Genomic DNA, 57,671 nt, shown 5'->3' on the forward strand with positions numbered 1-57,671 from the left:
TAGGAACTTATCACGCCAGTTATAGGCAATACGCGCTTGAAGTGCATCCATTTCATACATAAATATCAGGTTAGCGGTATCACTTAAGCCGACTAGCGCAAACTGCGTAATACTTGGGTTGGCGTTGTTATCAAACCCGATATCACCTGTAACCGTTGTATAGTTCGCTTGAATACCAAAACCGGTATCGCCGAAGAAGTGCTGGGCAGCCAGCTCAAATCCGTAAATATTGGCGTTTTTGTTATTCACTGGCTTCGAATTGATGAAAGTCATCAATGGATCGTCACCATTTGGAATAATGTCGTATGCCGCTTCGAACTGTTCGTCGGTCATAGAGTCGTAATCGACACCATTTTCCATTGCAGCGACCATGTTAAATAACGAGGTATCGCTGATAGGAATGCCGCGGGCTTCAAGTTCGTCCATAGCTGCTTGTGCACGAGGACCTGCCGTAGCGTCCGTCAACCCAAATATGTTCTCTTCAACTTGTTCGTTACCAATAAAGTTTTTAACCCGTTTATCGTAAAAACCTACTGATACGTAGCTGGTTTCATCAAAGTAGTATTCTAGCGATAAATCTACGTTGTCTGATTCAAGCGGTATAAGAGCAGGGTTACCTGAGCTTGCCGTAGCCGTTGGGCCATCACTAAGAAGGGTAGGGCTACTTGGCGTACCAACAGTAGAAGCCGCACTTAAGTTGTTGTAAGTCGGTCTAGCTATGGTTTTGCTATAGGAGAAACGCGCAATCACATTTTCCATCACTTCGATATCGAAATCTAACGCAGGAAGGAAATGGTCATAGCTTGAATCAACTTCAACATCTTCCATGTCGCTACCGAAACGAACGTTAAAGTCGTTGTTTCCTTCCCATGCGATACCGCTAGGTAAGCTGATATTTGCAATAGAAGTGACATCCGTATTTTCGTAACGAATACCGGTCAATAAGTTATATTCCATACCATTGAGTTCACCGGATAAATCGAGTTCAAAATAAACCGATGTAATATCTTCTTCAATAGTCCGGTTAGTGGCAAATGGGTTGTTGGCAAGTAAATCGAAACCATACTCTTGGGCAGCGAAGGCACCAATTTCAGCCACGCTACCGGTAAACCCTTGCGAAAACATACCTGTGGTATTGAAGTCGCTGAATTCACTGGCTAAATCGAGAGGGGTTAATGAACCTGCTGGCAATTCACCTGGATTTTCAATACCCCAGTTACCCATGGTATGACGAGTAAGTGATTGTAGCGACGTACTTTCCATAGCACGAGATTCAATACCGAAGTTAATACTTCCGGTATCCATAGCATAGCTACCGTCAATACGAGCTTGGGTAATTTCTGTTTCTTGTGAAGCAAAGTTCATATCAAGAATTGATGTACCCACATCGTCTTGGTCAAGTACGCCGTTTCCATTTAGATTCGTACGAGAAACATCGTCGAAATCTAGCATCATGATAGGGAAGTCGCCGGAGAAATCGACACCTTGACCGCGAGCAACGTTCGCACCAAGTCCAAGGTTTGTCCATGTACCGTAAGGTGAATCTGGTCGACCTTCTGCAGTAGAATTATGCAAGTCGAAATGCAGCGTTAAATCATCGGTAGCAAAGTATTTAACGTTAAAACCTACTGATTTATTTTCGTTAACCTGATTAAGCTCTTGTATCGCTAAGCCCAAGTCACGAGGCAATAAATCTCTACGCTCTTGCGTAATCAGCACGGGAGTTTTAACCGTATTGTCATCGAAGGTTAGGTTGGTAAAGTAACGGTCGTCCATCCAAATCGACTGCTCTGCACGAGCTTCGTATAAGTCTTGTTTTGAATACGTGTAGTCTAGGGTAGCCACGAGATCATCACTTGGCGCATACTGAAAAGTAAGCTGGGCGTTGGTACGCTCACGCTCTCTGTCCGCCATGTAGTAACGTAAATCTGAAGGGATACCAAATAATTGCCCCATTGCTGGTGCATTATTTAGAACGATAGGATCACCACTATCTGGATTAGCCGGATCTGGAGATTGTGGTACCGTGCCATTAAACGGATTTACTCGCCATTCATTAACGAATGCGCCTTGTGCGGCACTATCACGTTGCTGGTAGGACCCAGTAAAGGTCACCCCAAATACTCTGTCGTCGTTTAAGTAGTTAATAAACCCAGACAGCTCTGGCGTGACATCGTCACCCACGCGATTTGTCGTGTCATGCAGTGCTTTCGCACCGACACTCGCCATGATGCCAGTTTCAGACGCATCGAATGGTCTTGCAGTACGAATATTAACTGAGGCACCAATACCACCAGTAGCTATACTTGCGCGACCGGTTTTATAAACCTCTACAGCACGGACACTTTCAGATGCTAAATCAGAAAAGTTAAATGCACGAGAATTACCAACACTACCGCCATTAGGTAACGCAGCGCCTGGCATCGTTCTGCCATTTAACGTCACCATGTTGAAATCGGGGCCGAAACCACGCGCCGTAATTTGGCTACCTTCACCGTTATTTCGGCTTATCGATATACCGGTAATACGTTGAAGGGATTCTGCTAAGTTTGTATCAGGAAACTTACCAATGTCTTCAGCGGAAATAGCATCAACAACACCCGCTGAATCGCGCTTAATGCCCATCGATTCTTGAACACTGCTTCGAATCCCAGATACTTGAATGACTTCTATATTGTCATTTTCGCTAGCTTCCTGTGCTTGTACTGGGAACATCAGGCCTGTTCCCAATATTAAAGACAGACTAGTAGCGATTTTAGATTTGTATAGCTTGTTATGTGTCACTGTCTTTCTCTCTTATGTTGTGCTGAGTAATGAGCGCTTCCCAAGAAAGGGCTTTCTCAGGTTTACCAACGAAACACCCGCAAGAGAAAGCGCTTTCTCAAAACTAAGTCATCCTAGACTAAAGATCAACATTTTTTTCACACAAACTTCACAACGAAAAATAAGCTTAATATTAGATAACTGTTCTTATTTATATTTATTATTATAAATCAAAAACTTGAATTATACCCTCAAGTGAAATCTGTGAACATCAACCAGCCAAATGTAAACAGGGAATCTGTAACGTAAAGATAAAACATAACAACTTTACAAAGAAAGCGCTTTCTCAAAATGTTGTGTTCATGCTATAAACAAAATAGGTGAAGTCATCCGTAGCGTTTATTTTTCACGCATTCAAACTTTCACCTCGCTACATTACCGAGAATTGTAATAGGACCCTAAGAAATGATGAAAGACATCGAGCTACCCAAAACAAGCCCCATGTTAGATAAAGAATTTACCTTTGGAACAGCGACTTCTTCTTTTCAAATAGAGGGAGATGCTGAAAATCGAATGGAAAGTATTTGGGATGTTTTTTGTCGCACGCCTGGGGCAGTAGCTGATAATTCTGATGGCGTGGTAGCTTGTGAACATATTCTTAGGTGGCGCGATGATGTTGAAATGCTCAAACAACTTGGCGTAGATGCGTATCGTTTTTCTATATCTTGGCCTCGAGTGATGACTCAGGATGGCGAATTAAATGAAAAAGGCGTTTCTTTTTATATTCAATTACTTGATGTGCTAATTGAAGCGAATATAAAACCGTTCGTCACCCTTTACCATTGGGATTTACCACAGTATTTAGAGACAAAAGGCGGATGGCTGTATCGTCAAACCGCTTACGATTTCGCAAACTATGCTGATAAAATTACCACAGCCCTTGGCGATCGAGTTTATTCTTATGCCACTTTCAACGAACCCTTTTGTTCTGCATATTTAGGCTATGAAATTGGTGTTCATGCGCCTGGCCGAAAAGGAAGAAAGTTCGGTCGAGCTGCCGCCCATCACATTTTACTTGCCCACGGACTAGGTATGCAGGTACTAAGAAAAAATGCGCCTCATGCTTTGAACGGTATCGTGTTGAATTTTACCCCGTGCTATAGCGCATCAGATTCTGAAGCCGATAAGCTCGCCACAGAAATGGCAGATCAATATATAAATCAATGGTATATGCAACCTGTGATGGAAGGGAGTTATCCCTATGTTATCGAGGCATTAGCAGATAGTGACAAGCCTCCCATCGAATCAGGTGACATGGAAATTATTTGTCAGCCTTTAGATTTTCTTGGCATTAACTTCTATACCCGTCTTCATTACTCTGCTCCACATAAAGCAGAAGATCTCTTTCACGAGCACGCCCACCAAGCCCCCATGACGGATATTGGTTGGGAAATTTACCCTGAAGCTTTACGTGAACTGCTCGTTTCTTTGGATGAGCGTTATAAACTTCCACCTGTATACATTACCGAGAACGGGGCTGCCATGGCAGATGTAGTCCAAGATGGTATGGTAGACGACGAAGATAGAATAGACTATTACACTGGCCACCTAAACGCGGTTAATGAAGCGATGGAATCAGGCGTGAAAGTGGGTGGTTACTTCGCGTGGAGCCTCATGGATAACTTTGAATGGGCCGAGGGCTATGAAAAGCGGTTCGGTCTTGTCTATGTCGATTTCGAAACCCAAGAACGTACTTTTAAAAATAGTGCGAAGGCTTACCAACGTTTATTAGCTAGTCGTAAATAACAAATATAAAAGGAATACGCTGTGAATCATTCGTTGAGTGTGCGGGAAAAGATTGGTTATGGGTTGGGCGATGCAGCGGCTAATCTAGTCTGGCGAGGCGCCCTTGCATACTTGGCGGTGTTTTACACAGATACCTTTGGGTTAACTGCTGCGGCCGCTGCCATGCTTTTTTTGGTGGTACGTCTTACGGATGGCGTTACTGACATCATCATGGGAATGATTGCCGATAGAACGCAAACTAAACTCGGTAAATTTCGACCCTGGATATTAGGCTCTACCCCTTTTTTAGGCTTATTCATGGTGCTGTGTTTCACCACACCTGATTTTTCTTATACGAATAAGCTCATCTATGCCTACCTAACCTACATAGGGCTAACCTTAGCTTACACGGTTAATAACGTACCCTATTCAGCGCTAATGGGCGTGATGACAAGCGACGACCGAGAGCGAACCAGTTTATCCGGCTTTCGATTTGCTGGAGCTTTTATGGGAGGACTGCTCGTCATGGGGTGCTTACCTATGCTAGTTGCGTTCTTCGGTGAAGGTAATACTGCAAAGGGTTATCAATATGCCATGTACCTTTTTGCTACTCTCTTAGTCGCATTGATGTTCACGACTGTGGCCACCACCAAGGAGAGGGTTCCAGTAGTGCAAAACGACGGAGCAAGCTTACTTCAAGAACTAAAAGACTTGTCTCGTCAGCTACCGTTAATTCTGTTCCCGCTGTCGGCCATTACTGCCTTTTTCTATTATAGAAATTGGCCAAGTGGCATCGCTTTCGTTGTGGTCATTTCGATAACATCCATCTTTATTAAGCGCCTTGTAAATCGACCTGAAGCGAGCAATAGTCGTTCACAACAAGACATCATTGATTTACTTACCAATAAACCCTGGGTCATTTTGCTAGGCATGGGCTTCCTTACTATGATGTTTAACGGCATAAAGTACGGTGTCATTGCCTATTACTTTAAGTACTACATTGGTGATGAATTGCTCACCGGATATTATTTTATTGCCTTATTGGTGGTATCGATATTAGGCGCATTGGCCACGTCAGCATTATCGCGTTTTATGGGCAGGAAAAAGCTATTTATTCTCTCGTTATTGGCTAGCAGCGCACTTACATGCGCAATTTACTTTGTGCCACAAGGTTCTGTTACGGGCATATTTGTATTGGGATGTAGTGCGGAGTTTTTCGCTGCGATCATGCCAACCTTATTCTTTTCCATGCTTGGCGACTCTGCAGATTATAACGAATGGCGTACAGGCCGAAGAGCGACAGGCTTAGTTTATTCAGCAGGCTCTTTTGTACAGAAAACCGGTGGAGGCTTTGCAGGTGCTCTCGTTCTGTTGGTACTAGGAAGTTATGGTTATGACGGCATGCAAGTCGATTCCATTTCGCAAACCTTACCGGGCATGCAGGCATTGATGAGCTGGATACCTGCCTGCTTTGGTATAGCAGGCGCACTCCTAATTATGCTTTATCCGCTTACCGATGCGCGCCAACAAGAAGTAACAGAGACTTTACTTAAGCGACGTAGCGCAACTGCCTGAATAACGGCATAATGCGCAGTATATAATGCGAACACCGTATTGATGGGCATTGGAAAACTAAGTTGGGGGAAGTAATACGTGGCAACAATCTATGAAGTAGCTGATAAGGCAGGGGTCTCGTTGTCGACGGTATCTCGGGTATTGAACGGTAAAACTACTGTAAATCCCGCCTTAAAAGCCAAGGTAGAAGAAGCCATGTTAGCGCTAAACTATCGCCCCAACTCCATTGCTCGTTCACTGGCCACCAGCCGCTCAGATAGTGTAGGTATTCTCGTTTCAGAGTTAAACTCACCATTTTTTGGTGACTTGATGCAAGCAGTAGAGTTGACGCTGAGAGCCGCTGATAAGCACGTCATTATTACAGTAGGGCACAATAACTTAGAAACCGAACAAGACGCGGTCGAATTTCTAATTGGTCGTAATTGCGATGCTATTATCATGCATGCTGAAGCCATGAGTGATGAGTATTTAAAAACGCTGAATTCATCTCGCCTCCCAATTTCTTTGGTAAACCGCCAAGTTGATGGTGTGGGAGAAGGATGTATTGTGTTAGACAATGAAAAAGGCGGCTATTTAGCCACGCAGCACCTTATTAGCCTAGGCCATAAAAATATTGGCTATATATCAGGGCCTTCTGATAAATGCGATGCAAATCAACGACTGGCAGGTCATAAGCGCGCACTTAAAGAAGCAGGGATAGCCTTTACACCGAATTTAGTCTTTGAAGGAAGCTACACCGAAGAAGACGGTAAAGCAGGTTTGTTAGAGTTACTTTCAGGCGACTCGCCTTTTTCAGCACTGGTATGTGCTAATGATTGGATGGCCTCAGGGGCGATGAGCTGTGCCAGAGATTTAGGAATGAACCTGCCACAAGATTTGTCTATCGTGGGTTTTGATGATGCCGTTTTTGCGCACCATGTATTCCCACGCCTAACCACGGTTAGCAACCCTATCTCAGACATGGCTGCTATGTCAGCACGTCATATTTTAAATGTAGTTTATGGCTACAAAGATGAAGTGCAAACCTTGTTTCAACCTTCATTGATAATACGAGAATCGACTATGGCGTATGAGGCCTAAGTTATTGCTATAACTCCTTATAAGTACTCCCTTTAAAGGGCGCATAAGTACACTTAAGCAATGCGTAAACAGCTCTATGGCGCAGTTTCAATTTAAGATAAACTGATTTGTACTGTTTCATGTGAAACCTTTTCGTCCTTCGGAGCGACACATATATGCGTTTAACTATTACCGCCATCTTATTACTCAGTTGCGTGAATACTGTTGCTGCTGAGGTGTTGACCTCAACAACACAGCCGCATAGTGATACCAAAGTTCAGCCATTGCTAGAAGACGAGATAAAAGTAAACAAGGTGCTCGATTCACTACACCAATTTGCCTCCGATGCAAACTTCGACAGCTACTTTTCACTGTATAGCGACAATGCTATTTTCATTGGTACAGATGCTAGCGAGGTATGGACAATGAGTGCCTTTAAAGCTTATGCACAACCTCACTTTTCGAAAGGACGTGGATGGACATATACCCCCCATTCAAGACATATATATTTTTCAAATAACCGCGATGTGGCGTGGTTCGATGAACTTCTAGATAACGATAGCTTAGGAGTGACACGTGGAACCGGTGTATTGATATTAGAGAACCATAAGTGGAAAGTAAGCCAATATCACTTAACCATTCCCGTTCCAAATGCGCTTGCCGATAGCGTTGCAGAGCAAATTAAATCGCATAGAAAAAAGGGCCAATAAAGGCCCTTTCTTATTAGTTAGCAGCGAACGTTATGACTGAGTTAGCGGCTGAATCTCTAACTCCACACGACGGTTCATCGATCTATTTGCCGCAGTGTCATTTGGCACTTTAGGCTGATATTCACCCATACCTACTGTGGTAATGCGAGTAGAATTAACGCTGTAATTCAATAATACATTTCTAACCGCACCCGCACGGCGCTCAGATAAACCTTGGTTATATTGCTCTGACCCTGTGTCATCAGTATGACCTTTTATCATCAGTACTGTCTTTTCATAGTTATTCACTACTTTGGCAACATCTTGAAGTACGGGGTTAAAGTTAGGGCTGATAGAAGAACTATCGGTAGCAAATGTTATATCGCCAGGCATGATCAAACGTAAATTGTCGCCTTCTCGAACTACTTGAACGCCGGTATCAGATAATTCACTTCGAAGCGCTTCTTCTTGCTTGTCCATGTATCCACCAATCGCGCCACCCGCAATGGCACCAACTGCCGCACCCCACGCGTAGCGACTTTTGTCATTATCTCCCGTCGCCTTACCTAACAACGCGCCCATGACAGCACCAATAGCTGCACCTTTCTGCGAGTTCGATGGATCGTTAGCACAGCCAGCAACGGCTAAAGATGCCGCAATTAAAGTAATTCCTATTTTCTTTTTCATAACATCCTCGGTACGTCGTTATCAACTTTTCAAGTGATGGCGAGCTTACGCCTACTTTTAAACTTTACAGTTACATGCTCGCGTCACTGCTATCTTTACTGTTACTAATTTATCGTCTCAATCTATTGTCCAATACGTATTGAGCGAAATTTGTCGAGCACTAATTATTAACTAACTATTAAGTAGTACAGCAATATGCATTCCACATTCATTAACTGGCATGAGTGTAACCAATAAAAGAAAATCGTTAAGGGCATTATAGAGGAAGTTAACTGAACGTAAGCTAAATGGCAGCTTATAGTGCAAGCCTTGAAGTGCCTTCCTACGATACGTAATATTTCGATAGGCGGGTGATAACAAACTTATTACGCACGCCGCGTTTGAATAATGTTCGGATGTATAATGTGAAGGTGTTTGTAAAGGGTACAGACAAACGCAACGTTCTTACTTAGTCGCGTTTTTACGACAGTGTGTGTTTAGCGTTCTGCTCAACTCGTACAGAACATATCCATTGGAATATGTTTTAGTGCTTACCCGATAGAGACCGAGCGTTCGAAAAAGGCGTTCACGTCAATTTTATAATCGGAAGCAATAGCCGCTTTTGACACCTTAACGTTTTTTTCTGATGCTAAATCGATATCTTTTGGCTCAAGAAAATGTGCATTTCGAACAGAATAAAATACCTTAACTTTAGGCGCTAATGGCGAGTCAGTTTGTTCAATAACCATGGCAAGTCGTTCATTCGACAATAGGACTAGGCTTCCTACCGGATAGATACCCATACATTTTATAAATTGTTGTACCAATGGTAAATCTAATCGTGACGGCGCATCGCTTAGCAATATAGAAAACGCTTTTTGGCTCGACATACCAGATTTATACACTCTATCTGCAGTTAAGGCATCGTACATATCCGCAATAGCTAACATGCGGCCTTCACGGCTGATGTTTTCACCTTTAGTGCCCATAGGGTACCCTAAACCATCTAAGCGCTCGTGATGCTCACTGATAGTTCTAATTAAGGTTTTGTCTAAGTCGGTTTCATTTAAATAATCTACCCCGTGTTTAACATGCCCTTTCATGATGTCCATTTCATCGTCAGTTAAACGGCCAGGCTTATGCAGAATTTCATCCGGTATTTGAATTTTACCCAAGTCATGTAGAAAACCTGAATATGAGAGATCTTGAACTTCGCTTTCAGACATTCCTAAATGACGACCAAAGTTAGCCAGTAATATAGCAACATTTAAAGAATGTTCTAAGAGGTAGTCATCTTTTTCACGAATTTTCGTCAGACACAATAATGCATCGGGGTTACGGTCTACTGAAGACACCAACTTCGCTGAAAATTCTTTAGGAATACTGCTATCAAAAGGCTGTGCTTTTTTAACACTGCTAAGTAACTGCTTTTGAATTCGCTTGCCTTGAACGTGCAACTTGGTTGCGCGGGTCAATTCGCTTTCAAGGCTTGCCTTAGGTGCTTTCTCTGCAACCTTTTTGCTTACCGGCGCTTCCTTGTTAGGTTCAGGTTCACCTGAAGATACGCTAAACGCTTTATCAGTATCAACAACAAGGGTTAACACGCCCTTTTTTTTAAGGGCATCAGCAATCGCCTGCGAGGTAACTCGTCCTTGGCTTTTAACTGAAAGTTGACCTTTCTGCTCCAGGATTTGATGAACAAACATGCCTGGTTTCAAGTCTTTTATTGTAATTTTCTTAAGCATTATGAGTGAGATACCACTTTAAAAACGCCACGCCAACTGGTGATAAATTATGCCAAACACGAGTACATATTCCTACTGGTCTAGTTCGGCCAATAAAGTATACAAACTAGGTTTCCAACCATAAATTTTCATATTCACTCTATGGTTTCTAACTACGACCCCTTCTGATACCAGCAAAGAACGCTGCTCTTCTGCTAGCTCAGATCCTGCCGGAAATGCTATTTTTCCATCAGCTCTTATAACTCGATGCCATCGAGTAGTAACATCAGAGCCTTTTAAGCACTTTCCTACAAGTCTAGCTTTACCCGGCAAACCTGCAAGGTCTGCTAACTGCCCATAGCTGATTACGTAACCACTTGGTACAATTGAAAGCGTTTTTAGTATTTTGGATTGTATCGCTACATCAACCATAACGTATATTATCCATTCTAACTATTTTTAACTGTTTAAGGACTGGGGTTTATACAAAACACGACTATGAGATCTAAATGTGAAAAGTGCAATTACCCTACAAGCACCTGTATTTGTGAAGCAATTTCATCGGTTATAGTACCAATTAAGGTTATTATAATTCAACACGTTAAGGAATCTGCCAATGCTAAGAATACAGCAAGATTAATTAAGCTTTGCGCTAACGATGTAGAGATAATTCCCACTGATAGTATTAGCGAAATGGCTACATTAGCTTCACGATGTAACGTCCAATCAACAGCACTTTTATACCCTAGTGATAACAGTATCGCCCTTGAGTCACAGCGGGAACACATTGCTTCATCACTACAAACACTATTGGTGATAGATGGTAGCTGGAAGCAAGCTTACGCTGTATTGCAACAATTCCCTTGGTTGTCGTCTATACCGAGCTTCCATTTCGAGCACGCCCCCTCTACACAATATAGAATACGGCATACTCGAATTCGTGCAGGGTTATCAACCCTTGAAGCAACGGCCTATACCTTAAACACACTATATAATATTGATACTCAGCCTTTCATTAAGTTACAAGAGGCTATGCAAGAGAATTGGGGAGGGCCCAAAGCACACCAGCGAGAGACCTAATCACTAGGCCTCCATTGGAATAAACCCTTTTTGATCTTTAATTAGTGTTATCCAATTTCTTATCGCGGGGTAAGCCGCTAGATCGAAGCCTCCCTCGTGTGCAACATGGGTATAAGCAAATAATGAGATGTCTGCCAGCGAAATTTGGTTACCTAGCAAAAATGGGGTTTGACTAAGTTGTTTATCCATCACTTCAAGCGCTCTGTAGCCTCCAGCTTGCTTCGCCTCATATTCTGCTTTTCTGTCCTCAGGTAAGCCAAGATAAAGATTGATATAGCGCGCAACCGCAATATAGGGTTCGTGACTGTATTGCTCGAAAAATTGCCATTGTAATAAAGTGGCAAAAGTAAAAGGAGAGGTGGGAATAAACGCAGAGCCCGAAGCTAAATAATGCATGATGGCATTGGACTCAGACAACACACGTCCATCATCCAGCTCTAGAATAGGAATTTTACCGTTAGGGGACTTTGCTAGAAACGTATCTGTTCGACACTCTCCTTTAAGAATATCGACATCAATCCACTCACATGCCTTCCCAAGTAATGCCAGTAAAAGCTGTAATTTATAGCAATTACCTGAGCGTTTATCGCCGTAAATCAGCATGTCACTCTCCTAATGAAATTTGCTTATTCTATAAGCTACCCTTAGTAGAAGGATTCTACAAATAGAAAGGCAAGCCAAGAGGCGGGTAAAGGCATCATGCACATAAGTAATCTAAGCTTTTGGGGTTTGCTTAAAACTCTACGTAAGGTTTCTTTATTGGTTTCTATCGACTCTATTTCTTTGCTGAGCGATGACTTTACGGCGCTATTTGCTTGCTGACGAATTAACTGTGTAATTTCGCTTTCATAATCTTTCATCACTATATTTGCCACTGTGCGCATTCGTTTCGCCACTATAATCATGGGTAGAAACAAATACGCTGAAATAAAAATGGCATAGACAGTAAGAACAACAATATCGAAGAATGGAACTGGCTTGTTGATCCAAAAAATCGGCGTTAGCGCAAACCCTGAGACCGCTATTAAGGTATTCGACAGCGCCATATTAAAAATCTCTCGCAGCAAGTACAGTTCTTTTACAGCGTCAGAATGTTCCGTTGATGCGAGCTTCTGTAAATAATGAGTGTTACTGAAGACTTGTAAAATAAAGAGCGTTAACAATAACCAAAAAGGGATTGATGTGAGTGCAATAACAAGCACTTCTGGCTCATCTATTCGTGTCACTAAGCCTTCGGATAATAAATACGCAATAGGCATGATCACCCCAATAGAGGTTGACCACATTAAATGTCTAGCGAACTGCCTTCCTAACAGACTGCGATGATGATTAAACTGACTAAGTTTTTCTAAGCTTACTAATGCTGCAATTAATGTACTTGCCGCATTCTTATGAACATTTCTTATCGTAAGCCAAAAAAACCCAGAAAGCAGCGTGGTGCCTAGCGCAGTATTAAAATCTCGCTGATGATTTGCGTCTAGAACAGGCCACGTTAATGACCCAGTCCAATTATGTATAAGTAGGAGGATCAAAACTAAAAAGAGTGGGTACGCCCATACACTTACTACATTGCGGTTACTCTCGTAAGCACTGAACTTCATCGTATTTTTTAATCGCTAGTTATAATAATAGGAAAGTGACACATACGCGTTTACTAAACGCCGAACTAGGAATTATACGGATATCAGAAGTACAAACCAAATTTAAAAAGTACTTAAATATCGCCTTTTAATTTTAGGCGTAAATCTGAAAATTTAAATTAGCGTTTCGACCATTGAAACTAAACCCCACGAAACAGGAATCAAAACAACTGCCACTATAGTTTTTAGTTTATCACTATTTTTAAAAGCTTCACTTGGGGCTCGGGCCATTCTTGACGGCCTATTTTTATCAATATGATTGCTCTGTTCACTGTGGCCTTCGTTTAAGGCTCGAGTCTTCTGCTGTTTTAAGATAGCTTTGAATTTTAACAAGGGCGTAAACGTATATGCCACTATTAGCAGTGACAGACTCACCACCGCTACCACCTCTAAAGATGATACGACTACATTGAACCAAAATATAGGCAGAACGGTTAATAGGCCTAAGGCAATAGTGGCATTGGTCAGAGAAAGCTTGGTTATTACACTAAAAGACGCCCAGTAGTCTGAAGGTTTATTGGTTCCTGGAAGCACCTCCTTTAGCAGGTAGGTCACATTGGATCTGACTTGAAATAGAAATAAGGAAGTAAGAAGGCTAAAAGTAACGAATGATGCGATGTATGAAATGCTTTTAATATTATAGCCTTCGTCACTAATATCCCCTAAAAATGCTAGTACAACCATAAACATACATGAAATTATTACTGAGTTTACAACTTGATGATGAAAGACCTTGGTTAGCCTTTGTCTATGTACTGAAAACTGACCTAACTGATTTTTTTTAACCAACAACGAAATTAAACTGCTTGCTACGTTTTGGTGAATATAACGAAATCCAAACCAGAAATATCCAATAAATAATGAAATACTTACTGCAGAATTAAAACTGCGCTGAGCAGAAATATCGCCAGAATTCGGCCAGTAAAAAGCGCCCGAATACATATTCAATAGCGGTATCGCTAATAAAATTAAGAGAGGAAATAAGCCAATAAACTGTTGTGGTTTATTGGTTGGAGGAGCTATCTTCATAAAACCATCGTATCTACTAACGAGAGAATACAGACAGACTGCTATTGTAATACTACGAATTAGCCACAATCTGCGTAGACAATCATTATATTCAGCAATCCTTATGTTAATCGATTGACGTATTTATTTACACTGTTTATCTATCTATTCAAATAAAAAAACCCGCCAAAAGGCGGGTTTTTATAAACAGCTATTAGATTACTTGCGTAACTTCTGAATAAGGCGAAGTTGTGCGATAGCTTCAGACAACTCTTGAGCTGCTTCTGCGTAATCAAAGTCTGCGCCTGGGTTGGCGATGTGCTCTTGTGCACGTCGTTTGGCTTCTTCTGCTGCTTGCTCATCTAGATCTTCTACACGAACCGCAGTATCAGCCAGTACGGTGACGTTACCAGGCTGTACTTCTAGTACACCACCTGCAACGTAAATAACTTCTTCTTCACCGAACTGCTTAACCAAACGCACCATACCAGGTTTAATAGCAGAGATAAGTGGCGCGTGACCTGGGTGTATACCTAGTTCACCTTCGCTACCTGTCACTTGAATCGTTTCAACAAGACCAGAAAAAATTTCTTTTTCTGCGCTTACTACGTCCAAATGTACTGTCATTGCTGCCATAGAACCTCCTGATTAGGTACGTTAGCACATTAATAGGCTGACAGGGTCAGCCACATAATTATGCTTTATTGGCTTTCTCTTGCGCTTCTTCGATAGAACCAACCATGTAGAAGGCTTGTTCTGGTAGAGAGTCATACTCACCTTCCAGGATACCTTTAAAGCCACTGATAGTGTCTTTAAGCGATACATATTTACCTGGAGAGCCAGTGAATACTTCTGCTACGAAGAAAGGCTGAGAAAGGAAGCGCTGAATTTTACGAGCACGTGATACCACTTGCTTGTCTTCTTCAGACAACTCGTCCATACCTAGGATGGCAATGATGTCTTTCAACTCTTTATAACGCTGAAGTACAGTTTGTACGCCACGTGCTACGTCATAGTGCTCTTGACCAATAACTAATGGGTCAAGCTGACGTGAAGTTGAATCTAGTGGGTCTACCGCAGGGTAGATACCAAGAGACGCGATATCACGAGAAAGTACAACTGTTGCGTCTAAGTGAGCAAAGGTTGTTGCCGGAGATGGATCCGTCAAGTCATCCGCAGGTACGTATACCGCTTGGATTGAAGTGATTGAACCTGTCTTCGTTGACGTAATACGTTCTTGAAGTACACCCATCTCTTCTGCAAGCGTAGGCTGATAACCTACTGCAGACGGCATACGACCTAGAAGTGCTGATACTTCAGTACCTGCTAGGGTATAACGATAGATGTTATCTACGAAGAATAGTACGTCACGACCTTCGTCACGGAACTTCTCAGCCATAGTAAGACCTGTCAAAGCAACACGTAAACGGTTACCAGGAGGCTCATTCATTTGGCCGTAAACCAACGATACTTTATCAAGTACGTTAGAGTCGTTCATTTCATGATAGAAATCGTTACCTTCACGAGTACGCTCACCAACACCGGCGAATACAGAGAAACCACTGTGTTCGATTGCGATGTTACGGATAAGCTCCATCATGTTTACTGTTTTACCTACACCAGCACCACCGAATAGACCAACTTTACCACCCTTAGCGAATGGGCAAACCAAGTCGATTACTTTGATACCAGTTTCTAGTAATTCTACTGAGCTAGACTGATCTTCGTAGCTAGGCGCTGCACGGTGAATAGACATACGGTCTTCTTCGCCAATTGGGCCTGCTTCGTCGATTGGGTTACCCAATACGTCCATGATACGGCCAAGAGTAGCTGTACCCACTGGAACCATAATAGGGTTTTCAGTGTTCTCTACAGCCAAACCGCGCTGTAAGCCATCAGTAGAACCTAGGGCGATAGAGCGAACTACACCGCCACCTAATTGTTGTTGCACTTCTAGGGTTAACCCAGACAAGCCACCTTCGGTAACTCGTAGTGCGTCATAAACTCTTGGTACCGCAGTTTGTGGAAACTCAATGTCCACAACGGCGCCAATGATTTGGACGACCTTACCTTGACTCATAATTTGTCCTCGTTATCTTTTAGAAACCTTTGCCTACACCGCTGCGGCACCGCTCACAATCTCACTAATTTCTTGTGTGATTGCAGCTTGACGCGCTTTGTTATATATCAGTTGCAACTCATCAATTAAGTCGCCAGCGTTGTCGGTTGCTGCCTTCATGGCAACCATTCGCGCAGCTTGTTCTGACGCCGCGTTTTCTACAACACCCTGATACACCTGAGACTCAATGTAACGTACCATCAATGCTTCCAAAATTTCTTTTGGATCTGGTTCGTAAATGTAGTCCCAACGATGCTTATATTCTTCGTCTTCAGACTTTGGCAAAGGCAATAACTGATTGATCACAGGGCTCTGTGTCATGGTGTTTACGAAGTCATTAAATACCAAGAAAACTCGGTCTAATTTGCCTTCGTCGTAAGCTTTAAGCATTACACGTACAACACCTACTACATCGCTCGCAGACGGCTTATCACCCAATCCAGATTCAGCGGCAAGCAAAGTGCCACCAAAACGGTTGAAGAAAGAGCACGCTTTTGAACCTAATGCAGCGAAGTCCACTTCTACACCTTGGTCACGCCATTTTTTGACGTCCTGAGTGACAAGCTTAAATTCATTACTGTTTAAGCCACCACACAAGCCTCGGTCAGTGGAAATCACAATGTAGCCGACGCGCTTAACTTCACGCTCTTCCAAATAAGGATGGCGGAACTCAAGGTTACCGTTAGCAATGTGACCAATCACTTTTAGCATGTTTTGCGCATATGGACGGCCAGAGGCCATACGTTCTTGCGCCCGTTTCATTTTGGACGCAGCAACCATTTCCATTGCACTGGTAATCTTTTGAGTATTTTTGATACTCCCAATCTTACCTTTTATTTCTTTACCGCTGGCCATGACTATTTCTCCGATTACTCAACGTGAAGCCGATGGTGTTTACACATCATCGGCTGCATTGATTACCAAGTTTGTGTCGCTTTAAATTGTGTTAAAGCGTCAGCTAACTTAGCGGCGATTTCGTCGTTGAAGTTACCAGTTTCGTTGATAGTCTTCATAAGGTCAGCGTTTTCGCTGTTCATGTAAGAATGAAGAGCAGCTTCAAAATCTAGGATTTTGTTAAGCTCAACGTCCTTAAGGAAACCTTTTTCAACCGCGAACAATGATACGCCCATATCTGCGATAGATAGTGGTGCATATTGTTTCTGTTTCATTAGCTCTGTTACGCGCTCACCGTGCTCAAGTTGCTCACGGGTTGCATCATCAAGGTCAGATGCGAACTGCGAGAATGCCGCCAATTCACGATACTGAGCAAGTGCAAGACGAATACCACCGCCCAACTTCTTGATAATTTTAGTTTGCGCAGCACCACCAACACGAGATACCGATACACCAGCGTTAACCGCTGGACGGATACCTGCGTTAAACAAGTCAGTTTCTAGGAAGATCTGACCATCTGTAATCGAGATTACGTTGGTAGGTACGAAAGCAGATACGTCACCAGCTTGCGTTTCGATAATTGGAAGCGCAGTTAATGAACCGGTTTTGCCTTTCACTTCACCGTTTGTATAACGCTCAACGTATTGTTCGTTTACACGAGCAGCACGTTCTAGCAAACGAGAGTGAAGATAGAAAACGTCACCAGGGTATGCTTCACGACCAGGAGGACGCTTAAGTAGCAATGAAATTTGACGGTAAGCAACAGCTTGCTTAGACAAATCATCATATACGATTAGCGCATCTTCACCGCGGTCACGGAAGTATTCACCCATAGTACAACCAGAGTATGGTGCAAGGTATTGCAATGCAGCAGACTCAGACGCAGAAGCAGCAACGATAATGGTGTGACCCAATGCGTCGTGCTCTTCAAGCTTACGTACCACGTTAGCGATAGTAGAAGCTTTCTGACCAACCGCTACGTACACACATTTAATGCCTGTACCTTTTTGGTTGATGATAGCGTCGATTGCCATTGCGGTTTTACCACACTGACGGTCGCCGATGATAAGTTCACGCTGACCACGACCCACTGGGATCATGGCATCAACTGACTTATAACCAGTTTGGATTGGCTGATCTACTGATTGACGCTCGATTACACCAGGTGCAATCTTTTCTACTGGCTCAAAGCCAGCTGCATCAATGGCGCCTTTACCGTCGATAGGCTCACCAAGTGTGTTTACAACACGACCTAGTAGGGCATTACCAACAGGTACTTCAAGAATACGGCCTGTAGATTGTACTTTTACGCCTTCCTGTAAGTCCGCATATGGACCCATTACAACCGCACCTACAGAGTCTCGCTCAAGGTTTAGTGCAATAGCGTAGCGGCTTCCAGGAAGCTCAATCATTTCACCTTGCATTACATCGGCAAGGCCATGAATGCGGATAATACCGTCAGTTACTGCGACGATAGTACCTTCATTGCGTGCTTCACTGCTTACATTGAACTGTTCAATTCTTTTCTTGATCAGTTCAGCAATTTCAGTGGAATTAAGTTGCATGCTCTTATCCCCGTTATGCTTGCAACGCGTCTGCTAGACGGTTCAATTTCGATTTTACGGAACCATCTATTACTGTATCGCCGGCTTTAATAACCATTCCAGCGATCAGGTCAGGATTCACGTTACAATTAAGCTTCACTTTACGTGCCAAACGTTTTTCCAACGATGCAACCAAATCGGTTTTCTGTGCATCGTTCAGCGCAGAGGCTGAAGTTACGTCTACTTCAATTTCTTTGTCGTAATCTGCTTTAAAGGCATCAAACACATTTGAAATTTCAGGCAACGCGGCTAAACGTTTATTTTCAGCCAGTACCTTTACAAGGTTCTGGCCATGATCATCGAGTTGCTCACCACAAACATTGATGAAAACGTCAGCTAGCGTATCTGCAGCTACTGCTCCAGATAACAACTGATGTATATCATCGTTTTGTGCTACTGCACCTGCAAAGGTCAGCATTTCTTGCCACTTCGCAATGGCATTCTTCTCGACGGCGAAATCGAAAGCTGCTTTAGCGTAAGGACGAGCAACGGTTGTCAATTCAGACATGGCTCATCTCCCTCTTAAAGCTCAGCGACAAGTTTTTCAACAATGTCGTTTTGTGCGTTAGCATCAATTTCACGTTGTAAGATTTGCTGTGCGCCAGCTACTGCTAATGCAGACACTTGCTTGCGCAAATCTTCTTTGGCACGATTGCGTTCAGCTTCAATTTCGGTGTAGCCAGAAGCAATAATCTTCTCGCGTTCTGCATGGCCCTTCTGCGTTTCTTCGTCAACCAATTGGTTGGCGCGCTTTTTGGCTTGCTCGATAATTTCGGCTGCTTGCGCTTTCGCATCTTTCATTTGCTCAGTGGCTTTCGCTTGAGCAAGTTCTAAGTCTTTCTCTGCCCGTTCAGAAGCTTCAAGCCCATCGGCTATTTTCTTCTGACGTTCTTCAATCGCTGCCATCAGCGGTGGCCACACATATTTCATGCAGAACACCACGAACACAGCGAAGGCGATTAATTGACCAATAAAAGTGGCGTTAAAATTCACAATCGCCCCTCCTCTAAAAGTTCGCTAAAAAAGTGTGTAGTAAAATTAGGCACCAACAGCGAACAATAGGTATAGAGCGATACCAACACCGATCATCGCGATAGCGTCAATAAGACCTGCTACGATGAACATCTTAACTTGAAGTTGAGGTGCTAGTTCAGGTTGGCGAGCAGCAGATTCTAGGAATTTACCACCCAGCAGACCGAAACCAATAGCGGTACCAAGGGCACCAAGACCGATCAGTAGTGCAACTGCGATGTATAACATGTACGTCTCCGATTTAAGTTAAATTTAAAGTTAATGTTAAAAGTAGAACTCGGTTATTAACCGCGCCGGTCAATCCAGGTATTACCAGCGCGGATCAATGCTTACTAGTGGTCTTCACACGCCAAGCTTAAATACACGATGGTTAGCATCATGAAAATAAACGCTTGTAGAGGGAGAACCAAAATATGGAATACAGCCCACATAAAATGTAAAGGTAACTGGAAGTAACCAATGGTGGCTATCAAGATAAAGATTAGCTCACTGGCGTATAAGTTACCGAATAAACGCAGTGCTAATGAAAGCGGGCGTGCAAGTAAGGTAACTGATTCCAGAATAAAGTTTACTGGGATGAATACAGGGTGACCGAATGGTTGCATAGTAAGTTCTTTTGCAAAACCGCTGATACCCTTCATTTTAATTGAATAGAAAAGAATTAGGATGAATACACCAGACGCTAATGCAAACGTCAGGTTAAGGTCAGTCGTAGGTACAGCCTTCATATAAACATCATGAGGGTCCATACCGAAGGCATGCTGACCTACAAGACCAGCAATCCAAGGAATAAGGTCAACAGGCACTAAATCCATCAGGTTCATCAATAAAACCCAAACAAAAATAGTTAGTGCAAGTGGTGCAATTAGTGCACTTCTTCCGTGGAAGGTACTTTTTACGTTGTCGTCAACGAACTCAATAACCAATTCTACAAACGCCTGCATTTTGCCAGGTACGCCCGTAGTGGCTTTTGAAGCTACGCTTCTAAAAACAACAAGAAATAGTATGCCAAGGCCAATTGACCAGGCTAGTGTGTCGACATGCCACGCCCAAAAACCTGCATCAGAGCATGCTTTGTTAAAAGCAATTCCGTTGTCGGTTGAGCACATGGTGGCATTGGTCAAGTGGTGCTTGATATATTCTGAGGTAGTGTATTCAGATGCCATTGTTTAACCTAAGTTGTAAAGTGTAAAAATTGGTGACTGGTTCCAGTACATATTCGTAAGCAAGTATTCAGTAGTTATTTATTAATCGTTATTGTTTGACTACTTCGTACCATAACGGAACATGGCCAGTGCGTGACTGGCGGTTGTAACGACATAAGCCACAAAAACTTCTAGCGGCGCGGCATTTAAGCCTGCAAATGTCACTACAAATAAAATGATTGTCAGTGCCAGTTTCAATTTTGAACCTTGGCTAAAACTTTGGGCAACAAGTTCGTTTTTACTTGCACCAGCATATTTAAATGCAAACCCCGAAAAAATCGCTGTTGGCAGTATGCTTATCACTGCGCCAGCGGCGGTTGATATTGCAGAATGTTGACCTGCGATAATACCCGCCAAAAGGGTTATTATTAGTGCCGTGACTAACTGAAACAGAATGCCTTTTTTGGCAATAAATACTCCATGTTCAGCTAACTTGTTTTTCACGTTGCCCTTCTGCTTGTTCATGTCTAACGAAAAGCGTCAGAAGTATACTGTTTTACCGACATTTTTCAACAGTACATCGCATTTTGAAAGCTATTCTGAAGATATTCTAAGGCTATAACCGGAAAGGAGGCTGTCCACAGCCCAAGTTTAAGGAATGAATGACCTCGTTATTCATACTTACCATCTTTCAGAATATAAACATAACCTACTGAATTTTATTGATTATTCCGTCTAATTGTTGTAAGTCGTCGAAGCTAATGACTAATTTACCTTTCCCTTTTGCGTTATGGTCTATTGTTACCGGTGCCCCTAAATTTTCTGAAAGTCGGGTCATAAGGTTTTGCACATCTGGATCAATTTGCTTCTCTTGCTTCGGTTTTTCTGGTTCAAGTAGCTTTTTGACCAGCTTTTCTGTATCACGAACCGTTAAACCTTTACCCGAAACAACATTTGCCGCTTCTGATTGTTGCTCACCGTCAAGGGCGAGTAATGCGCGAGCATGACCCATTTCAATATCACCATGCTCAACTAGCAACTTAACGTCATCATTAAGATTGTTAAGTCGAAGCAAGTTGGTCACGGTTGTACGAGATTTACCCACAGCTTCAGCAACTTCTTGGTGGGTTAAGGAGAATTCATTCATTAGACGGTCTAATGCTTGCGCCTCTTCCATCGCGTTTAAATCTTCACGCTGAATATTCTCAATTAGCGCGATGGCAACCGCGGCCTCATCAGGTACATCTTTAACAAGACAAGGAACTTCATCAAGTTGCGCAAGTTGCGATGCACGCCAGCGACGTTCACCCGCAATAATTTCGTACTTATTGTCGTCTACTTTGCGAACAACGATGGGTTGAATAATACCTTGGGCACGAATAGAGGAAGCAAGGTCTTCAAGGGCATCAGGTGACATGTCTTTGCGAGGCTGATATTTGCCAGGCACAAGAAATTCTATAGGTAATTTACTAAGTTCGCTTTGTGTAGCTTCTGTCGCCGCAGCATCTGTTTCTCTTTGCGACGTCGATTGACTGGTTGCTAATAGCGCATCCAAACCGCGACCTAGCCCTCTTTTTCTTGCTGACATATTTCCCTCAATGGCCTATTTGCTGATATGCATTACGCTTTATTATAATTTAACTGGCTTTCGCCTGACTTGGCGCAGATTTATCACGACGACGAAGAATTTCACCCGCCAATGCTAAATATGCTTTAGCCCCTGTAGAAGACTTATCGTAGTACATCGCCGGTGTACCGAAACTTGGCGCTTCAGCTAGGCGCACGTTGCGCGGAATGACAGTACGATATACTTGCTCACCAAAGTGACGTTTAAGCTGTTCGGAAACATCGTTGGCAAGGCGATTACGAGGGTCGTACATAGTACGCAATACCCCTTCAATCTTCAATTCAGGATTTACCACTGATGCGAGTTTTTGAATGGTATCCATTAACGCCGTTAACCCTTCGAGTGCGTAATATTCACATTGCATCGGCACCATGACTGAATCAGCAGCAGCTAATGCATTCACCGTAAGTTGGTTTAGTGAAGGAGGGCAGTCAATAAAGATAAAATCGTAATAATCGAGAACAGGTTTTAACGCATTTCTAAGGCGCACTTCACGGGCAAACATTTCCATCAACTTAATTTCAGCTGCCGTCACGTCACCGTTCGCAGCCACTAAATCAAATTTACCCGCTGTATTTTTTACAATAACGTCGTTGATAGGTTGTTCTTCGATAAGCAATTCAAACGCGGTAGCGTGAACATCGTATTTGTCGACGCCGCTTCCCATGGTTGCGTTACCTTGTGGATCAAGATCAATCAGTAGCACTTTACGTTTTGTTGCAGCCATTGATGCTGCAACATTCACTGCAGTAGTGGTTTTACCCACACCACCTTTTTGATTCGCGATCGCGATTACCTTTGCCACAATAAGTCCTGTTATGCCTTTTTAATCCAAACGAGGTGTCGTTCGCCCACCAGATTAGGAACAGTGAGACTCTCCGTTTTGATCACCTGATAGTGATCACTCACTTCTTTCAATTCGTCTTCTGGAAACTGCCCTTTAAGTGCAAGGAACTGCCCGTCTGAATTTACCAGATGTTGGCACCAGTGCAACATATCTTTTAACGAAGCGAACGCTCGGCTAAGTACTATATCATACGGTTGCGCTGGGGTATGTGCTTCAACACGACTTTGAACAGGCGTAACGTTAGATAATTTAAGGGTATGGACACATTGGGTCATAAACCGAACACGCTTACCTAAACTATCTAGCAAGGTAAATGCTGTGTCAGGAAACGCTATCGCAAGGGGCATACCTGGCAAACCAGGGCCAGTGCCGACATCAATGATATGTTTGGCTTCATGTTTAGCTAAATATGGATATATCGCTAATGAGTCCAAAATATGTTTTACCATCATTTGTTTCGGATCGCGCACCGATGTCAGGTTGTAGGCTTTGTTCCATTTATCAATCAATAATACAAAGCCCACTAGCTTCGCTTGCTGATCATCGCTTAATTGAAGTGATTGTGCCGCAAGGCCCGAGGCCAGTATTTCGTGTAATTCTTGCTCTAAACTCATAAATTGAAATCTGCTTAAGCGCTTAATTTATCGTGTTTTCTTAACATGCCGTGCTTTTTCAAATACACCAAAAGCAAGGAAATAGCGGCCGGTGTAATTCCAGAGATGCGCGACGCTTTACCTATGGTCTCAGGTCTCGCTTCTGTGAGTTTCGCTACCACTTCGTTTGATAAACCTGAGATTTTAGTAAAATCGAGATCAACCGGTAACAGTGAATTTTCGTGACGTTGTGTTTTGGCTATTTCGTCCATTTGACGGGCAATATAACCTGCGTACTTAATTTGGATCTCAACTTGTTCTGCCGCAATGGGATCGGCTAAACCAGGCCCAATACTTTCAATATCCATCAATTGACGATAGGTCATTTCAGGTCGACGTATCAGTTCTTCTAGCGAATGCTCTTTGCTTACTGGCGTTTTAAGCAGGGTGTTAAGTGCTGGCGTAGCACCATGATCTTTATGTACCCATTGACCGCGCAAGCGTTGCAATTCACCTTCAACCGCTTCCATTTTAGTATTGAACGCTGCCCAACGTGCGTCGTCTACCAAGCCTATCTCACGACCTAACGCGGTTAAGCGACTATCGGCGTTGTCTTCACGAAGGAGTAATCGATACTCTGCACGGCTGGTAAACATACGATAGGGTTCTTTCGTTCCCATAGTAGCCAGATCGTCAATCAATACACCCATGTAAGCTTGATCGCGACGTAAAATAAGCGGATCTTTTTCTTGTGCTTGCAGCGATGCATTAGCACCAGCAATAAGGCCTTGCGCACCTGCTTCTTCGTACCCGGTTGTGCCATTAATTTGGCCAGCAAAAAACAAACCTTTGATAAATTTATTTTCTAAAGTTTGTTTCAAATCTCTAGGATCAAAGAAATCATATTCAATCGCATAGCCTGGACGAACAATATGCGCGTTCTCAAAACCTTTGATTGAGCGCACAAGATTCATTTGAATATCGAAAGGCAAGCTTGTTGAAATACCATTTGGGTAAACCTCAATGCTATTTAACCCTTCTGGCTCTACAAAAATTTGATGCGAATCTTTGTCTGCAAAACGGGTGATCTTATCTTCAATGCTTGGGCAGTAACGAGGGCCAATACCTTCAATTACGCCAGTGAACATAGGAGAACGATCAAGTCCGCCTCGAATAATATCGTGTGTCTTTTCGTTAGTGTGCGTGATGTAACACGGGATCTGTTGTGGATGCATTTCACGGTTGCCCATGAATGAAAATACCGGCGTTGGATTATCACCAGGTTGTGCCTGCATCACACTAAAATCTAACGAACGGGCATCTAATCGTGCAGGTGTACCGGTTTTTAAGCGGTCTACACGAAACGGTAAGGCACGTAAACGATCTGCGAGGGCTATCGAAGGGGGATCGCCTGCGCGTCCACCACGATAGTTCTCAAGGCCTATGTGAATCGTGCCGCCTAAGAAGGTTCCTACTGTGAGTACCACGGTTTTGGCTTTAAATTTTAGCCCCATTTGGGTAACCACACCAGTCACCTGATCGTTTTCAACAACAAGATCGTCAACGCTTTGTTGAAACAACGTGAGGTTTTCTTGGCTTTCTACGATTTTACGAATGGCTTGGCGGTAAAGGGTTCTGTCAGCTTGAGCACGCGTTGCTCGTACCGCTGGTCCTTTGCTTGAATTCAAAGTTCTAAACTGAATACCACCTTGATCGGCAGCCAAACCCATTGCACCACCAAGTGCGTCAATTTCTTTTACCAAATGACCTTTGCCGATCCCACCGATCGCTGGGTTACAAGACATCTGTCCAATGGTTTCAATGTTATGAGTTAACAGTAAGGTGTTTGATCCCATGCGAGCAGCAGCTAGCGCAGCCTCTGTTCCAGCATGACCACCACCGACTACGATGACATCAAATGCTTGGGTGTAATACATATCGAACCTCACTATTAACGTAAATGGAGTAACTTTTTTCTTTTCTGTACAAGTCGAAAAAAGGGCGCGTATTTTAGCTGACTTATTGCATAAAGAAAACGGTTAAATTTTCTTCAATGCTGTTGCTCATTTCTTTTCGACCTGGCTCTATTGATCTTAAGATCTTATATAGATCTGTTTATTTTTATTATTATTAGGATCAGCAAGATCTGTTAGTAACCCTTTAAAGCAGTTTCAGATCATGAAGTTACACGATCTAAAAGGTTGTGTAATACAGATCGATAACCCCCTCATAATCTTGTGTATAAACCCCTTAGTTATCCACATGGGCAATTGTGAATAAAGTTACTCATTCTTCAGTAAGAGCTTATACACAGTGGTTTGTAGGATCCTATCCACAGCACTGATCAAGATGTGATCGCACTGGGGATAAAATGTTGGTTAATACTACTGTTAGATCGTTAACTAAGCATAGAATATGGCTTTAAGAGCGATCTAACTGTGGATGAGATCTTTCCACAATTTCTGAGTGGATCATATGATCACTCATTATCTTTTATATTGTGATCAGGAAAATAATTGAAAATTTATGGAGGAAACAGAAAAAATGAGTGCCACAAGGGAGTAATGATCATTATTAATGACACCCTTTTAGAGAATTACGAGGGGGATTTTAATGATCTTTTAACGCTTACTGCCTGTGGCTTTTGGTTTAGCGTACCTGATTAGGTTGATATCTTGGTGTGATATTCTGTGCTTCGGCTTCATCTTGGGTTAAGCCTTCACGTCTACTTGGCCCTTGAAAGCGTACTTTGTAAGTATCGTATTCTTTGACTGACTCAAAGCAATAGCGCCCCATAGCGTGCTCTAGCTCGCCTAAACTGTGGTTAGTGATCAAGATACAGTTCTTTTTATTAACCAATCGTTGGCGTAATAAGTTACCTAACCAGCTTTGGGTATTCTTTTTAAGTACAGTTTCATTCACACACACTTCATCAAGAATGAGCAAATCGACTTCAAGTAGTTCCTGGTTTGCTTCTCTAAATTTCTGGCCTATGTTGTCTGTGGCACTAAAATCGTAAGAGGAATAACGCATTTCCAATAGGGTTGAAAGTTGCCTATACAATACGGAGATCTCATATTGTTCTATGAGTTGATGGGCGATCGCACCTGCAATATGAGACTTACCTCGGCCATAATCGCCGTAGAATAACATCATATGTGAGCCGCTTTGGCGCCACGCTGGATCATCGTGAGCGGCAATGAACGATTGAGCAATAGATACTGCTTCAATAACATCGTCACTGTCTTCAATTAAATTTGCGAATGTCCATTTTGGATTTAGATCAGAACGCCCATGAATGGCTTCTACGCGCGCTTTTTTAGAGCGCTGTTGTAGTTGACCAATCTCTTGGTTTGCTTGGTTCTCATATTGCTTTCTAAGCGTTGCGTAATCGATATATTCATCATTAGGCTCTGAAGGCTTGTTAAGTGCCTTTGCAAGATTTGCAATTTTATCTGTAATTCGATCCATAGCATCAATTCTTCTTTGTGGACGTGGCGTATTTTTCCACCAGCTTTCTTGCATTATCATCTGCTTCGATACCAGCTGCAACTTTCACTTGCTGATTTCCTACTTTTCTTACAGGAGAATAACCTGCAGCAAGGCGCTTATGTTTAATATTATGAGCGAATTTTTGTGTCCACTGGAATTCACTAAGTATCGTTCCAGGCCTACCAAGCCAGTATGAAATGAATTCGCCTACTTCATTATCATCATACTCAGTATCAATGATACCGAGAAGAGACGCCATTTCTAGGAACAGGTCCTTGTTTGGTTTCCAAGCCGCTGATATAGCAAAGTGAGATTTATGCAGGGCATCAAAATTCGATTGTGCATTATTTATTAAGGGCAGAAGTAGGGCTTTGCCGTTAATAGAATGGTCTAAATCTAACGCTTCTGGAAAAACCACCAGCCCAACAAGTTCAAGCTGTTTCAACAGGCTATTGATTTGCCGGCCTCGTTGATAGGGGAGGTCTTTTTGTTCGCCGTTTAATAGCGACAGTAAGAACTTATAATCGATAGGCGCAGTTGCCGTTGAAGCCGTATTAGCTGTTGGGCGTAAGCCAAGCAAGTAAAGTACGCGGCAATCGTTAGATAAGGGCGATTGCAGTACCGCGAGTTCAGCTTGCGTTAGCGTTGTGCTCATGCAGTTTCCAGCGTGCTTTCAAAGCGGGCTACCGCTTCATCTTCTGGAATAGGGTGTTCTAACACATCAATGTGTATGGGCGCGGCAAGAAGGGTAGCGCCGGTATTTTTCATTGTGGTTTCTATCTCTTTTGCGCCATGGCAGAAGGTATCGTAACTAGTGTCACCTAAACCAATCACATAGAAATTCACACCCTTCAAATCAGCATCTTTTAATGATTTCGCAAAAGGTTGGATATTATCAGGTAGTTCACCAGCACCATGGGTTGATGTACACAGTATCCATGTTGAATCTTTATTAATATCGTTAAGCGTTGGTTCAAGATGAATAGTGAAAGTATTGCCCTGCTGTTCAAGCATTTTCGCAATAGCTTCGGCTACATATTCTGAAGCGCCAAGCATGGTACCCACAATTATTTCGTAGTGCGTTGTCATCAATTATTTACCAATACAGAAAGATGAAAATATCTTACCAAGTAAGTCGTCTGAGGTGAATTCACCAGTGATTTCACATAATGACTGATGGGCTAATCGAAGTTCTTCTGCAAGTAATTCACCGGCCATAGCATCGTGAAGTTGTTGTTCGCCTATCACTACATATTCGTAGGCTTTTTCCAACGCATCTAGGTGACGTCTACGGGCAATGAATTGCCCTTCAGTGGTAGTGTCGAAACCCATGGTTTTGGCTAAATGATCCCGTAGGGTATCGATACCGTCGCTTTGTTTTGCTGAAATATTAATAACGGGCATGTCGCCATGTTCCGTTTTCACTTGATTCAGGCCTACTTGTAAGTCGCTTAGATCCGCTTTGTTTTTGATTACCGTGGTAGGAATACCCTCTGGTAAGCGCGCCATAAATTCAGGCCAAATTTTATAGGGATCTGCTATGTCGGTAGTGGTTGAATCGGTAACAAACAGTACGTGATCGGCTTCGCTAATGGCTTGCCATGCTCGCTCAATACCAATTTTTTCTACTTTGTCAGGGCTATCACGAAGACCAGCAGTATCAATGATATGTACCGGCATACCGTTAATGTGGATATGCTCTTTTAATACATCACGAGTAGTACCTGCAATCTCGGTCACAATGGCGCTATCCCGGCCTGCCAAAGCATTAAGTAAACTTGATTTACCCGCATTAGGACGCCCGGCAATAACCACCTGCATCCCTTCTCTAAGCAGGCTTCCCTGCTTGGCTTGTTCTCTCACCACTTGAAGATGCGCAAGTATGGCGGCTAAGTCACCAGACACTTTGCCATCAGATAAGAAATCAATTTCTTCTTCAGGAAAGTCGATTGCGGCTTCAACGTACATACGCAAATGAACGATTTGATCGGATAAGGTTTGTATTTGGGTTGAAAACTCGCCCTGTAACGAACGTAGCGCGCTTCTTGCCGCTTGTTTAGAGCTGGCATCTATTAAATCGGCGATCGCCTCAGCTTGCGCCAAATCGAGCTTATCGTTAATAAAGGCTTGTTCACTGAACTCACCTGGGTTGGCTAATCGCGCCTTACCAGTGGATAACACTGCGTCAATAAGCATATCCATCACAACCTGGCCGCCATGACCTTGTAGTTCTAATACATCTTCGCCCGTAAATGAATTAGGCCCTTTGAAGAATAGCGCGATACCTTGGTCGATAACGTTTTGTTGGCTATCGACAAACGGGGTATAGGTCGCCAATCTTGGCGTTAGCGCTGTGGGAACTAATACCTCAGCGATAGCCTTTGCGTAGGGACCTGAAACCCGCACTATTCCAACACCACCGCGCCCAGGGGCAGTAGCTTGAGCGGTAATGGTATCGGTTGTGATGATATGTGAATCCATATTTTAGTCGCGAAAGTTCTTAAATTGAAAAGGCTGACCTAAATCTGATGATTTAACCAAGGCCATGGCTTGTTGTAAATCGTCACGCTTTTTACCGGTTACTCGAAGTTCTTCACCTTGAATCGCCGTTTGTACCTTAATTTTCGCGTCTTTAATTATTTTTACGATTTTCTTAGCAATAGGCTGTTCTATGCCTTCTTTAAAAGCAATCGTTTGGCGATAGGTCTTTCCATTTGCGTCAAAAGGTTTTACGTCCAGAAAAGAAGTATCTAGGTTTCGTTTAGAACATGCGGTTCTAAACATACTTTCCATTTGCTGCAACTGGAATTCAGCTTCCGCTTTCATTACCACAGTTTTTTCTTTGTATTCAAAGCTCGCAACAATGCCGCGAAAGTCGAAACGTGTGGCAAGTTCCCGATGGGCATTTTCAGTGGCGTTACGCACTTCTTCCATATTGATTTCAGACACAATATCAAATGATGGCATAGTTAATTTATCCTCGTAGACAAAACAGCCCGCAATTGGCGGGCTGTTTATTATAAAAGAAATAGACGTTGCTATTTAATTCCCCGCTTCTCCATAGAAGCATATATCATTTTGGCTTGTACTAACGTAATGATGTTACTTACTAACCAGTATAATACTAGACCTGCTGGGAACCATAAGAAGAACACACTCATTGCCACAGGCATGAACTGCATTATCTTCTGCTGCATAGGGTCAGTAATTGTTGTCGGTTGTAGTTTCTGTAACAAGTACATACTTGCGCCCGTTAATATAGGCAATACAAAGTACGGGTCTTTCACTGATAAGTCAGTGATCCACAATGCAAAATCTGCATGGCGTAATTCAACACTTTCCATTAACACCCAATAGAGTGCTAGGAATATTGGCATTTGAAGTACGAGCGGTAAACAACCACCCATTGGGTTAACTTTTTCTTTCTTGTAAAGCTCCATCATTGACTGAGACATTTTTTGTCTGTCATCGCCAAAACGGTCTTTAAGTTGTTGCATTTTAGGCGCTAAGTTACGCATGCGAGCCATAGACTCGTATTGCTTCTTAGTCAGCCAGTACATAGCACCTTTCACTACGATAGTAATTAAGATGATGGCTACACCCCAGTTATTCACCAAGCTGTGCAAAAATGTAAGTAATGAAAACAGTGGTTGAGATATCCACCACAAAATGCCGTAATCAACGGTTAAATCTAGACCGCGAGCAATTTGAACCAATTTTCCTTGATCTTTTGGACCCATATAAAGGGTGCTAGACAACGTTTTTGTTTCGCCGGTATTAACCACTGCTGCTGGCATTAAAACACCAATAACTGCGTATTGATTTGAGATATTGCGCGAGTAAATGGTGTTAACTTGATCTTGTGGTGGTACCCAAGCTGATACAAAGTAATGCTCGAGCATACCAGCCCAACCTGCTTTGGTGGTTTCACGCAACTTGTCATCAGCGATATCATCAAAGGTGTATTTCTGATAACGATCGTCTTCGGTAGAATATGCAGCGCCGCGATAGGTAGGCATAAACATGTTACCGTCGTCTTCCGCATCAATAACTTGTTTCAATTGTGCATACTGCTGCACATTAGCCGCAGCACCTGAGTTATTCTGAACCGTGTAATTTACCGCAACGTTGTAATGGTCTTTTTTGAAGATGAACGTTTTAGTAACAGTAAGTCCTTGGTCGTTTTTCCATACCAAAGGTACTTCTAGCGTATCACCGGTCATCTCGTAGAAATTGCTGTCGGTACGATAAACAGGGCGACCACTGCTGCTAGCATCAGGTCCGTTAGCACCAATAAGACCACTTTGCGCTACATATAGGTTATTACCTGAACGTAATAAGCTATAAGGTTCTTCAGAGCCTTGGGTAACTGGAAACTTCAATAAGTCGGCGGTAATAACGTCGCCACCCAATAAGTCGATGCGAAGGTCTAGGCCATCAGTTTTAACTTCGATAATGCGGTTAGCATTTGATGCGCTAGCCATTGGTTTAGCTGCAGGTACGCTATCACCGGTAGGCACATCTTCAGATTGTGCATCATCAAATGATGGCACACCTTGTGATACCTGTTCGGCTTGCTCTGTTTGTACTTGCTGTACAGGTTGAGGTCCGTATTCTTTTTGCCATTGTTGCCAAAGCAAAAAGCTGACCAGCGCCAGGCCAATTATCAGAAAACTACGTTGCGATTCCATATAGGTCTCTTTATTTTGAGTGTTTATCTTGTTGTTTTTCCGGTACTGGGTCGTAACCACCGGCATGCAAAGGATGGCATCTTAATATGCGTTTGATTGATAGCCAACCGCCTTTTACTAATCCATGTGTTTTTAATGCTTCAATAGCATACCAAGAACATGATGGATGAAAACGACAGCGTTGTCCTAAAATAGGAGATATAAACCATTGATACAGTTTTATGAGTATCAGTGGTATCGCGATTAAGACGCGTTGCAACGTTTGGCTAATTTTTTCCATAGCTTATCCATCGTTGCGAAAATCTCTTGATTGCTAAGTTTATCAGCACCAGATTTACCAATTACGATAATATCCACATTTGGGAGATCATGTTGTTTATGGCGAAAACTTTCACGAATTAGACGTTTTAAACGATTACGGTCGTGAGCTTTACGAATGCGCTTTTTGGCAAGTGTAATGCCTAAACGTGGAGATGGTAGAGTATTGGTTCTTGCAAGGATGGTAAACGAGGGAGATACAGCTGGAATTGCATTATCAAACACATAGGTAAAGTGGGTGGGAGTTAACAGACGTAACTCCCGTGAAAAATGATTTTCGCCCACTTTAGGTGCTTTCTACTTAAGCTTAAGCAGAAAGACGAGCGCGGCCTTTTGCACGGCGAGCTGCTAGTATTTTACGACCATTTTTAGTCGCCATACGTGCACGAAAACCGTGAGAACGCTTACGCTTCAAATTGCTCGGTTGAAATGTTCTTTTCATGACCAAAGTCTCACTTATATTTAATTAAACATAGGCGTTTTTGGTAAACACTTTATTCTGTTGCCAGAGTAAGTTGTGCTTATCACCAGAAAAGCCCATCGAAAAAGGACGCTGAATTCTAGAGATCTCGGGGGCTACTGTCAATCAATAATCCATTATTTCGGTAGAAATTGTGAACAAAGTTTGCTGATAAGGCTTAAAAGCTAATCAGTCGCGATAATTTTAACTGTGAATAAGCTGGTTATAATTGGCGTTTTATCCACAGTTTTTTAAATTTTACGCCGTTAAGTACCGCATTTAGGCTGCGATCTCATTTAAAAATACGTATTTTAATTCTAATTTTAGCTAAATTAAGCACATTTTCGAATAAGCAGTCTTTTCATATTTATCAGCTAGTTACGAGCTTGATCCTAATGATCTCCAAAGATCGCCATTTACTTTTTGTTGATAAAGTAAGATAATCCACAGCTATTAAAACGATAAAACAAATTCTCGCTGCTACCCAACAATATACATCCGCCTGATTTTTCTTCTTGGCGCGCATTTCGGTGCCTGTTTCTTTGTATTGGTTGTTATTTGCGAGTTACCGGAGCTAAGTAACTTACATGTCTTTATGGAATCAATGTCTTGAACGTTTGCGTCAAGAATTACCCACGCAACAATTTAGTATGTGGATCAGACCTTTGGTTCCTCAAGAGGAAGAAGGTGTTGTGGCTTTATTTGCCCCTAACCGTTTTATTCTTGATTGGGTAAGAGATAAGTATCTTGATAATATTACCGGGTTACTGCGGGAATTTGCAGGTCCAAATGCACCTCAGTTACGTCTTGATGTTATGAGTAGAGAAAGCTTGAGCCGCAGTAGAGCTGCTGCTTCACCTGCGCCGCAGCAAGCTCAAAACCAAAATCAGGGGCACAACGAAAACCAAGGCCAAGCTGTTAGTCAATCGTATAACCAAGCACCTAGTCAGTCATTTAGCCAAGGTTCAGGTCAATCGTCTAACCCATATTCAGGACGATCGTCAGGAAATAAGACTGGGCAAGCGGGAATCGATCAGCAATCTATTGATAATAACAACAATACTGCGCCATCACCTGTTCAGGCGAGTGCCCGCTCTGCCATGCCCCAAACGGGCTACAGTCAGCAAAGCCACTCTGCGTCTAATCATGACAATAGACAGTATGATCAACGAAGTGCTGGATCTAACACAATGCGATCTGCGCCTCAGCAGCCTAAAGTGATCCCGATCCCAGAAGCGGCCAAGCATAAAAGTAATATTAACCCGACTTATCAGTTCGATAATTTCGTAGAAGGTAAATCTAACCAATTGGCTCGTGCCGCTGCTACGCAAGTAGCGAATAACCCGGGTAGTTCTTATAATCCGTTATTTATTTATGGTGGAACTGGTTTAGGTAAAACCCACTTATTGCATGCAGTAGGTAATGGCATTGTCGCGAATAATGAAAATGCCAAAATTGTGTATATGCACTCTGAGCGCTTTGTTCAAGATATGGTTAAGGCACTACAAAATAATGCGATAGAAGACTTCAAACGCTTCTACCGTTCAGTGGATGCGTTATTAATTGATGACATTCAATTCTTTGCTAATAAAGAACGTTCTCAAGAGGAATTCTTTCATACCTTTAATGCGTTACTTGAAGGTAATCAGCAAATCATACTTACGTCTGATAGGTACCCTAAAGAAATTGATGGGGTAGAGGACCGTCTTAAGTCTCGTTTCGGTTGGGGTTTAACCATTGCTATAGAACCCCCTGAATTAGAGACTCGAGTTGCCATCTTAATGCGTAAAGCTGCCGAGAACCGTATTCACTTGCCTAATGAAGTTGCTTTCTTTATTGCTAAACGATTGCGTTCGAATGTTCGTGAGTTAGAAGGGGCACTGAATCGAGTGATTGCCAACGCTAACTTCACCGGTCGCCCGATAACCATCGATTTTGTACGTGAAGCCCTAAGAGATTTATTAGCGCTTCAAGAAAAATTAGTTACGGTTGATAATATTCAGAAAACTGTGGCAGATTATTATAAGATTAAAGTTGCTGACATTTTATCTAAGCGAAGAAGTCGAAGTGTTGCACGGCCCAGACAAGTGGCGATGGCATTAGCGAAAGAGCTAACCAATCATAGTTTGCCTGAGTTAGGAAATGCCTTTGGTGGTCGAGACCATACAACGGTACTTCATGCCTGCAGAAAAATAACGCAGCTTAGAGAAGAAAGTCATGATATAAAAGAAGACTATAAGAACCTCATTCGGACTTTGTCTTCCTAAAAATGACCTTTAGAGGCGAGATAGCACAGCAATGAAATTTAGTATAAGCCGCGAACAATTCTTACAACCCCTTCAGCTGGTATCGGGGGCTGTAGAGCGTAGACACACATTACCTATTCTCTCTAACGTGCTCATTAAAGTTAGTGAAGACGCACTATGGCTAACAGGTACAGATTTAGAGGTTGAGCTCATTTCTAGCGTTAAGTTGGAAGGGGAGTTCACCGAAGGCGAAATCACCGTTCCTGCTAAGAAGCTCTTCGATATTATTCGAGGTATTTCTGAAGGCACCGATGTTCATTTCTCTATAGATGTTAACAAAGCGCTGATAAAAGCAGGGCGTGGTCGTTACACTCTATCTACTTTATCAGCCAACGATTATCCAAATCTAGAAGATTGGGAAGGTGAAGTAGAGTTTGAGATCACTTGTAGCGATATGAAGCGCTTGATTGATTCAACAAGTTTTTCAATGGCGCAACAAGATGTCCGCTATTATTTGAACGGTATGTCTTTAGAGACGGAAGAAAATATTATTCGCACTGTGGCAACTGACGGTCATCGTCTAGCACTATGTCGTTTAAGCTATGAGACCACGCTTCCTGCCCGACAAGTTATTATTCCTCGTAAGGGTGTGCTTGAAATATCTCGTTTGATCACTGAAGACGATAAGTCATTAAAAGTACAAATAGGCGCAAACCATTTACGTATTTTTTCAAACGACTTCATCTTCACCTCTAAACTTGTAGATGGCCGATTCCCTGATTATCGTCGTGTACTACCTCAAGATGGTGATAAAGAAATTATTGCCAGTAAAGCGGTACTGAAAGACGCGTTTTCACGAGCAGCCATTTTATCTAATGAAAAGTTTCGTGGGGTTCGTTTAAATCTTTCTTCTGGTGAACTGAAAATTACAGCTAATAACCCAGAGCAAGAAGAAGCCGAAGAAATTGTAGATGTAAGCTACCAAGGCGACGATTTAGAAATTGGGTTCAATGTCGCTTATCTTATTGATGTATTGAATTCGCTAGGGTCTGACGATGTGAAAATCAGTTTGTCTGATTCTAATGCGAGTGCATTGATTGAAGATGCTGCTGACGATGCTGCACTTTATGTCATTATGCCAATGCGTCTGTAATTATTAATATATTTCATTATCTATCGGCGATGGTGGTTACGATTAATCGTTTTCTTCCATCGCTGCTGTTTATCTCTTATTACCGTCCTTTTTACCGAGTCCTCTTATGAAACTGGACAAAGTCCAGCTTACGAACTTCCGTAACATTTCATCTGCTAATCTTTCACCTTCTCCTGCGTTAACAATTATCCGCGGTGTAAATGGCAGTGGAAAATCATCACTGGTTGAATCCATTTTCTATTTAGGTTTTGGCCGCTCCTTTCGTACTAATAAACACACATCTGTTATTAAGACGGGGGAAGAGGAGTTTAGTGTATTTGCTAGCTGCAAAAACGAAGAAAGTGAAACGTTAAACGTAGGCTTTCAGCGTAGAAGAAACGACACATTCACATGTAGTATTAACGGTGAGCATTCAAATAAACTTTCTGACTTAGTCAGTCTAGTACCCGTTCAACTGTTTACACCCCAAAGTACTGACCTCATTTTAGGTTCGCCTTCTGAACGTAGACGATTTTGTGATTGGGGATTGTTTCACGTGGAACATGACTTCCAAATGCTGTCAGTACAGTTTTCAAAATTTCTTAAGCACCGTAATGCACTATTGAAACAGCAGTCTGATTTGTCGGCACCACAAAACCAGTATTGGGAACAATGTTTTTTAGAGCGGGCAGAAGCGCTGTCGATAAAACGAGAAGACTATATATCAAAACTGACGCCTATTTTTGAAAAATATGCGACAACATTTCTAGCTGAGTACGAAGTTTCCCTTAATTACTACAAAGGATGGGAAAAAGATGCGTCTTTAGCAGAAAGCTTAGTTAAAAAACGTGAGTATGATGGTAAAATAGGTCATACAACTTCTGGCCCCCATAAGGCTGATATTAAGCTAAAAGTTAATGGGGTTAATGCCCAAGAGTTATTATCACGTGGGCAGCTTAGAATGGCTGTTGCGGCGCTGCAAATGGCGCAAACAGAACTATTTAATACTTTAACTAACAGGAAGAGTATCTTCTTGTTAGATGATGTAGGCGCAGAACTTGACGCCGATAAACGTGAGTTATTTATAGACGGGCTGTTGGATATGGATACGCAGGTTTTCGTTACTGCAATTGAATCTTCGCAGCTTGAATTCATACAAAAATATAACGAAAAGAAAATGTTTCACGTGGAACATGGAAGCGTGAAAGAGGAGTAAAACCTAGTATGTCAGAACAGAATAATTACGACTCGTCCAGTATCAAGGTACTTAAAGGATTAGACGCCGTACGAAAGCGTCCTGGTATGTATATCGGTGACACGGACGATGGTACAGGACTTCACCACATGGTTTTCGAGGTTGTTGATAACTCGATAGATGAAGCATTGGCTGGACACTGTTCAGAAATCGTTGTGCAAATACACACAGATGGCTCTGTTTCTGTATACGATGACGGTAGAGGAATTCCCACTGCAGTGCACGAAGAAGAAGGTGTGTCTGCGGCTGAAGTTATTATGACAGTTCTGCATGCTGGCGGTAAGTTCGATGATAACTCTTATAAAGTATCTGGCGGACTACACGGCGTTGGTGTTTCAGTAGTAAACGCATTATCGAGCAAGTTGAAGCTTCGTATTCGTCGTGAAGGCAAAACACACGAACAAGAATATCAACATGGTGTTCCTCAAGCGCCTTTAGCTGTAATTGGTGAAACTGATAAAACAGGTACTAGTGTTCGCTTTTGGCCAAGCTCAGATACCTTTACTAACACCTTATTTCATTACGATATTCTAGCTAAACGTTTAAGAGAGTTATCTTTCCTTAACTCTGGTATTTCAATTCGATTGAAAGACGAGCGTGACGGTAAAGAAGATCACTTCATGTACGAAGGTGGAATTAAAGCTTTTGTTGAATACTTGAATCAAAAGAAGACACCTGTTCACCAGAAGGTTTTCCATTTTACGCATGAACAAGAAGATGGTATTTCAGTAGAAGTGTCTATGCAGTGGAATGATGGCTTCCAAGAAAATATCTACTGCTTTACCAACAACATTCCTCAAAGGGACGGTGGTACTCACTTAGCTGGTTTCCGTGGAGCGTTAACAAGAACGCTTAATAACTACATGGAAAAAGAGGGTATGAACAAAAAGGCCAAAACTAACACGAGCGGTGATGATGCGCGTGAAGGTTTAACGGCTGTTGTATCAGTGAAAGTTCCTGATCCTAAATTCTCTTCTCAAACTAAGGATAAGCTGGTTTCATCAGAAGTGAAAACAGCAGTTGAATCAGCAATGAACGAAAAGCTTGCTGAGTTCTTACTTGAGAACCCTGCCGAAAGTAGAATTATTGCAGGTAAAATTATCGATGCTGCACGGGCTCGAGACGCTGCACGTAAAGCACGTGAAATGACTCGCCGTAAGGGCGCGTTAGACTTAGCTGGTTTGCCAGGTAAGCTTGCAGATTGTCAGGAAAAAGACCCTGCACTAAGCGAACTATATATAGTGGAAGGAGACTCTGCTGGCGGCTCAGCCAAGCAGGGACGAAACCGTAAGAACCAAGCTATTCTTCCGCTTAAAGGGAAAATATTAAACGTTGAGAAAGCACGTTTTGACAAAATGCTTTCTTCACAAGAAGTTGCCACGCTGATCACCGCACTAGGTTGTGGTATTGGACGCGACGAATATAACCCAGAAAAACTACGTTATCACAGCATTATTATCATGACGGATGCTGATGTGGATGGCTCGCACATTCGTACATTGCTACTGACATTCTTCTACCGTCAAATGCCAGAAATCATTGAGCGTGGTTATATTTATATTGCTCAGCCGCCGCTTTATAAAGTGAAAAAAGGTAAGCAAGAACAGTATCTGAAAGATGATGATGCGTTAACGGCATACCTAACCTCTATCGCTATTGATGGTTCATCTCTGCACACGAGTGATGATGACCCAGGTATTAGTGGTGTAGCGTTAGAGCAATTGGTAACCTTATACCAATCTGCAGAGAAGATGATTACGCGCATGAAGCGTCTAATGCCTTCCTCTATTCTTTATAGAATGATTTATACGCCTACATTGAATCTAGAAGATTTAAAAGATGAAAGCACACTAGCAAACGTAGCTGAGCACTTTGTTGCACAGCTTACTGAACGTGAAAATGATGGCGCAACATACCGCTATGAAATACGCAGAGACATCGAACTTAGCGAATTCTATATCACCATTATCATGCGTATGCATGGTATCGATTACGAATACGTAATTGGTCACGACTTTATTGAGTCTACTGAATATCAGCGTCTTAAAGAGCTTAATTTGGCGATTAACGACATGATGAGCGAAAATGCGTTTATACAACGTGGTGATCGTAAAATGCCTGTAGAGTCATTCAAAGAAGCACTAGATTGGTTAATGAGTGAAGCTAAACGTGGTCAGTACATTCAGCGCTATAAAGGGCTAGGTGAGATGAACCCAAGCCAGCTTTGGGAAACCACCATGGATCCTGAAGGTCGTAGAATGCTTCAAGTTAAAATTGAAGATGCTATAGCGTGTGACCAGTTGTTTACTACGCTAATGGGTGACCAAGTAGAACCAAGAAGAAACTTCATTGAAGCTAACGCGTTGAGAGTAGAAAACTTAGACGTGTAAGAGGTCAATGACTCCACACGTTAGATTAGTGTGAAAAGATAAAGAAAAAGCCTGGCTTCTTTAGAAAGGATCCGGGCTTTTTTATTGTTAAACCCCACCTAACATACGCAATATTTACACTTACACCTAGACTTGTGGCCTTAGGATATCCTCCTACAACAGATTACCTGCCGATTGACTTGCTACCCCCCCCCAAAAAAATGCCACAAGAAAACCTCTGTAGTACTCACAGAGTCGCGCCTGAAGTATATGGAGTGGGGCAAAGTGAGTGTGAGGTGGAAAATAATATACCTTACAGAAGAGGACGATATTGCATCGGGTTATGATGGTCATGAAGACAAAATAACGCCGCGCTATGTCTAATTAATTAATAATGAAGCCATGGCGGCAGGTGTGATTAAGCAAAGACAATAAGACAACGTAGTGACGATTGAGAGCCTTAATCAGCGTTAATTAAAAAGATAATACGCTAATGCAAAAAGGCTAGGTCAAAAAAAAGAGTAGGGTTTGATACCTACTCTTTTCTAATTTGTAGCGCTATGTATAAGCGACATATAAGCAGCTAGGAACCAAACCTTACTGCGTTCGAGTTATCACCAAACTCACTTCATTGTCGTCTGCAGGCGCAATCTGAAAACGGTATATCCCTGTATTAGAGGGTGTAAACTGAAGGTTTTCAGAACCTTGTTTACAGGCTAAGAATATCTTAGTGCTTACCATAACAGGCTGACCTTTATAATTACCCCCACAACTTTGACTCGGTGTCCAAATAGCATCAGACAAACGAAAATCATAGGGCTGTCCATCAGCGATAAGTTCTACATTTACGAACCAACCCTTACTATCTTTTTTAAATTGATAGGCCGATGTGGCTTCCCACCAATTAAATACGCCTCGAAGATACAAGTTTTCGAACTGAATTTTTGGCACGGACTGGGCTACTTCTGGGATAGAAAAACCACTTCTGCTTGAACAGGCAGAAACAAAGAGCGAAAAAATAATGACTAAAAGGGTTTTATTCACACTAACTCCAATAAAAAAACGCTCAACAGATGTTGAGCGTTTGTAGTCTATAGCTTACTTACCAAACTAATTTAAGACTTTGCCAACAGGGAAATATCTGCGGTTGTAAGGAAAAGTTGCCTTAAAAGCGATAACAACGCAAGTCTGTTTTGTTTAACCGCGTCATCGTCTGCCATTACCATCACATCATCAAAGAAGCTATCGATAGCTTTACGCAACGTTGCCATAGTTGAAAGTATTTTAGTGTAATCTTGAGTAGCAACAGCGGTAGTTACCACAGATTCAGCCGACATTAGCGCGCTATAAAGTGCCTTTTCAGCGTCTTCACTTAGCAATGATTCATCAATAGATGCATTACCGCTGCTGTCGACACCTTGCTTAGCTAGTATGTTCGCTACACGCTTGTTAGCTGCTGCTAATGCCTGAGCTTCATCAAGCTGTTTAAACTCGGCTACCGCGTTTACACGAGCTACATAATCACGAGGTTGGGTAGGGCGCCTAGCGGAAACCGCTTGAATAACATCAATAGCGATACCTTGGTCTTGCAACACCGCGACAAATCTTGCTAATACAAAGTCGACAACCTGTGCTTGGAAGTCTTGGTTAGAAAGCTTATTACCGTATACTTCACCCGCTTTAGCAACAAGTGCTTCAAGATCTAGTGGTAGTGAAAGTTCGGTGATGATGCGCAGTACACCAATAGCTGCCCGGCGTAACGCGAAAGGGTCTTTATCACCTTTCGGTAGTTGGCCAATACCAAAAATTCCGACTAAAGTATCTAGCTTGTCAGCAAGTGCGACTGCAGCACTGATTCCAGGGGAAGGCAAAGCGTCACCGGCAAATCTAGGCATATACTGTTCGTAAAGCGCTTCAGCAACCGCCGCATCTTCACCATCATTTAACGCATAGTATTTACCCATAACGCCTTGTACGTCTGGGAATTCCATTACCATGTTGGTCATCAAATCAGTTTTAGCAAGTAAACCTGCACGAGCCGCAAGGGCTTCATTCGCGTCGATTTGTGACGCAATAAAACCAGATAGCGCAGAAATACGTTCAGATTTTTCTTTAAGTGTTCCTAATTGCTTTTGGAAAAGCACGCTCTCAAGGCTGGCAAGTCTGCTTTCAAGTGATGTCTTTTTATCACTGTTAAAGAAGAACTCAGCATCAGCTAGGCGAGGGCGAATAACTTTTTCATTGCCGCTTATTACCTGAATAGGATCTTGGCTTTCAATATTACTGACAAATAAGAACGTGTTAGAAAGCTGACCTTCGCTATCAAGCAATGGCACATATTTCTGATCGTCTTTCATGGTGTAAATAAGCGCTTCTTTAGGCACCGCTAAGAAGCCTTCTTCAAAGCTTGCTTGCATCACTACCGGCCATTCAACCAATGAAGCAATTTCTTCAAGCAGGTCTTCGTTAAAATCAGGTGTAAGCGAAAGCGCATCAGCAGCAGTTTGTAGTTGCTGACGTACCTTGTCTTTACGCGCGGTAAAATCAGCTACCACGTAATGCGCTTCCAAGGCACTTGCGTAGTTGTCAGCATGGTCTAGCTCAAAGCGCGCTTCACCATGGAAGCGATGACCTTGAATAGTCCTTCCGCTTGCTAAGCCTAACGCGGTTAAGTTCACTACTTCACTGCCATACAACGCCGTAAGGGTATGAACTGGGCGAATAAACTGCGTAGTGTAATTACCCCAACGCATCGCTTTAGGGATAGGAAGCTTAGCAATAGCCTGGTTAAGTAAAGACGCTAGTAACTCGCCAATCTGTTTGCCTGGCACGTGCGCTTTGTGCAACAGCCATTCACCTTTGTCGGTAACAAGGCGTTCAGCATCTTCTACACTAATACCATTACCACGGGCCCAACCTTGAGCGGCTTTAGTAGGGTTGCCATCTGCATCAAAAGCGGCACTTACAGCAGGGCCGCGTTTTTCTACCGTTTTATCAGCTTGGCTTTCAGCCAACGCAGAAACATAAACAGCTAAGCGACGTGGTGCTGCAAACCAGCTTACGCTGGTAAAACTAAGCTCAGCAGCGCTAAGTGCTGCCTCAAATTGCTGTGCAAAGGCTTCGCCAAGAGACTTAAGCGCTTTAGGTGGAAGCTCTTCTGTTCCAAGCTCTATCAAACAATTCTCTGTTCGCACCCTTAAGACTCCTTATTACAAAGTGGGAAACCAAGCGCTTCACGCTTCTGGAAATAGCTTTCAGCACATGCTTTTGCGAGAGTACGAACGCGTAAAATATAGCGTTGACGTTCTGTCACTGAAATAGCATGGCGAGCATCTAGCATATTAAATGCATGAGATGCCTTCATGACTTGCTCGTAGGCAGGTAGTGGTAAATTCTTCTCGATAAGTAGTTGGCTAGCTGCTTCACATTCATCGAATGTACGGAACAGGGCATCAACGTTGGCATATTCAAAGTTATAGGTAGATTGCTCTACTTCATTTTGATGGAATACGTCGCCATAGGTGACTTTACCCATAGGGCCATCTGCCCATACTAAGTCGTAAATGCTATCTACGCCTTGTACATACATGGCTAAACGTTCTAGGCCGTAAGTAATTTCGCCCGTAACTGGCTTACATTCAATACCGCCAACTTGTTGGAAGTAAGTGAACTGCGTCACTTCCATACCATTAAGCCATACTTCCCAACCAAGGCCCCAAGCGCCAAGGGTAGGTGACTCCCAGTTGTCTTCAACAAAGCGAATGTCATGCACCAGTGGATCGAAACCTAATTCTTTCAAAGAACCCAAATACAATTCCTGAATATTGTCAGGAGAAGGCTTCAACATGACTTGGAATTGATAGTAATGTTGTAAGCGGTTTGGGTTTTCACCGTATCGACCATCAGTAGGACGACGGCAAGTTTGTACATAGGCACTGCTCATAGGCTCTGGGCCTAATGAACGAAGAAATGTCATTGGGTGAAAGGTACCCGCACCTACTTCCATATCAAGGGGCTGAATGATTACGCACCCTTGACGCGCCCAATAATCTTGAAGCGCAAGGATCAAACCTTGAAAGGTATTAATATCGTATTTCTGCATACATCCGCTGCTTATTGGTTATCTGTATCTTTAAAGGTGGGATAGTATACAATTTGTAACGCATAGTATGTAGGTGTAAAGCGTTAAAAAGCGCCATGAAACCCGCTAAAAGATGACTAAAAGGTCGATTGAAGAGGCTATTTAAGATTATGACATCAACTGGATTGAATCGGTGTGGCTGGGTGAGCGATGACCTTCTATATCAAAAATACCACGATGAGCAGTGGGGGCGACCTGTTTTCGATAGCAAAGAGTTGTTCGCTAAACTTTGTTTGGACGGTCAACAGGCTGGATTGTCGTGGATAACCATTTTAAAAAAACAAGAAAATTATGAAGCTGCTTTCCATGACTTTGAGCCTACAAAAATAATTCAAATGGATGAGCAAGAAATAGCGGCATGCTTGCAAAACCCTGGCATTGTGCGCAACAAGCTAAAAGTCGAGTCAATTATTAAGAATGCCCATGGCTATTTAAACATCGAAAAACGCCAAAGTTTTTCTGACTTTATTTGGCAGTTTACCGACGGTAAAACTATTATCAATGAATGGAAAGACTTTAAAGAAGCGCCTACCTTTACTGCTGAATCCAAAGCAATGTCGAAAGCGCTGAAAAAAGAGGGCTTTTCCTTTGTAGGGGAAACCATTTGTTATGCATTCATGCAAGCGGTAGGCATAGTGAATGACCATGTTACAGGCTGTCATTGTTACGAAGAAACCTGTCAACTAGCAAGGCGCTAATTCTGAATAAAATCCCAATAAAAAAGCGCTTCATAAGAAGCGCCTTTAAAGAGTGTACCGATATTATAACAACCAGCTAGATAATGGACTGACAATACGCCTTTATTGCTGGCATTTCACCTAACACTTTAGATTCATAATCAGACTCAATTTGCTCTCTAGCATAGTCTTGCTTACGCCTTTCTTGTTTAGTCAGCTTCTGCCTATCTTCTAGCACGGCAAAACCGCTCACTGCTACGAATAACGCATAAGTATGAGGGTAGGACGCTTTATGATCTGGTGGAGACAAAATAGGTAATGCGCCCAACAAATTGACTATCCGAATAACCCCTTCAGATAAGTCGCACTGTTGTTGTTCCATTGCCTTAGCGATAGTATAAATACTTTCGCTAATCGTTTTTATGCGCTCGTTTCTTACCTTCTGCTGGCGTTGGTTTTGTTGCTTAAGCTGGAACAACAACCGGCCGGCATAAAAACCAAGTGCGACTATAACTAATAGCGCCACAATAACTAACACTGTCCACAGCATAAAACAGAGCCCGCCTTACTATTTCTTAAAGTCGTTAATATCTATAGCGTCCAAATCATCTAATGGATCCATTTCGTCGTCATCCTCATCATCGTCTTCAACGATGCCAAGCAAATCACAAAGAATGCGGTGGCGTGCCATTTTTTCATCAACGTAAGATTGTTGTTCTTTAGTAAGTTGCTTGTCGTCATCAAGCTTATCTAACAATGACGCTAAACGCTGATCTGCTTCAAGTGCCGCTAGCTCTTCGCTAGGTGTGGCGAATTTCTGCTTTTGAGTCGGCGTAGTAATTGTCGTCTTCTTAACAACTAAGGGAATAGGTTTCTTGCTGCCTAAACGTGGGTCTTGGTTCTCACGACGTTTAGAAGCACCAATCTCACCTTGCTCAACATTATGACGGTTACCAGCAGGTTTGCCTTTATGCTTCTTTGGACGAGGATTGCTTTCCAGACGCTTTTGCCCAGGTTTACGGTCAGGATCTTTCCTGACGCCAATGAGTCCAACTTTACGAGACTTTTTTGATCTTGCCATATATAAAAGGTATCAAATTTTAGTGATTGAAAGGGCATATTATAGCGCGAATTGCGCAAAGCTTCTTCATCAATACAACATGTTTATCTGAAAGTGGATTTGCTGTTGAATTGGCTCGCGATAATACAACTTTTGAGGGCCTACGGAAAAGTAGGGGTTTGCCGAATAATAATGAGTAATACAACCATTGGGCACAAACATAAATCTAGGCAAGAAAAAAGGCGATGGCTTTCACCATCACCTTACATTGTTTGAGTGTCAGATGACACCTCTCCCGTTATTTACACTTCTATGTGTAGTTGTGCTTCCCAGCTTGGCTCCCCTTTTTATTGGTTTTAGCAGAGCTCATTTTTGTTCTTGGCCTTCTTGGCGCTTTATCCAATCTTCCGTGTTGTATTATTATTATTATTCTTGTTATTTAGCTTGTTGGGTTTCAGACAAACCTACAAACTATCGCGATAGACTACACGAATAATTTTGAAATACAACTTTATACGCAACAATTAATTAACAATTGAGCGTGTAACTTTAGAATTTTAGTGTAAGCCCGCGATATAATTAGATAATATTTCGATATCTTCATCGGTTAATTTCATCGCAATATCACGCATCATGCCATTCATATCGTTGTGGCGCTCGCCAGCACGGAAAGATTTCAATTGTGCTGCAGTATAGGTTACATGCTGGCCACTGATATCAGGGAAACCCGCTAAGCCCATACCGTTACCTTTAGGACCGTGACATGCTATACATGCGGTCACGCCACGAGACTCATCGCCTCCTTGGTATAAAGCGCGACCAGCTTCAATGTATTGCTCTGCCGTTTCACCTTCTTTAGGTGTTTGGCTAGAAAAGTAAGCGGCTAAGTCTTTCATGTCTTGTTCTGAAAGAGGGGCTGCCATACCATTCATTACCGCATTGTTACGGCCTTCTTCGCCACCTGTCTGTGACGCAAGTTTGAACTCCATTAATTGCTTAACGAGGTACTTTTCGTGCTGTCCTGCTATTTTGGGATTCATGTCTATCATGCTGTTACCATCAGGCCCATGACATGCTGCACATACTGCAGATTTTGCTTTACCGGCTTCAGCATCACCTTCTGCCATCGCAGAAACTGAAATACCTAAAGACACACACAATAACAAACACAGTTTTTTCATAATAAATCTCTTAAATGGATCCAACGGCTCGCGTAACATACGTGATATCATGCGTATTTTACACATTTAACGCGTCAGAAAAACCTATTCCATGATAAAACTATGGTTTTTAGCAGGTTTAGATCATTAATAGAGTTTAATTCTAGGGTTATGACGCATTTGAGGTAAGTCTAGATGTCGTATTACACCAAAGCAAAGTTCTTTACCAGTGCACCTGATATTCGCCATTTAAAAGATGACAGCGGTATTGAGGTGGCGTTTGCTGGCCGTTCTAACGCGGGCAAGTCGAGCGCATTAAATACACTCACTCGTCAAAAGAACCTAGCAAGAACCAGTAAAACACCAGGTCGTACACAGCTCATCAACGTTTTTAATCTTGAAGAAGACCGTCGTTTAGTCGATTTGCCTGGTTATGGGTTTGCGCAAGTACCACTTGCAATGAAAAATAAATGGCAACAAGCATTAGGTGAATACCTTCAAAAGCGTAAATCGCTTAAAGGTTTAGTGGTGCTTATGGATATTCGTCACCCGTTTAAAGATCTTGATCAAGATTTGATTCATTGGGCAGTAGATTCCAATATCCCTGTATTAGCCTTGCTGACTAAGTCAGATAAGCTCAAGTCGGGTAAGCGAAAAGCTCAGCTGCTTATGGCGCAGGAAGCTGCACTGGCGTTTATGGGTGATGTGACCGTAAATACCTTCTCATCGTTAAATCGACAGGGATTGCCAGAGCTCGAAAAAGTGTTGAATAAGTGGTTGGCACTTGACGAAATATCTCCTGACGCAGAATAAAATAAAAGGCCAGATAAAAGAAAGCCCCGCTAAAAAGCAGGGCCAAAATACTGAGAGAAAACACATAAAAACCGAATATATAGAGTAGGCATATTTCGGTTAGTTCATTTTAAAATACTAAAAGATTCGTTCTTTGTTTTAAGTTTAAGATTTTAATGGACTTTTTCTTTCTGAGTATTTGGAAAATTTATTGCAGACATAAAAAAACCCCGACAAATCTGTCGGGGTTAAAGCAAAGGTTTGAAAACAGATTTCTCACCTCTGTACCCTACACGCATTAGGGTACAATAATGGTGAAAAAAGGCAAGTAAGAGTGTAATAAAATTACCAAACTTGCCCATTTTTGAGCTATTGCTCACTGTTTTCTGTAATCTAATTACTTTTTAGTGAGCTTCATCCCAGTTATCGCCCACGCCCGCTTCAACCATCAGCGGCACATTTAATACTGCAGCTTGCTCCATTAAGCTGACGATATTTTTAACTTGTTCCTCTAGATGTTCTTCTCTAATCTCAAATACCAATTCATCGTGTACCTGCATCATCATGAGTACGTCGTCACTTTCAAGTGAGGTGATCCAATCATCAACCTTTATCATGGCCATTTTAATGATGTCGGCAGCTGTACCTTGCATAGGTGCGTTGATTGCCGCACGCTCTGCTCCTTTGCGACGTGCGCCATTACTGGCTTTTATGTCGGGTAGGTACAAGCGTCGACCAAACACAGTTTCCACGTAGCCTTTTTCTTTAGCGCCTTCTCTGGTGCTGTCCATGTACTCAAGTACGCCCGGGTAGCGTTCAAAATACAAGTCCATGTATTTTTGTGCTTCGTGACGTGGAATATTAAGTTGTTTAGCAAGGCCAAAGGCACTCATTCCATAGATCAAACCAAAGTTTATAGCTTTAGCACTACGACGTTGTTCCGTCGTCACTTCGTCAAGGGTTACCCCAAACACTTCTGCCGCGGTGGCTTTGTGAATGTCTCTGCCATGAGCAAATGCATCAAGAAGACCTTCATCGCCCGACAAATGGGCCATTATTCTAAGTTCAATTTGAGAATAATCGGCAGCAACAATCTTGTAACCTTCACGTGGAACAAATGCTTGTCTTACCTTACGGCCTTCTTCATTTCGAATAGGAATGTTTTGAAGGTTAGGATCCGTTGACGACAAGCGGCCCGTTGCCGTAATAGCTTGATGGTAAGAAGTATGAACTCGACCCGTACGATGATTAATCATTTTAGGGAGTTTGTCGGTATACGTATTTTTAAGCTTGGTTAACCCTCTATACTCCATTAACTTTTTAGGTAACGGGAACTCAAGGGCGAGTTCTTGTAATACTTCTTCAGAAGTAGAAGGGGCGCCTTTGGGGGTTTTCTTAATAACCGGTAACGACATTTTCTCGAACAAAATGTGTTGAAGCTGTTTTGGCGACCCTAAGTTAAACACTTCGCCGGCTTCTTCATGCACTTCTTTTTCTAGCTCAGCAATACGCGTAGCTAAATCTTGGCTCTGCTGGCGTAACCGTTGGCTTTCAATTAATACGCCTTGCTGTTCCATACGAGATAAAACACAAGCAACCGGCACCTCAACACCAACCAATAGTGCTTTAAGCTTGGGTTCGTTTTCTAGTTTTGCCCATATTGCTTGATGAAGGCGCATAGTAATATCAGCATCTTCAGCGGCGTAAGGACCTGCTTCTTCTAATCCAATTTGATTAAAAGTAAGCTGTTTGGCACCTTTACCTGCAATTTCTTCAAAGTGAATTGTTTTATGACCTAAATAGGCAAGGGCTAGTGAGTCCATGTCATGGCGCTGTGCGGTACTGTTTAACACATAGCTTTCCAACATAGTGTCAAAGCCAATGCCATTTAGCGTTATGTCATAATGGGCGAGTACATTCTTGTCATATTTAATGTGCTGGCCCACTTTGATAATGGTTTCAGACTCTAAAATAGGCTTCAATGCCGTAAGTACGTAATCTCGTGATAACTGCGTGGGTGCATCGGGATAATCATGAGCAACAGGCACGTAAGCCGCAGCACCGGGTTCGATACAAAAAGAAACACCAACAAGTTCAGCTTCCATGTAGTTAACACTGGTCGTTTCAGTATCAACAGCAATAAGCGGCGCTGCTTTTAGCTTTTTAATCCAGCTATCAAACGTAGCTTCATCTAGCACCACGTCATAACCAGACTTATCGATATTACTTTCTGGTTGTACTTCATCTGTATCGCTTGAATCTGATGTGCTCTCAGTCCCCGTTGATTTTGAGGGCTCATTACCATCGCTTGCGATCAATGCGCTAATTTCTGTATGCCAGCGCTTAAACTCATACTCTGCAAATAACGACTGTAATGTTTCGTTATCTGGTGACGTAGGGCAAAGCTCATCTATTTTGTATTGTAAATCTAAATCAATGGCAATCGTGGCAAGGGTGTATGACAGGCGAGCTTGCTCTTCATACTCTCGCATTTTAGTTGCCATAGTTTTGCTCCCTCTAAACGAGAGATCGGCAATTTTATCAAGGTTGTCATAGATAGCACTGATGCCACCAATACCGTTTAACAGTGCTTGTGCACTTTTATCACCCACACCAGGTACGCCAGGAATGTTATCGACTTTGTCACCCTTAAGGGCTAAGAAATCAATAACCAGTTCTGGTGGAATACCGAATTTCGTATTTACCCCTTCAATGTCCATAATCTGATTTGTCATAGTATTGATCAAGGTGACATTTTCGTTGACCAGTTGTGCCATGTCTTTATCGCCAGTACTGATCAGGGTATCAATACCATGTTCTGTGGCACGACAGGCTAGGGTACCAATCACATCATCGGCTTCAACGCCAGACTCAACGATGACAGGTAAACCCATGGCTTTGATGATGGTGTGCAATGGTGCTATCTGACTGCGTAACTCTTCCGGCATAGGTGGGCGATTCGCTTTATATTCTTCATAAATATCGTCGCGAAACGTTTTACCTTTGGCATCGAAGATGACTGCCATGTGAGTAGGATTGTATTGTCTAATCAAGCTTTTCAGCATGTTGACAACACCATAGATCGCACCGGTATCCTGACCTTTTGAGTTCGTCAGGGGCGGCAATCCGTGAAATGCTCTAAATAGATAAGATGATCCATCTACTAGAATAAAAGGGGGCTTTTTCGAATCTGTCATAGCTATGCATTAACCAAGCTTAGAATAAGGCGCAAGCATGCCATAGGCGCTGGTGGATCGCCATAGAGCATAGCAACATAAATAAAGGGATCATCTGTGGATAAGATTGTGATCTAATAAAATAAGCACAACGAAACTAACGATCTTTGTAAATAGAAAGATCGTCCTGTAAAGCAATAAAAATAAGGGAATGAAAAATAAGAGTGTGGACTGCGTACCTGCAACTCATCATTCCTTTTTATGTGGATAACTTGGTGAACTTATTTTTTTTTGTTTAACCAAATTGGTCAGATAATGTAGCATAAGAAATTAGCAATCCAATACTGGTTATTAAGACTTTTTTTTGAACAGCTGATGGTTTTATAGCCAAAAATAGAATAAGTCGGCTCGGCGAGGTCTAGGAGGACATTATGAAGCAAGTTGCAGTGATTTTAAGTGGTTGTGGTGTATTTGATGGCGCTGAAATTCATGAGTCAGTATTAACGCTTTTAGCTATTGAACAAGCTGGGGTAGGTTATCAATGTTTTGCGCCAGATAAGGCTCAAATGCATGTAGTGAATCATTTAACGGGAGACGTTTCAGAAGATGAAACTCGAAATGTATTGGTTGAGTCTGCACGCATTGCCCGAGGCAATGTAAAGCCTATTACAGAATGTAAGGTATCAGACTTCGATTATCTTATTGTACCTGGTGGTTTTGGTGCTGCTAAGAATTTATGTTCATTTGCCGTTGATGGTGAAAAAAGTAGCGTAGATAAAGATGTGCTTACGGTGTGCAATGACTTTGCGAAAGCAAAGAAACCTGTGGCCTATGCATGCATTGCCCCTGCTATTGCAGCCAGTGTATATGGAAACAATGTTAAACTGACCATTGGTAGCGATGAAGATACCGCCAATGCCTTGAACGCGCTAGGGGCATGCCATGTAAACTGTGAAGTAGATGAAGTGGTGGTAGATGTTGAAAATAAACTGGTTACTACGCCAGCCTATATGACGGCACAAAATATCTTACAAGCCCATGCTAGTATTAATAAAATGGTAGAAACGGTACTAGCAATGAAATAATTTGCTTATAGCCCTATAATCGCGTCAATGTAGTAGAAACCTTGTATCCTCTAAAAACCGCGAACACTGTTAATCGCGAGTTTACTAATAACGAAAGGCATAACGAAGCATGCACTACCGTGCCATTGTACGAATTCTAGGGCTCCTTATTGCGCTATTTAGCGTAACCATGATCCCACCTGCTGTGGTATCTCTGATTTATCAAGACGGTAGTGGTTTGCCTTTTACCCTTGCGTTCTTTATTTGCGTAGGTGGCGGTATGGTGCTTTGGTACCCAAACCGCCAGCAAAAAAACGATTTACGAGCGCGAGAAGGCTTTTTAATCGTTGCCCTGTTCTGGTCGGTACTAGCCAGTGTGGGTGCCATTCCTCTTATGTTGCTAGAACAGCCTAGCATGACCGTAACGGATGCTTTTTTTGAATCGTTCTCAGGGCTAACCACAACCGGTGCAACGGTAATTGAAGGCATTGATTTCTTACCCCATTCGGTACAGTTTTATCGACAACAACTACAATGGCTAGGCGGCATGGGTATCATTGTACTCGCCGTCGCTATACTACCTATTTTAGGGGTTGGGGGTATGCAGCTGTACCGTGCAGAAACTCCTGGGCCTGTGAAAGATAATAAAATGACACCGCGTATTGCCGATACAGCAAAACACCTTTGGTATATTTATCTTTCTATCACTATTGCATGCGCCGCTGCGTATTGGTTGGCTGGCATGGATATGTTTGATGCCATTTGCCACGCGTTCTCAACGGTTGCCATTGGGGGCTTCTCAACTCATGATGCTAGCCTTGGCTACTTTAATAGCCCAATGGTGAATGTGGTCTGTACGGTTTTTCTATTAATTGCTGCACTTAACTTTTCACTCCATTACGCAGCAGTGAGTACCCGTTCGGTAAAAGGCTATTTTAACGACCCAGAATTTAAAGCCTTTTTCTTTATTCAAGCCACACTTATCATGCTGTGCTTTTTGGTACTCACGCTATCAGGTTTTTACGACTCGGCTGAAACCGCGCTCGATCAAGCTATGATTCAAGCCGTATCAATCAGTACTACTGCGGGGTTTGCGACTACAGACTTCTCAATTTGGCCCACGTTTTTGCCCATACTACTCATCTTTTCAAGTTTCATTGGAGGTTGTGCAAGTTCAACCGGAGGCGGCTTAAAAGTGGTTCGTGTGTGTTTACTGTTCCTTCAAGGTAAGCGTGAAGTAGACAGGCTTATTCACCCTAAGGCAGTGTATTCTGTTAAGTTAGGTGAACGAGCAATGCCCGATAAGGTAGTAGAGGCGGTATGGGGCTTCTTCTCTGCTTACGCGGTGGTGTTTGTCGTACTAATGATAGGGCTAATTGCAACAGGGCTAGATAACTTAAGCGCGTTTACCGCTACCGCAGCCATGCTAAATAACCTTGGTCCTGGATTGGGCAGTGTTGCGTCTAACTATGCGGGTGTAACCGATGCTGGAAAGTGGATTTTAGTGGTGGGAATGGTATTTGGGCGATTGGAAGTCTTTTCGTTGTTGGTACTATTTTCACCTACGTTCTGGCGAAGCTAATACAGCAACGACTGCTCAGTCAGTCATTGCTGTACACCGTAAGGCAAGTTTAGAAGAACGAGGCCATTGCATAAGCCGTTTTATCAAACATGAGTGGTTGTGCTTCTTCTAACGCTAGGTTGGCTTTGTTAGCCGTCGTCACAACGCGAGTGCGGTATTCTTTTTGGTTTGAAACTTCAGATACAGTCTGAGTTGATGCGCCGTCATCTGAAATTTTCGTATTCACCTTAGAATCTTTTCTCACAATCACGCCCTTCGCGGCACGTTCCTTAATTTGAATATCAGCCACGAGAAGGTAGGTTACATCTTTAACCATGGCGTTTGCCGCAGTAGAAACTAATCCACCAATGATGCCACCCGCAGCAGCTTGCTTGTAATTTCCACCACCCGCATAAGCTGCTGCTGAGCCCAAAGCGACGCCCTGAAATCCTGATGACAGATAATTCTCTGCCGCGGAAGGAGAAGCCTTTTCTAGATTGCGCACGAAAACACTCATCGTATATTGAGCTCCAGCAGGGCTATCAACAAACGAATAGCCGTTTCCGCTACTCGAAATTTGAGCGTTAAGTGCCTCTCTAAATGCATTTCGATCAAATTCCATCACTGCTGAGCGAACTTCTAAATAGATTTTTCGTTTTTCAGGCGGCACAGGCTCAACAAAAATTGAGGTGCTAAGTTTGGTCTGTACATCTAAATCTTTTTTAGCAATGGAGGTATGCACGGCAGCACAGCCGCTAAAAAAAATAACTACAAATGCAAGTACAACAATCCTGACATGCTGATTCCGTAACGTCATGGTAATTCCTTATTAAAAATTGAACTGTGAATTATCGTTAGTGATTTATTAGTAGTAGCGACCGTAATAACGGTGGTAGTAGCGACAATTGCGATATTCTCGCCAGTTATATCGTAGTAAGTCTCGGCAGGTATAACCCGGACGCCAATTCGTACCTTGATATTCTTTCGGTTTCACCCCTTTATCCAGCATGCTTTTAATATAGGCGTCTACTTCCTCAGGCTTTTCGGCTAAAAACGGTTTTGACATAACTTCTGCATTTAATTGAGCTTGCATACGCGCAAGTTCATCGTCTTCATCTGATTGGCTGACTGCGGAAAAAGAAAGTAATAAACTAGAAAATAACAAAGCTAGTGTGGGTATTGGGAGTGAGGTAAATCCGTTTTGGTACATTTCCGTTAATCCTATAACGACCTGAGAAGTCAATTATTGATCATTTTTTGTACATTTCGCAACGGGTAATTTAGGATTATTTCCAGTAGCTATTTCACTACTTTTACTGCTTGGCGTATGTATTTGTTATCCAAAGAAGAATGCGCTGGGTTGGAACAGCTTTTCTACATCGCCAATGTATTTTTTGTCGACTAAGAACAGAATAACGTGGTCATTTGCCTCAATAAGCGTATCGCTATGGGCAATGATCACTTGGTCGTCTCTTACTACCGCGCCTATGGTAGTACCAGGAGGAAGTTTAATTTTACCGATTTCTTTACCCACAACTTTAGAGGTATTTTCATCACCATGTGCAATCGCTTCTATCGCCTCTGCTGCACCACGTCGCAAAGAATATACGTTTACAATATCTCCGCGTCTAACATGGGTAAGTAGGGCCGAAATCGTCGCTTGTTGTGGTGAGAAAGCAATGTCTATTTCACCACCTTGTACTAAGTCTACATAAGCACTACGTTGAATCAGTACCATGGCTTTTTGTGCGCCCATGCGCTTGGCCAACATGGCAGACATAATGTTAGCTTCATCATCATTGGTCACCGCAATGAATGCATCAACTTGCTCGACATTCTCTTCACTGAGCAACTCTGGATCTGATGCATCACCGCTAAAGACAATCGTCTTGTCTAAGTGGGCAGAAAGGTATTTTGCTCTTTCGTGACTAAACTCAATCAGCTTCACGTTATGTTTGTGTTCAAGTTTTTTAGCTAGTCCTGCACCAATTAAGCCGCCACCGGCTATCATAATGCGTTTATAGCTAGACTCTAATTTTTGAAGTTCACTCATTACCGCACGAATATGCTTAGTTGCAGCAATAAAGAATACTTCATCATCGGCTTCGATTACGGTAGTACCCAGTGGTCGAATAGGGCGACCACGGCGATAGATTGCTGCGACCCGTGTTTCCACATTGGGCATGTGGTCTTTTAACGCAGATAACGCGTGACCTACCAGTAAACCACCATAATAGGCTTTTACCGCCACTAAGCTGGCTTTACCATCAGCAAATTCAACAACCTGTAATGCGCCAGGGTAATCTATAAGCCGTTTAATAGCTTTAGTCACTAGTTGTTCAGGAGCAATAATGTGGTCTACAGGTATGTCCTGCTGCTTATAAAGTTGTTCTTGGTAAATAATGTATTGTTCTGAGCGAACGCGAGCAATCTTGGTCGGGGTTTTGAATAAACTAAAGGCAACTTGGCAAGCGAGCATATTGCTTTCATCACTGTTCGTTACCGCGATAAGCATGTCGGCATCTTCTGCTCCGGCTTTTCGTAATACGTCCGGGTGAGAACCCACGCCATTAACCACCTGTAAATCTAATCGGTCTTGAAGCGCACGCAAGGTATTGGGATCAGAATCGATAACCGTAATATCGTTCTTCTCTCCTACAAGGTTTTCAGCAAGTGTTCCGCCAACCTGACCTGCGCCTAGAATGATGATTTTCATCGGTGTTTATGTGCCTTATTGCTTTTATTTGCTCAACGACTTTACCAGTCTCGCATAGTAGAAACCATCCATTTGTTGCTCGCCAGGTAGGATTTGTCTACCGGGCTTACTCGGTGTTTCGGTTTTTATAACAGGTACTAATGTGGCATCTGCATTGCGTTCTAAAAATGCGCTAATCTGTAGGCTATTTTCTTGTGGCAGAATAGAGCAGGTGGCGTAAAGCAATGTGCCACCAGGCTTAAGTGTTTGCCATAAGCTAGTTAGTATTTCAGCTTGAAGTGCTGCAAGTGCATCAATATCACTAGACTTTCTTAGCCAGCGAATATCAGGGTGGCGGCGTATAACACCAGTGGCAGAGCAGGGGGCATCAAGCAAAATTCGGTCGAAGTGTTGTCCATCCCACCATGTTTCTGGCTTAGCCGCATCGCCTCGCTTTATAACGGGCAAATTGGTTTGCGTATGCTGCAGGCGAGTCATGTTTTCTTCAACGCGCTTTAAGCGGTTCTCGTCAGCATCAAGGGCTAGGCAATACGCTAATTCAGGGGTGCGCTCAATAATATGACCCGTTTTACCACCAGGTGCAGCGCAACAATCTAATACGCGCTCGTGTGGTTGTGCGTCTAAATAATGGGCTGCAAGCTGAGCGGCACCATCTTGTACAGCAAAGTAGCCTTTTTCAAACCCTGGAAGCCCGGTAATGTCCTCTCGGCCTTCTAGTCTGATTGCATCTGCGTGTTCGCTACTTAATGAATAGTTAATCTCAACAGCATCCAATGCAGCAGCGTAATCGGTAATCGATATTTGTTTGGTATTAACCCTTAGCCAAATAGGCGCCATGGCATTGGTAGCTTCGCGCACGGCATCAGCATCTTGACCATAGGCATCTTCTAGAGCCTTATATAACCACTTGGGTAACCCACTGGCAATAATGGGGTTATCGATAGGCTTGTTAACCAGTTCTTGGCGCATAAAGTTACGCAGTACAGCATTAACTAAGCCTTTCAATGCTGTCCCGCCTAAATAAGGCGAGGCATTAACGGTTTCGCCCACTGCAGCATGCTGGCTTACGCGAGAAAATGCTAACTGGTATAGCCCCAACAGAATAAGGTGCTCGATTACTTTTTTATTCCCTTTTAAAGGACGGTCGAGTAACTCGCGCAACCAGTGCTGTAATATAGGGAGTTTACGCATGACGCCCAAAGACATTTCTTGGATCCATGCGTTGTCTCTAGGATGATGGCGACGTTGAACACGCTCTAGGCAATCTCTTGACGATTTACCTTGTTCTAGAATTTGGTATATCACCCATGCACAATCGGCACGCAGATTTTTTTGTTTCGGTAATGGAGTGGGTTTCACTATTCTTCCGTACTGGCAATGCAGTTACCTGGTGCGAACCAGTCTTTGCGAGCATTAACGACATCTGCAGCGGGCAATGCTTTTTTCCCAGGTATTTGCAGGGTGTTGATTCGAAGGGCACTTGAACCCGTGGTTACCACAATGCCGTGCTT

General features: G+C 42.7%; 54 protein-coding genes (1 of these 54 running past the window's edge). 13 read left to right on the forward strand and 41 right to left on the reverse strand.

The annotated features are described in order from the left end of the window. Positions 1–2,784 (reverse strand): TonB-dependent receptor (locus AAC006_RS16535; RefSeq protein WP_339891923.1); only part of this gene is annotated, 2,784 nt, incomplete at its 3' end. Between the two features lie 447 nt (positions 2,785–3,231). On the opposite strand from AAC006_RS16535, the gene AAC006_RS16540 reads away from it, so the two are divergent. From AAC006_RS16540 to AAC006_RS16555, 4 genes are all read left to right on the forward strand, one after another. Then, on the forward strand, positions 3,232–4,569 hold the full coding sequence (locus AAC006_RS16540) for a GH1 family beta-glucosidase (protein ID WP_041453223.1): 1,338 nt from the start codon (positions 3,232–3,234) through the stop codon (positions 4,567–4,569). A gap of 21 nt (positions 4,570–4,590) precedes the next feature. Beyond that, a complete protein-coding gene (locus tag AAC006_RS16545) occupies positions 4,591–6,123 on the forward strand; it encodes an MFS transporter (RefSeq protein WP_339891925.1) in 1,533 nt (510 codons plus the stop codon). A gap of 78 nt (positions 6,124–6,201) precedes the next feature. After that, the gene (locus AAC006_RS16550) at positions 6,202–7,203 is read left to right on the forward strand and encodes a LacI family DNA-binding transcriptional regulator (RefSeq protein WP_013786800.1); all 1,002 of its coding nucleotides are present in this window, start codon (positions 6,202–6,204) and stop codon (positions 7,201–7,203) included. Between the two features lie 155 nt (positions 7,204–7,358). Next, entirely contained in the window at positions 7,359–7,892 is a 534-nt protein-coding gene (locus AAC006_RS16555) for a nuclear transport factor 2 family protein (RefSeq protein WP_013786801.1), read from the forward strand. Positions 7,893–7,922: 30 nt separating this feature from the next. Here the strand turns inward: AAC006_RS16555 and AAC006_RS16560 are convergent, their stop codons facing one another. From AAC006_RS16560 to AAC006_RS16570, 3 genes are all read right to left on the reverse strand, one after another. Beyond that, positions 7,923–8,558: an OmpA family protein gene (locus tag AAC006_RS16560; RefSeq protein WP_126871537.1), complete on the reverse strand. Its 636-nt coding sequence runs from the start codon at positions 8,556–8,558 to the stop codon at positions 7,923–7,925. A gap of 530 nt (positions 8,559–9,088) precedes the next feature. After that, complete coding sequence (locus AAC006_RS16565) at positions 9,089–10,282, reverse strand: HD-GYP domain-containing protein (protein WP_126871538.1); 1,194 nt, start codon at positions 10,280–10,282, stop codon at positions 9,089–9,091. Between the two features lie 72 nt (positions 10,283–10,354). After that, a complete protein-coding gene (locus AAC006_RS16570) occupies positions 10,355–10,693 on the reverse strand; it encodes an MGMT family protein (protein WP_013786804.1) in 339 nt (112 codons plus the stop codon). Positions 10,694–10,759: 66 nt separating this feature from the next. Between AAC006_RS16570 and AAC006_RS16575 the strand changes: the two genes are divergently transcribed. After that, the gene (locus AAC006_RS16575) at positions 10,760–11,341 is read left to right on the forward strand and encodes a tRNA-uridine aminocarboxypropyltransferase (RefSeq protein WP_013786805.1); all 582 of its coding nucleotides are present in this window, start codon (positions 10,760–10,762) and stop codon (positions 11,339–11,341) included. Between the two features lie 3 nt (positions 11,342–11,344). On the opposite strand, the gene AAC006_RS16580 is transcribed toward AAC006_RS16575, so the two are convergent. From AAC006_RS16580 to rpmH, 25 genes are all read right to left on the reverse strand, one after another. Then, on the reverse strand, positions 11,345–11,944 hold the full coding sequence (locus AAC006_RS16580) for a glutathione S-transferase family protein (RefSeq protein ID WP_013786806.1): 600 nt from the start codon (positions 11,942–11,944) through the stop codon (positions 11,345–11,347). 41 nt (positions 11,945–11,985) lie between these two features. Continuing rightward, on the reverse strand, positions 11,986–12,942 hold the full coding sequence (locus tag AAC006_RS16585; RefSeq protein WP_013786807.1) for a hypothetical protein: 957 nt from the start codon (positions 12,940–12,942) through the stop codon (positions 11,986–11,988). Between the two features lie 153 nt (positions 12,943–13,095). Then, positions 13,096–14,010 carry a hypothetical protein gene (locus AAC006_RS16590; RefSeq protein ID WP_013786808.1) on the reverse strand — a complete coding sequence of 305 codons (915 nt, stop codon included), beginning with the start codon at positions 14,008–14,010 and terminating at the stop codon, positions 13,096–13,098. 198 nt (positions 14,011–14,208) lie between these two features. After that, positions 14,209–14,625, reverse strand: a complete 417-nt coding sequence (locus AAC006_RS16595; protein ID WP_013786809.1) for a F0F1 ATP synthase subunit epsilon — start codon at positions 14,623–14,625, stop codon at positions 14,209–14,211. Positions 14,626–14,683: 58 nt separating this feature from the next. Next, a complete protein-coding gene (gene atpD / locus AAC006_RS16600; protein ID WP_013786810.1) occupies positions 14,684–16,069 on the reverse strand; it encodes a F0F1 ATP synthase subunit beta in 1,386 nt (461 codons plus the stop codon). Between the two features lie 33 nt (positions 16,070–16,102). Next, on the reverse strand, positions 16,103–16,963 hold the full coding sequence (gene atpG / locus AAC006_RS16605) for a F0F1 ATP synthase subunit gamma (RefSeq protein WP_013786811.1): 861 nt from the start codon (positions 16,961–16,963) through the stop codon (positions 16,103–16,105). A gap of 62 nt (positions 16,964–17,025) precedes the next feature. Then, positions 17,026–18,567, reverse strand: a complete 1,542-nt coding sequence (gene atpA, locus AAC006_RS16610) for a F0F1 ATP synthase subunit alpha (protein ID WP_013786812.1) — start codon at positions 18,565–18,567, stop codon at positions 17,026–17,028. Positions 18,568–18,580: 13 nt separating this feature from the next. Further along, positions 18,581–19,114, reverse strand: coding sequence for a F0F1 ATP synthase subunit delta (gene atpH, locus AAC006_RS16615; RefSeq protein ID WP_013786813.1), 534 nt, complete (start codon positions 19,112–19,114; stop codon positions 18,581–18,583). A gap of 14 nt (positions 19,115–19,128) precedes the next feature. After that, on the reverse strand, positions 19,129–19,599 hold the full coding sequence (gene atpF / locus AAC006_RS16620) for a F0F1 ATP synthase subunit B (protein WP_013786814.1): 471 nt from the start codon (positions 19,597–19,599) through the stop codon (positions 19,129–19,131). A 45-nt stretch (positions 19,600–19,644) separates the two neighbouring features. Then, a complete protein-coding gene (gene atpE / locus AAC006_RS16625) occupies positions 19,645–19,866 on the reverse strand; it encodes a F0F1 ATP synthase subunit C (protein ID WP_012520222.1) in 222 nt (73 codons plus the stop codon). A 104-nt stretch (positions 19,867–19,970) separates the two neighbouring features. Next, positions 19,971–20,804: a F0F1 ATP synthase subunit A gene (gene atpB, locus AAC006_RS16630; protein WP_013786815.1), complete on the reverse strand. Its 834-nt coding sequence runs from the start codon at positions 20,802–20,804 to the stop codon at positions 19,971–19,973. Positions 20,805–20,903: 99 nt separating this feature from the next. After that, a complete protein-coding gene (locus AAC006_RS16635; protein WP_013786816.1) occupies positions 20,904–21,287 on the reverse strand; it encodes an ATP synthase subunit I in 384 nt (127 codons plus the stop codon). A gap of 205 nt (positions 21,288–21,492) precedes the next feature. After that, positions 21,493–22,371, reverse strand: a complete 879-nt coding sequence (locus AAC006_RS16640) for a ParB/RepB/Spo0J family partition protein (protein WP_208804716.1) — start codon at positions 22,369–22,371, stop codon at positions 21,493–21,495. A gap of 49 nt (positions 22,372–22,420) precedes the next feature. Next, positions 22,421–23,215: a ParA family protein gene (locus AAC006_RS16645; RefSeq protein ID WP_013786818.1), complete on the reverse strand. Its 795-nt coding sequence runs from the start codon at positions 23,213–23,215 to the stop codon at positions 22,421–22,423. Positions 23,216–23,226: 11 nt separating this feature from the next. Continuing rightward, positions 23,227–23,871: a 16S rRNA (guanine(527)-N(7))-methyltransferase RsmG gene (gene rsmG / locus AAC006_RS16650; RefSeq protein ID WP_013786819.1), complete on the reverse strand. Its 645-nt coding sequence runs from the start codon at positions 23,869–23,871 to the stop codon at positions 23,227–23,229. 14 nt (positions 23,872–23,885) lie between these two features. Continuing rightward, entirely contained in the window at positions 23,886–25,787 is a 1,902-nt protein-coding gene (gene mnmG / locus AAC006_RS16655) for a tRNA uridine-5-carboxymethylaminomethyl(34) synthesis enzyme MnmG (protein ID WP_013786820.1), read from the reverse strand. 712 nt (positions 25,788–26,499) lie between these two features. Further along, positions 26,500–27,321, reverse strand: coding sequence for an ATP-binding protein (locus AAC006_RS16660; protein WP_013786821.1), 822 nt, complete (start codon positions 27,319–27,321; stop codon positions 26,500–26,502). 4 nt (positions 27,322–27,325) lie between these two features. Continuing rightward, positions 27,326–27,997 carry a DnaT-like ssDNA-binding domain-containing protein gene (locus AAC006_RS16665; protein WP_013786822.1) on the reverse strand — a complete coding sequence of 224 codons (672 nt, stop codon included), beginning with the start codon at positions 27,995–27,997 and terminating at the stop codon, positions 27,326–27,328. After that, positions 27,994–28,431, reverse strand: coding sequence for an FMN-binding protein MioC (mioC, locus tag AAC006_RS16670; RefSeq protein ID WP_013786823.1), 438 nt, complete (start codon positions 28,429–28,431; stop codon positions 27,994–27,996). Before mioC ends, AAC006_RS16665 begins: the two co-directional genes overlap by 4 nt. A gap of 3 nt (positions 28,432–28,434) precedes the next feature. After that, positions 28,435–29,823 carry a tRNA uridine-5-carboxymethylaminomethyl(34) synthesis GTPase MnmE gene (gene mnmE / locus AAC006_RS16675; protein WP_013786824.1) on the reverse strand — a complete coding sequence of 463 codons (1,389 nt, stop codon included), beginning with the start codon at positions 29,821–29,823 and terminating at the stop codon, positions 28,435–28,437. Between the two features lie 3 nt (positions 29,824–29,826). Next, on the reverse strand, positions 29,827–30,309 hold the full coding sequence (locus tag AAC006_RS16680; protein WP_013786825.1) for a YajQ family cyclic di-GMP-binding protein: 483 nt from the start codon (positions 30,307–30,309) through the stop codon (positions 29,827–29,829). A 71-nt stretch (positions 30,310–30,380) separates the two neighbouring features. After that, positions 30,381–32,033, reverse strand: a complete 1,653-nt coding sequence (gene yidC, locus AAC006_RS16685; RefSeq protein WP_338455487.1) for a membrane protein insertase YidC — start codon at positions 32,031–32,033, stop codon at positions 30,381–30,383. A gap of 10 nt (positions 32,034–32,043) precedes the next feature. After that, positions 32,044–32,292 (reverse strand): membrane protein insertion efficiency factor YidD, encoded by a 249-nt coding sequence (yidD, locus tag AAC006_RS16690; protein WP_013786827.1) that lies wholly within the window; start codon positions 32,290–32,292, stop codon positions 32,044–32,046. Then, a complete protein-coding gene (rnpA, locus tag AAC006_RS16695) occupies positions 32,277–32,636 on the reverse strand; it encodes a ribonuclease P protein component (protein ID WP_013786828.1) in 360 nt (119 codons plus the stop codon). Before rnpA ends, yidD begins: the two co-directional genes overlap by 16 nt. A 22-nt stretch (positions 32,637–32,658) precedes the next feature. Beyond that, positions 32,659–32,793, reverse strand: a complete 135-nt coding sequence (gene rpmH / locus AAC006_RS16700; RefSeq protein WP_049791785.1) for a 50S ribosomal protein L34 — start codon at positions 32,791–32,793, stop codon at positions 32,659–32,661. 605 nt (positions 32,794–33,398) lie between these two features. Here rpmH and dnaA point away from each other — a divergent pair. The 4 genes from dnaA to gyrB all read left to right on the forward strand — a co-directional run bounded on the left by dnaA (position 33,399) and on the right by gyrB (position 39,834). Next, a complete protein-coding gene (gene dnaA, locus AAC006_RS16705; protein WP_208804728.1) occupies positions 33,399–35,078 on the forward strand; it encodes a chromosomal replication initiator protein DnaA in 1,680 nt (559 codons plus the stop codon). A gap of 31 nt (positions 35,079–35,109) precedes the next feature. After that, the gene (gene dnaN, locus AAC006_RS16710; RefSeq protein WP_208804730.1) at positions 35,110–36,210 is read left to right on the forward strand and encodes a DNA polymerase III subunit beta; all 1,101 of its coding nucleotides are present in this window, start codon (positions 35,110–35,112) and stop codon (positions 36,208–36,210) included. Positions 36,211–36,316: 106 nt separating this feature from the next. Then, positions 36,317–37,405, forward strand: a complete 1,089-nt coding sequence (recF, locus tag AAC006_RS16715; protein ID WP_208804732.1) for a DNA replication/repair protein RecF — start codon at positions 36,317–36,319, stop codon at positions 37,403–37,405. An 8-nt stretch (positions 37,406–37,413) separates the two neighbouring features. Next, the gene (gyrB, locus tag AAC006_RS16720) at positions 37,414–39,834 is read left to right on the forward strand and encodes a DNA topoisomerase (ATP-hydrolyzing) subunit B (protein ID WP_288389161.1); all 2,421 of its coding nucleotides are present in this window, start codon (positions 37,414–37,416) and stop codon (positions 39,832–39,834) included. Between the two features lie 576 nt (positions 39,835–40,410). On the opposite strand, the gene AAC006_RS16725 is transcribed toward gyrB, so the two are convergent. The 3 genes from AAC006_RS16725 to glyQ all read right to left on the reverse strand — a co-directional run bounded on the left by AAC006_RS16725 (position 40,411) and on the right by glyQ (position 43,915). Continuing rightward, positions 40,411–40,857, reverse strand: coding sequence for a hypothetical protein (locus tag AAC006_RS16725; protein WP_339891934.1), 447 nt, complete (start codon positions 40,855–40,857; stop codon positions 40,411–40,413). A 71-nt stretch (positions 40,858–40,928) separates the two neighbouring features. After that, positions 40,929–43,007 (reverse strand): glycine--tRNA ligase subunit beta, encoded by a 2,079-nt coding sequence (glyS, locus tag AAC006_RS16730; RefSeq protein WP_339891936.1) that lies wholly within the window; start codon positions 43,005–43,007, stop codon positions 40,929–40,931. A 2-nt stretch (positions 43,008–43,009) separates the two neighbouring features. Then, entirely contained in the window at positions 43,010–43,915 is a 906-nt protein-coding gene (glyQ, locus tag AAC006_RS16735) for a glycine--tRNA ligase subunit alpha (RefSeq protein ID WP_013782512.1), read from the reverse strand. 149 nt (positions 43,916–44,064) lie between these two features. Between glyQ and AAC006_RS16740 the strand changes: the two genes are divergently transcribed. Beyond that, positions 44,065–44,652 (forward strand): DNA-3-methyladenine glycosylase I, encoded by a 588-nt coding sequence (locus tag AAC006_RS16740; protein WP_339891938.1) that lies wholly within the window; start codon positions 44,065–44,067, stop codon positions 44,650–44,652. A gap of 76 nt (positions 44,653–44,728) precedes the next feature. On the opposite strand, the gene AAC006_RS16745 is transcribed toward AAC006_RS16740, so the two are convergent. The 3 genes from AAC006_RS16745 to AAC006_RS16755 form a co-directional block, all read right to left on the reverse strand. Next, the gene (locus tag AAC006_RS16745; protein ID WP_339891940.1) at positions 44,729–45,181 is read right to left on the reverse strand and encodes a DUF2489 domain-containing protein; all 453 of its coding nucleotides are present in this window, start codon (positions 45,179–45,181) and stop codon (positions 44,729–44,731) included. 18 nt (positions 45,182–45,199) lie between these two features. After that, positions 45,200–45,712, reverse strand: coding sequence for a Der GTPase-activating protein YihI (gene yihI / locus AAC006_RS16750; RefSeq protein ID WP_339891942.1), 513 nt, complete (start codon positions 45,710–45,712; stop codon positions 45,200–45,202). A 536-nt stretch (positions 45,713–46,248) separates the two neighbouring features. Beyond that, positions 46,249–46,872 carry a c-type cytochrome gene (locus tag AAC006_RS16755; protein WP_013782516.1) on the reverse strand — a complete coding sequence of 208 codons (624 nt, stop codon included), beginning with the start codon at positions 46,870–46,872 and terminating at the stop codon, positions 46,249–46,251. Positions 46,873–47,046: 174 nt separating this feature from the next. Between AAC006_RS16755 and yihA the strand changes: the two genes are divergently transcribed. After that, entirely contained in the window at positions 47,047–47,664 is a 618-nt protein-coding gene (gene yihA, locus AAC006_RS16760; protein ID WP_339891943.1) for a ribosome biogenesis GTP-binding protein YihA/YsxC, read from the forward strand. A gap of 383 nt (positions 47,665–48,047) precedes the next feature. Here yihA and polA read toward each other — a convergent pair whose 3' ends face one another. Then, positions 48,048–50,840, reverse strand: coding sequence for a DNA polymerase I (polA, locus tag AAC006_RS16765; protein ID WP_339891944.1), 2,793 nt, complete (start codon positions 50,838–50,840; stop codon positions 48,048–48,050). Between the two features lie 410 nt (positions 50,841–51,250). Between polA and elbB the strand changes: the two genes are divergently transcribed. Both elbB and AAC006_RS16775 read left to right on the forward strand, forming a co-directional pair. Then, the gene (elbB, locus tag AAC006_RS16770; RefSeq protein WP_013782519.1) at positions 51,251–51,904 is read left to right on the forward strand and encodes an isoprenoid biosynthesis glyoxalase ElbB; all 654 of its coding nucleotides are present in this window, start codon (positions 51,251–51,253) and stop codon (positions 51,902–51,904) included. Positions 51,905–52,013: 109 nt separating this feature from the next. Continuing rightward, positions 52,014–53,465 (forward strand): TrkH family potassium uptake protein, encoded by a 1,452-nt coding sequence (locus AAC006_RS16775; protein WP_013782520.1) that lies wholly within the window; start codon positions 52,014–52,016, stop codon positions 53,463–53,465. A gap of 49 nt (positions 53,466–53,514) precedes the next feature. On the opposite strand, the gene AAC006_RS16780 is transcribed toward AAC006_RS16775, so the two are convergent. From AAC006_RS16780 to fmt, 5 genes are all read right to left on the reverse strand, one after another. Then, positions 53,515–54,261: a complement resistance protein TraT gene (locus AAC006_RS16780; protein ID WP_013782521.1), complete on the reverse strand. Its 747-nt coding sequence runs from the start codon at positions 54,259–54,261 to the stop codon at positions 53,515–53,517. A gap of 48 nt (positions 54,262–54,309) precedes the next feature. After that, the gene (locus AAC006_RS16785) at positions 54,310–54,654 is read right to left on the reverse strand and encodes a hypothetical protein (RefSeq protein WP_172602826.1); all 345 of its coding nucleotides are present in this window, start codon (positions 54,652–54,654) and stop codon (positions 54,310–54,312) included. A 126-nt stretch (positions 54,655–54,780) separates the two neighbouring features. Beyond that, positions 54,781–56,160, reverse strand: a complete 1,380-nt coding sequence (gene trkA, locus AAC006_RS16790) for a Trk system potassium transporter TrkA (RefSeq protein WP_013782523.1) — start codon at positions 56,158–56,160, stop codon at positions 54,781–54,783. A 24-nt stretch (positions 56,161–56,184) separates the two neighbouring features. Next, the gene (gene rsmB, locus AAC006_RS16795) at positions 56,185–57,519 is read right to left on the reverse strand and encodes a 16S rRNA (cytosine(967)-C(5))-methyltransferase RsmB (RefSeq protein WP_339891946.1); all 1,335 of its coding nucleotides are present in this window, start codon (positions 57,517–57,519) and stop codon (positions 56,185–56,187) included. Then, positions 57,519–57,671: the end of a methionyl-tRNA formyltransferase gene (gene fmt, locus AAC006_RS16800; RefSeq protein WP_208804741.1), read on the reverse strand. The gene runs 804 nt beyond the window's last position; the window shows 153 of its 957 coding nt (coding positions 805–957); the start codon falls outside the window, past its right edge — the gene reads right to left on this strand; the stop codon is at positions 57,519–57,521. Before fmt ends, rsmB begins: the two co-directional genes overlap by 1 nt.

This window comes from uncultured Alteromonas sp., from assembly GCF_963976965.1.
GTDB classification, from domain to species: domain Bacteria; phylum Pseudomonadota; class Gammaproteobacteria; order Enterobacterales; family Alteromonadaceae; genus Alteromonas; species Alteromonas naphthalenivorans.

Bases quoted from the DNA above. Each gene is read 5' to 3' on its own strand.
- AAC006_RS16540 (WP_041453223.1), top strand. From the start codon at position 3,232: ATGAAAGACATCGAGCTACCCAAAACAAGCCCCATGTTAGATAAAGAA.
- AAC006_RS16555 (WP_013786801.1), top strand. From the start codon at position 7,359: ATGCGTTTAACTATTACCGCCATCTTATTACTCAGTTGCGTGAATACT.
- AAC006_RS16560 (WP_126871537.1), bottom strand. From the start codon at position 8,558: ATGAAAAAGAAAATAGGAATTACTTTAATTGCGGCATCTTTAGCCGTT.
- AAC006_RS16565 (WP_126871538.1), bottom strand. From the start codon at position 10,282: ATGCTTAAGAAAATTACAATAAAAGACTTGAAACCAGGCATGTTTGTT.
- AAC006_RS16570 (WP_013786804.1), bottom strand. From the start codon at position 10,693: ATGGTTGATGTAGCGATACAATCCAAAATACTAAAAACGCTTTCAATT.
- AAC006_RS16575 (WP_013786805.1), top strand. From the start codon at position 10,760: ATGAGATCTAAATGTGAAAAGTGCAATTACCCTACAAGCACCTGTATT.
- AAC006_RS16580 (WP_013786806.1), bottom strand. From the start codon at position 11,944: ATGCTGATTTACGGCGATAAACGCTCAGGTAATTGCTATAAATTACAG.
- AAC006_RS16585 (WP_013786807.1), bottom strand. From the start codon at position 12,942: ATGAAGTTCAGTGCTTACGAGAGTAACCGCAATGTAGTAAGTGTATGG.
- AAC006_RS16590 (WP_013786808.1), bottom strand. From the start codon at position 14,010: ATGAAGATAGCTCCTCCAACCAATAAACCACAACAGTTTATTGGCTTA.
- AAC006_RS16595 (WP_013786809.1), bottom strand. From the start codon at position 14,625: ATGGCAGCAATGACAGTACATTTGGACGTAGTAAGCGCAGAAAAAGAA.
- atpD (WP_013786810.1), bottom strand. From the start codon at position 16,069: ATGAGTCAAGGTAAGGTCGTCCAAATCATTGGCGCCGTTGTGGACATT.
- atpG (WP_013786811.1), bottom strand. From the start codon at position 16,963: ATGGCCAGCGGTAAAGAAATAAAAGGTAAGATTGGGAGTATCAAAAAT.
- atpA (WP_013786812.1), bottom strand. From the start codon at position 18,567: ATGCAACTTAATTCCACTGAAATTGCTGAACTGATCAAGAAAAGAATT.
- atpH (WP_013786813.1), bottom strand. From the start codon at position 19,114: ATGTCTGAATTGACAACCGTTGCTCGTCCTTACGCTAAAGCAGCTTTC.
- atpE (WP_012520222.1), bottom strand. From the start codon at position 19,866: ATGTTATACATCGCAGTTGCACTACTGATCGGTCTTGGTGCCCTTGGT.
- atpB (WP_013786815.1), bottom strand. From the start codon at position 20,804: ATGGCATCTGAATACACTACCTCAGAATATATCAAGCACCACTTGACC.
- AAC006_RS16640 (WP_208804716.1), bottom strand. From the start codon at position 22,371: ATGTCAGCAAGAAAAAGAGGGCTAGGTCGCGGTTTGGATGCGCTATTA.
- rsmG (WP_013786819.1), bottom strand. From the start codon at position 23,871: ATGAGTTTAGAGCAAGAATTACACGAAATACTGGCCTCGGGCCTTGCG.
- mnmG (WP_013786820.1), bottom strand. From the start codon at position 25,787: ATGTATTACACCCAAGCATTTGATGTCATCGTAGTCGGTGGTGGTCAT.
- AAC006_RS16660 (WP_013786821.1), bottom strand. From the start codon at position 27,321: ATGGATCGAATTACAGATAAAATTGCAAATCTTGCAAAGGCACTTAAC.
- AAC006_RS16665 (WP_013786822.1), bottom strand. From the start codon at position 27,997: ATGAGCACAACGCTAACGCAAGCTGAACTCGCGGTACTGCAATCGCCC.
- mioC (WP_013786823.1), bottom strand. From the start codon at position 28,431: ATGACAACGCACTACGAAATAATTGTGGGTACCATGCTTGGCGCTTCA.
- mnmE (WP_013786824.1), bottom strand. From the start codon at position 29,823: ATGGATTCACATATCATCACAACCGATACCATTACCGCTCAAGCTACT.
- AAC006_RS16680 (WP_013786825.1), bottom strand. From the start codon at position 30,309: ATGCCATCATTTGATATTGTGTCTGAAATCAATATGGAAGAAGTGCGT.
- yidC (WP_338455487.1), bottom strand. From the start codon at position 32,033: ATGGAATCGCAACGTAGTTTTCTGATAATTGGCCTGGCGCTGGTCAGC.
- rpmH (WP_049791785.1), bottom strand. From the start codon at position 32,793: ATGAAAAGAACATTTCAACCGAGCAATTTGAAGCGTAAGCGTTCTCAC.
- dnaA (WP_208804728.1), top strand. From the start codon at position 33,399: ATGTCTTTATGGAATCAATGTCTTGAACGTTTGCGTCAAGAATTACCC.
- dnaN (WP_208804730.1), top strand. From the start codon at position 35,110: ATGAAATTTAGTATAAGCCGCGAACAATTCTTACAACCCCTTCAGCTG.
- recF (WP_208804732.1), top strand. From the start codon at position 36,317: ATGAAACTGGACAAAGTCCAGCTTACGAACTTCCGTAACATTTCATCT.
- gyrB (WP_288389161.1), top strand. From the start codon at position 37,414: ATGTCAGAACAGAATAATTACGACTCGTCCAGTATCAAGGTACTTAAA.
- glyQ (WP_013782512.1), bottom strand. From the start codon at position 43,915: ATGCAGAAATACGATATTAATACCTTTCAAGGTTTGATCCTTGCGCTT.
- AAC006_RS16740 (WP_339891938.1), top strand. From the start codon at position 44,065: ATGACATCAACTGGATTGAATCGGTGTGGCTGGGTGAGCGATGACCTT.
- AAC006_RS16745 (WP_339891940.1), bottom strand. From the start codon at position 45,181: ATGCTGTGGACAGTGTTAGTTATTGTGGCGCTATTAGTTATAGTCGCA.
- yihI (WP_339891942.1), bottom strand. From the start codon at position 45,712: ATGGCAAGATCAAAAAAGTCTCGTAAAGTTGGACTCATTGGCGTCAGG.
- AAC006_RS16755 (WP_013782516.1), bottom strand. From the start codon at position 46,872: ATGAAAAAACTGTGTTTGTTATTGTGTGTGTCTTTAGGTATTTCAGTT.
- yihA (WP_339891943.1), top strand. From the start codon at position 47,047: ATGTCGTATTACACCAAAGCAAAGTTCTTTACCAGTGCACCTGATATT.
- polA (WP_339891944.1), bottom strand. From the start codon at position 50,840: ATGACAGATTCGAAAAAGCCCCCTTTTATTCTAGTAGATGGATCATCT.
- elbB (WP_013782519.1), top strand. From the start codon at position 51,251: ATGAAGCAAGTTGCAGTGATTTTAAGTGGTTGTGGTGTATTTGATGGC.
- AAC006_RS16775 (WP_013782520.1), top strand. From the start codon at position 52,014: ATGCACTACCGTGCCATTGTACGAATTCTAGGGCTCCTTATTGCGCTA.
- AAC006_RS16780 (WP_013782521.1), bottom strand. From the start codon at position 54,261: ATGACGTTACGGAATCAGCATGTCAGGATTGTTGTACTTGCATTTGTA.
- AAC006_RS16785 (WP_172602826.1), bottom strand. From the start codon at position 54,654: ATGTACCAAAACGGATTTACCTCACTCCCAATACCCACACTAGCTTTG.
- trkA (WP_013782523.1), bottom strand. From the start codon at position 56,160: ATGAAAATCATCATTCTAGGCGCAGGTCAGGTTGGCGGAACACTTGCT.